The organism is Coprococcus sp. RTP21204st1_G4_RTP21204_210225 (assembly GCF_040915385.1).
Lineage (GTDB): Bacteria > Bacillota > Clostridia > Lachnospirales > Lachnospiraceae > Allocoprococcus > Allocoprococcus comes.
The window spans coordinates 1-57,671 of sequence record NZ_JBCPDP010000002.1; the positions used below are offsets into that span (position 1 = coordinate 1).

A 57,671-nucleotide genomic window follows, 5' to 3' on the forward strand; every position below is an offset into this window, starting at 1 on the left:
AACTCACGTAATGATATATAGCCATTCGCCATAAATCCGAACAAAACTGTCTTCAGCATGCTGACCGGGTCATATCTGAGTCTTCCTGTATAATGTTGTGGAATATTTTTCAGATACTTCTCCAGTTCAATTTCTCCCATAAATCTGTCAAAAGTCAGCACTGGATCACAGATGTCCAGATAATCTTGAATTAGCAGTGGCAAAACTGCCTGTTTTGGGTTAGAATAGATTATGTTATTAATTTTCATTGCAAGCTAATTATAACAGAAAGAAGGACCTTAGGGTTTATAATAAACCCTTGGTCCTTCTTTTTTTCGGGACTATGCTTTTTTCACAGCCCCTTTCATCATAACTATTCTTTTTTTTATTTCAGGAAGAACCAGTATCCTGCAAATGCAGCAGCTGCGATGATCAGGAAGATAAGGATTACAACAAGCACAACAGGAAAATGTCTCTCATCATCGTCATCTTCTTCGTCTAACATATTCTGATAGTTCTCACGCATCTCCTGTTCACGTTTTTCACGGACATGCTTTGGTGGGATATTAGAATAGGTCTGTTCTTTTTCTCCCTCTGGAGTGGAAAGATCAGGTGCAGTAATTTTAAGTTCATCCTCTTCATCAGAAATGATACGTGTGCTGGAATTGTCAATTGCATGTACCGGTTTGGCTTCTTCCGGACGTTTCTTTTTCGGACGTGGACGAACTTTTTCCCGGCTTTCTTCCTGACCTTCTGCATATTTGAGAAGTGGACGGTCTGAAGTAGCAGGGCGTTTCTTTGGATGCGGTCTGGATGGCTGTTCTTCGGAAGAACCTTCTGTCTTCGTACGAGGTTTTCTTACCGGTCTTTCGCCTTCGGCAGCCGGGTTCGGACATTTTTTCTTCGGATGAGTCGGTACTTCTGGATTAGCAGAAGAAGCGGTCCGCTTTTCGGTGTTTTCCGGAGATACCGGACGTTTTTTCTTTTTCTTTGGCTGGGCAGGACGTTCGGCAGAAGTTTTTTCTCCTTCGGCAGCCGGGCGCTTTTTGTGTGGCTTTTCTGCAGCCTTACCGGCTTCAACTGTTTTTTCAGCCAATGCTTCTTTTGCAAGCTTTTTTTTCTTTTCACGCTGTTTATCTAAATTCCACTGCTTTTTACAATCGCGGCAGATTGCGAATTCATTGTAGATTGCTTCACCGGCTTCATTTTCGCCTATTTTTTTGTTCTTGATCTCAAGATCCTTTTTACAAATCGGGCACTGCATGATTTATCTCTCCTCTTTGGTTTTTTAATATGTATCTACTCCCTTATTAAATGATGTAAATGTTAAAAATTATGTTTAACATTCACGTCCTTAAATACATAGAATCATACATATATAATGTTATCACGTCCCCCAAAGATGTCAAGAAAGTTCTTTGAATATTCACAAAAAAGTGCTAGAATAAAATGGATTTACTATAGATTAGGAGGACGCGAAGATATGACAGATACAAAGACAATCAAAGTAGGATTACTTGGACTTGGAACAGTCGGAACAGGTGTTTATAAATTGATTGGACGCCGCAGTGAAGAGATGCAGCAGAAGACCGGCGCCGCTCTTGAAATAAAGAAAATCCTGGTACACAACATGAAAAAAGTAAGACAGGGTGTAGATCAGAATCTGCTGACAGATCAGTGGAAAGAGATTATAGAAGATGATGAAATCCAAATCGTGATCGAGGTGATGGGCGGAATTGAGCCAGCGAAAACGATGATCACAGAAGCACTGAAAGCAGGGAAAAATGTAGTAAGTGCAAATAAGGATCTGATCGCAGAATATGGAAAGGAACTCTATGACGCTGCGAAAGAAGGTAGCGCTGATTTCCTGTTTGAAGCAGCGGTAGCAGGAGGAATCCCGATCATCCGTCCGCTTAAGCAGTGCCTGGAAGGCAACCAGATCGATGAGATCATGGGAATTGTCAACGGTACGACTAACTATATCCTGACAAAGATGTTTGAAAATGGAATGGATTTCACAGAAGCACTCGCAAAGGCGACAGAGCTTGGCTATGCAGAAGCGGATCCGACGGCGGATGTGGAAGGCCTGGACGCAGGACGTAAGGTGGCAATCATGGCTACGTCAGCATTCCATTCACAGGTGAAATTTTCGGATGTCTATACGGAGGGAATCACAAAGATCACAGCAGCAGATGTAAATTACGCAAAAGAGATGGGAAATGTGATCAAACTGATCGGTATTGCGAGAAATACATCTAATGGAATTGAAGCAGGTGTTTATCCGATGATGATCGATAAGAAACATCCGCTCGCTACCGTAAGAGATTCCTTTAATGCTGTTTTTGTACACGGAGATGCAGTTGGGGATACCATGTTCTATGGAAGAGGAGCAGGAGAACTGCCGACCGCAAGTGCAGTTGTCGGAGATGTGATGGATGTTACAAGAAATATTGTATGGAACTGTACCGGAAGAATCGGATGGAGCGCATACAAAGAGCTTCCGATCAAGGAATTTGCGGATGTCAAGAATCGTTTCTTTATCCGTATGCAGGTGAGTAATGAACCGGGAGTACTGGCAGCAATCGCGAAAGTATTCGGAGATCATAAGGTAAGTATCGAACGTGTGATCCAGGAACAGGCAAAAGCGGCAAAGGCAGAACTTGTCATCGGAACATCCGCAGTCAAGGAATACCATCTTCAGGATGCACTGGAGGAATTAAAAGAAATGCCGATCGTAAGTGAGATCAGCAGCATTATCAGAGAATATTAGAAGGCACAGCATTGGAAAAAGGAGTAATCAGGCATGAGTTATGCAGACAAAGTTTTTATAGAGATGTGCAGGGACATCATTGATAATGGAACCAGCACAGAAGGAGAAAAGGTACGTCCGAGATGGGAAGACGGGACTCCGGCGTATACTGTAAAAAAATTTGGTGTGGTGAACCGGTATGATCTGCGAAAAGAATTCCCGGCACTGACACTCAGAAGAACCGGGATCAAAAGCTGTACGGACGAGCTTTTGTGGATCTGGCAGAAAAAATCCAATAATATCCACGATCTGAACAGTCACATCTGGGACAGCTGGGCAGATGAAGATGGATCGATCGGGAAGGCATACGGCTATCAGATGGGCGTAAAGCATGTCTACAAAGAAGGAATGATGGATCAGGTAGACCGTGTACTCTATGATCTGAAGAATAATCCTTACAGCCGCCGGATCATGACGAATATCTATGTACATCAAGATCTTCATGAGATGAATCTGTATCCGTGTGCATACAGCATGACGTTCAATGTGACAAAAGAAAAAGGCAGCGACAAGCTGACACTGAACGGAATCCTGAACCAGCGTTCCCAGGATGTGTTGGCGGCAAATAACTGGAATGTATGCCAGTATGCTGTGCTGCTTCATATGCTCGCGCAGGTATGCGATATGCAGGTGGGCGAATTTGTACATGTGATCGCAGATGCACATATTTACGACAGGCATATTTCGCTGATCGAGGAACTGATTTCAAGAGAGACGCACCCGGCACCGAAATTCTGGCTGAATCCGGAAGTGAAAGATTTCTATCAGTTTACACCGGATGACGTAAGATTAGACGATTATGTGACAGGACCGCAGATCAAAAATATTCCGATCGCGGTTTAGAAAAGGAGACAGATACGATGAACATTATTGTAAATGCAGATAAAAACTGGGCAATAGGAAAGAATAACAGTCTGCTTGTACGAATCCCGGCAGATATGAAATACTTCCGTCAGATGACAGAAGGCAATATTGTCGTGATGGGAAGAAAGACACTGGAAAGCTTTCCGCAGGGGCGTCCGCTTGCCAACCGGGTTAATATCGTGATTTCCCACAATCCGGATTATCAGGTGAAGGATGCGATCGTGGTACACAGTGTGGAAGAGGCAATACAGGAATGTAAAAAGCACAAAGGAGAAGTCTTTGTGATCGGCGGAGAAAGTATTTACCGTGCAATGCTTCCGTATTGTAATATAGCTTATGTTACGCGGACAGATCATGTATATGAGGCAGATACCTGGTTCCCGGATCTGGAAAAGGATCCGGATTGGCAAAAAACAGCTGAGACGGATGAACAGACATATTTCGATCTTGAGTATGTATTTGCAAAATATGAAAGAATAAAATAGATCAATAAAATTTGCGAAATGTATCATTGACAAATCAATAGACCACTCATTATAATAAATGTAATCGATGAGACAATAGAAGAAATGCTATGACAAGGAGGAGTATATAATCTTCGGAAGCAAAGAGAGAAGGCGGACGGTGTAAGCCTTCATGAAGGGATTGTAGAAGTAGCCTTTGAGCAGCGGACCGAACGGGAATTTCTCAAGTAGACTTCGACGTAGGCCCTACGTTACAGGGGAATAGTATCGAACATTTCTATGGTTCTGTACTTGCGTGAGAGCAGAGAAGCAGCTTCTCTGAAGACAGGTGGTAACACGGATTTTATATTCGCCCTGAACGGTCAGCCGTTTAGGGCGTTTGTTATTCTATATGACTATGATAAAAATTTGGCGATCATCTGTATAGAAAATTCATGGAGGTAGATTTATGAAAAAAATATCAGGGAACAAATTACTTGTAAAAGCATTAAAAGAGGAGGGGGTAGATATCCTTTTTGGATATCCGGGAGCCTGTACAATTGATATCAGTGATGAAATTTACAAACAGGATTACACAAAAGTTGTACTTCCGCGTCATGAACAGGCACTTGTCCATGCTGCAGACGCTTACGCCAGATCAACAGGAAAAGTCGGGGTATGTCTGGTAACAAGCGGACCGGGTGCAACCAATCTGGTGACAGGAATTGCAACGGCAAATTATGACAGTGTACCGCTGGTATGTTTTACCGGACAGGTTGCGAGACATCTGATCGGAAATGATGCATTCCAGGAAGTTGATATCGTAGGTATTACAAGAAGTATCACAAAATACGGTGTGACAGTAAGAAAGAGAGAAGATCTTGGAAGAATCATCAAAGAGGCATTCTATATTGCGCGCAGCGGACGTCCGGGTCCGGTTCTTGTGGATCTTCCGAAAGATGTAATGGCAGAGCTTGGAAGCCCGAATTATCCGGAGACAGTCAGTATCCGCGGATATAAGCCGAGTACCGGTGTTCACATCGGACAGCTTAAGAGAGCAGTCAAGATGCTTGGAAAAGCAAAGAAACCGTTGTTCCTTGCCGGTGGTGGGGTAAATATTGCAGGAGCGAATAAGGCGTTTACCGAACTTGTAGAACGTACCCAGATCCCGGTTGTGACAACGATCATGGGACGTGGTGCGATTCCGACAACGCATCCGCTTTTTATCGGTAATCTGGGGATGCACGGTGCATATGCATCCAATATGGCAGTGGAAGAATGTGATCTGCTGTTCTCGATCGGGACCAGATTTAACGATCGTATCACCGGAAAACTGCATGCATTTGCACCGAAGGCTACGATCGTACATATCGACATTGATACTTCCTCCATCTCACGTAACATTCAGGTAGATATTCCGATCGTTGCGGATGCAAAAGAAGCAATTGAAAAATTATTGGAATATGTAGAACCAATGGAGAAAAAAGAAAGCTGGATGGAACAGATCGAAGGCTGGAAAGAGGAGCATCCGCTTAGGATGAAACCAAAGGGAGACCAGATGCAGGCTCAGGATATTCTGGAGACGATCAATGAAGTGTTTAAAGAGGATGACAAGATTGTTGTGACAGATGTAGGACAGCATCAGATGTTCACATCCCAGTATCTGGAAGTGAATGAAAAGACCAGACTTTATATGTCCGGCGGACTTGGAACCATGGGATATGGATTCCCGGGAGCAGTCGGAGCGCAGATTGGCAATCCGGACAGTACGGTAATTGCAATTTCCGGTGATGGCGGTATGCAGATGAATATTCAGGAATTTGCAACAGCAGTGCTGGAAGAACTTCCTTTGATCCTCTGTGTATTTAATAATACCTATCTTGGAATGGTTCGCCAGTGGCAGAAACTTTTCTATGGAAAACGCTATTCTATGACAGATCTTCGTGCAGGCGCAGCGACGAGACGTGGAGAAGAGCATCCACCGAAATATACGCCGGACTTTGTAAAACTTGCAGAAAGCTATGGGGCAAAGGGAATCCGTGTAACCGAAAAATCCGAGATGAAAGCAGCATTTGAACAGGCAAAAGCAAACCGTGCACTGAAGGTGCCGACTCTGATCGAATTCATGCTGGATCCGGAAGTACAGGTTTATCCGATGGTACGTCCGGGCGGAACCCTGGAAGATCTTTTGATGGATTAATGGAGAGGAGAGGTGAAGATGGATAATACAATGAAAAAAAGATGGATTTCCTTATATGTGGAAAATCAGGTTGGTGTACTTTCAAAGATTTCCGGACTCTTTTCCGGTAAATCCTATAATCTGGAGAGTCTGACGGTAGGTAGAACAGAAGATCCGACTATCTCCAGAATGACGATTGAGACGAACAGTGATGAAGAGACTTATGAGCAGATCAAAAAACAGCTGAACCGTATGGTTGAAGTCATCAGAGTCATTGATTTTACAGAAGTATCTGTTGTTATGCAGGAGCTGATGTTTATCAAGGTAAAAAACTGTACACCGGAAGATAAGACAGAGCTTTTCCAAATCGCGCAGACCTATCAGGCAAAGGTACGTGATTATGGAAAAGACAGTGTGCTTCTTGAATTTGTACACACGGCACATAAAAATACAGCGATCATCCAGTTTTTACGTTCTGAATTCAATTCAATTGAAGTTGTAAGAGGCGGAAGTGTGGGGATTGAAGCGATCACAATGCCAAAAAGATAAAAAAATCAAAAAAAACAGAGCGCACTCTTGAATTTGAAAAACAGAAGTAATATAATAGCGATATGTAATCCGTAGGATTTAAAATACGGGAAGCAAAAATTATAATTTAGATATATGTTACTGTAAGAAGCAACAAGGGAATGGAGGAATTACAATGGAAAAGAAACAGATTGACTGGTCAAGCATAGGATTTGGTTATATCCCGACCGAAAAGAGATATGTTTCAAATTACAAAGATGGAAAGTGGGATGATGGATGCCTGACAGAAGATGCCAACATTGTATTGAATGAGTGTGCAGGTGTTCTGCAGTATTCCCAGTCAGTATTTGAAGGTATGAAGGCATACACAACAGAAGACGGACGCATCGTTGTATTCCGTCCGGATATGAACGCAAAGAGATTTGCTGATTCCGCAAGAAGACTTGAGATGCCGGTATTTCCGGAAGACCGTTTTGTAGATGCGATCGTACAGGTAGTAAAAGCCAATGCGGCTTATGTACCACCTTACGGATCAGGAGCGTCCCTTTATATCCGTCCATATATGTTCGGAAGCAATCCGGTTATTGGAGTTAAACCTGCTGACGAATATCAGTTCCGTGCATTTGTAACACCAGTAGGACCATATTTCAAGGGCGGCGCAAAGCCGATCACAATTAAAGTCTCAGACTTTGACCGTGCAGCACCGCATGGAACAGGACATATCAAAGCTGGTCTTAACTATGCAATGAGCTTACATGCAATTGTAACAGCACATGAAGAAGGCTATGCAGAGAATATGTATCTGGATGCAGCAACAAGAACAAAAGTAGAAGAGACAGGTGGAGCAAATTTCATCTTCGTCACAAAAGATGGTAAAGTAGTTACTCCGAAGTCAAACAGTATCCTTCCATCTATTACAAGACGTTCTATTCTTTATGTGGCAGAACATTATCTTGGACTTGAGACAGAAGAAAGAGAAGTATATCTTGATGAAGTAAAAGACTTTGCAGAATGCGGACTTTGTGGAACAGCAGCAGTTATTTCACCGGTTGGAAAGATTGTAGATCATGGTAAAGAAATCTGCTTCCCAAGCGGAATGGATGAGATGGGACCTGTTATCAAGAAATTATATGAAACACTTACCGGAATTCAGATGGGACACATCGAAGCACCGGAAGGATGGATCCAGGTGGTTGAATAATGGATAAATTCGTTACAAAGCGAAATGATCTGCTCGCTGAGCAGGTGATAAAGAATTTGAAGTCCCGTCAGATGGAGGGACATTATGTACAGACCAAAGAAGAGGCACTTGCCCTTGCACTGGAGCTGATTCCGGAAGGAAGCAGCATCAGTTGGGGAGGGTCTATGAGCATTAAGGCAATTGGTCTTCCTGAAGCACTTCATAAAGGAAATTATAAAGTGCTGGACAGAGCTCTGTGTGCGACACCGGAGGAAAACGCAGAGATGATGCATCAGGCACTTAACTGCGATTATTTTCTGGCAAGCTGTAATGCAATCTCGGAAGATGGGATACTGGTTAATATAGATGGAAATGCAAACCGTGTGGCAGCTATTTCTTACGGACCGGAAAATGTTCTGATGATCGTTGGCATGAACAAAATTGTAAGAAGTGCAGAGGATGCATATGCCCGTGCAAAGTATGTGGCAGCTCCGATTAACGGACAGCGTTATGAAGGGCTTCCGTGTACGAAGACAGGTGTCTGTTCCAACTGTAAATCTCCGAAAAGTATCTGCTGTCAGACACTGATTACAAGATTCAGCCATGTTCCAAACAGAATAAAAGTGATTCTGGTGAATGAAGAACTGGGATTCTAAAAAATACGAAGAGAATCAGGGAATTTCCCCTGGTTCTTTTTTATTTCATAGGAAATTCCGAAGGAACTTCCTATGAAATAAAAGGCACTACGTGCCGGAGATGCGCACTCGCACGAAGATGAAGAAAGTCGCAAGCGACTGCGCTCGGCGCGAGAATGTGCCAAGGCACATTCTTTTTTGTGTCTGAAAAAGAAAATGCGTTACTGGTCACAGGTACTGTGAACAGTAAAGAAAATTCCAAAAGGGAAAAGTTCTCATCAGAATATGACTTTCCTAGAGGAAAATCCTGTGTTATACTATAAAATAATCTGGATGTCAGGATGCGCAGCGGAGTGGTCCGTGGACATCGGTCAGTGCGGCTTATGGGCATTGATGGCGAATCGAAAGAGAGGAACAACAGAGTATGGAAGCGTATACAAGCTTTGCATGTGTATATGATACCTTCATGGATAATATTCCCTACGAAGAATGGTGTGAATATCTCACCGGTCTTATGAGAGAATATGGTGTCAGAGATGGACTGGTACTGGATCTGGGGTGCGGTACCGGGAATATGACAGAATTGCTTGCAAAGGCAGGATATGATATGATTGGTGCGGACAATGCGGAAGAGATGCTGGAGATCGCAATGGAGAAACGAGACAAATCCGGTTATGATATTCTGTATCTTCTGCAGGATATGAGAGAGTTCGAACTGTATGGTACGGTAAGAGCTGTCATCAGTGTCTGCGATTCAGTCAATTATATTACAGAGCCGGAAGAACTTCAGGAAGTATTCCGCCTGGTCAACAATTATCTGGATCCGAAAGGTGTTTTTATTTTTGATTTTAATACACGTTACAAGTATGAAGAGATTCTTGGGGATCGCACAATTGCGGAGAACCGGGAGGAATGCAGTTTTATCTGGGACAACTATTATTACGAAGATGAGAAGATCAATGAATATGATCTGAGTCTTTTTATTGAGACAGATAAGGACAGTGGGCTTTATCGCAAATATGAGGAGACGCATTATCAGAGAGCGTATACGCTGGAGGAGATGAAGGAACTGATCCGGAAGTCGGGGCTGGAATTTGTGACAGCATACGATGCATTTTCAAAGAATGCGCCGATGGACACAAGCGAGCGCATTTATGTGATCGCAAGAGAACAGGGAAAATAGAACAGGAGAGAATTGTTATATGAAAGATTATATTGTAAGAGCAACTGCGGGAGACGGACAGATCCGTGCATTTGCCGCAACAACCGGAAATCTGGTGGAAGAGGCAAGAAAGAGACATGACACAAGTCCGGTAGCAACAGCGGCACTTGGAAGACTTCTGACAGCAGGAGCAATGATGGGAGGCATGATGAAGAATGAGACAGATGTGCTGACGCTTCAGATCAAAGGTGATGGACCACTTGGCGGAATTACGGTGACTGCAGATGCAAAAGGTGACGTGAAAGGATACGTCGATCATCCGGAAGCAATGATGCCGCCTAAGAATGGCAAGCTGGATGTTGGAGGAGCTGTTGGAATCGGTCTTTTAAATGTTATTAAAGATATGGGACTGAAAGAACCATATGTTGGACAGACTATTCTGCAGACAAGTGAGATCGCAGAAGATCTGACGTATTATTTTGCAACCAGCGAACAGGTTCCGTCATCTGTGGGCCTTGGAGTATTGATGAACAAGGACAACACTGTACACTGTGCAGGTGGATTTATTGTGCAGGTAATGCCGTTTATATCGGATGAAGTGCTGGATAAACTGGAAGAGAATATCAAGAAGATCTCTTCTGTTACCAGTATGCTGGATAACGGACATACACCGGAGCAGATGCTGGAGCAGGTACTGGATGGCCTGAATGTGGAATTTACAGATACAATGGACACACAGTTTAAATGTAATTGTTCGCATGAGAGAATCGAGAAAGCCATCATCAGCATCGGAAAGAAAGATATCCAGGAAATGATCGATGACGGAAAAGAAGTAGAAGTAAAATGCCATTTTTGCAATACGGCGTATACATTTAGTGTAGAAGAACTGAAACAGATTTTAAAACAGGCAAAAAGATAAAGAGGTAAACACATGAAACAGGGATTTATCAAAGTTGCAGCAGTCACAGTTGATATTCGTGTGGCGGATGTCTGGCACAACTGTAAGGAAATCTGCAAACGTATGAAAGAAGCTGAGAAGGCTGGCGCAAAGATCATTGTTTTTCCGGAGCTTTGCCTGACCGGGTATACTTGCAGCGATCTTTTTACACAGGATATACTGTTAAAAGAGGTGCGCAGAGCACTTGCAAAAGTTGCAGAAGAGACCAGGCATACAGAAGCACTTGTATTTGTTGGACTTCCACTTGCAATTGATGGAGAGCTTTATAATGTTGCGGCCGCATTAAATGACGGAAAGATCCTTGGCTTTACAACCAAGACATTTCTTCCGAATTATGGGGAATTTTATGAGATGCGTCAATTCCGTCAGGGACCGAAAAAAGCAAGAGTGATTTCTTATGAAGGGGAAGAAATCCTGTTTGGGCCGCAGATCCTGTATCAGGCGGCAGAGATGGATGATCTGGTCGTATCGGCAGAGATCTGTGAGGATGTCTGGTCACCAATCCCGCCGAGCATTGAGGCGGCAAGAGAAGGCGCGATCATCCTGGTTAACTGTTCAGCAAGTGATGAGACGATCGGAAAGGATAGTTACCGGGAGGAACTGATCAAGGGACAGTCTGCAAGACTGATTGCAGGTTATGTCTATGCAAATGCCGGGGACGGAGAGTCTACAACGGATGTGGTATTTGGCGGACACAATATTATTGCAGAGAATGGGACGATCCTGAAAGAAGCAAAGCGGTTTGCCAACGAGATGATCGTCAGTGAGATTGATATTTTCCGTCTTTTAAGTGAACGGAGAAAAAATACAACTTTCCAGACAACGGAAGAACGTTATCTTCCAAAAGTACTGTTCCACATAAGTGTGGAAGAGACAGCACTTACCAGAAGCTTTGCACAGACCCCTTTTGTTCCACAGAATATGGCAGAGAGGGAAAGGCGCTGTGAGGAGATTCTGATGATCCAGGCAATGGGACTGAAGAAGCGTTTGGTGCATACTCACTCGAGAACAGCAGTCGTTGGAATTTCCGGCGGTTTGGATTCAACGCTGGCACTGCTTGTGACGTCGAAAGCGTTTGACATGGCAGGAAAAGACCGCAAGGATATCATTGCAGTGACGATGCCTTGCTTTGGTACGACAGACAGAACTTATCAGAATGCCTGCCTGATGTCGAAGAAGCTGGGAGCCACTTTGAAAGAGGTGCCGATCGCGGATGCGGTCCATGTGCATTTCCGTGATATCGGACATGATGAAGAGGTACATGATGTGACCTATGAGAATTCACAGGCAAGAGAGCGTACCCAGGTGCTGATGGATATTGCTAACCAGGAATGGGGCATGGTCATCGGAACCGGAGATATGTCGGAGCTGGCTCTTGGGTGGGCGACTTATAATGGAGATCATATGTCTATGTACGGAGTCAATGCATCTGTTCCGAAGACACTGGTACGCCATCTGGTTCAGTATTATGCGGATACCTGTGAGGATCAGGAGCTGAAAGAGGTACTTCTGGATGTTCTTGACACACCGGTAAGTCCGGAGCTTCTTCCACCGAAGGATGGCGAGATCGCCCAGAAGACGGAAGACCTTGTAGGTCCGTATGAACTGCATGATTTTTATCTGTATTATGTTCTGAGATTTGGCTTTGAACCGTCAAAGATCTATCGGCTCGCAAAGCTTGCATTTGAAGGAACTTATGACAGCGAGACGATCATGAAATGGCTGAAGACCTTTTACCGAAGATTTTTTGCGCAGCAGTTTAAGCGCTCCTGCCTGCCGGACGGACCGAAGATCGGTACGGTGGCACTTTCACCGAGAGGAGACTGGAGAATGCCGAGCGATGCGTGTGCGGCAGTCTGGATGCAGGATCTGGAAGCACTGGAGAAATAGAAAAGAATGTACAGGGGGTACATTCTCGCATAAAGTGTCAGTGACACTTATCAGGCAATGATAAAGGGAAGTCTGCGAAAGTGCAGGCTTCCCTTTTTTTAATTATAATTTTTAAAGCTTGATATTTTTAAACAGATCCCCAAGGCTGGTTCCGATTGCTTCTACTTTCGGAATTTCTACGTGTTCCAGCTCTTCCTCCTGTTCTTTTTCAGCATCTTCGGCAAGAGCCTTGATACTGAGGCTGATCTTACCGTCTTTGATACCGATGACTTTGACATCTACTTCGTCCCCAACGTGAAGTACCTGGTCTGCTGATTTGATTCTCTGGGTACTGATCTGGGAAATGTGAACCAGACCGGAAAGACCGTTCTCGAGACGTACAAAAGCACCGTAGGACTGAAGCGATTCAACGGTACCTTTTACAACACTTCCAACCTGTACAGATGCAAGTTTTTTTGCATCTTCTGCTTTTTTCTGTTCTCTTAAAATCTCACGTGCAGATAAGATCAGGCGTCCTTCTGCCTGGTTTGCTTCGATCACGCGGACATCAATTTCTTTTAGAAGATAAGTCTCCAGATCTTCGATATAAGAAAGAGAAAGGCGGGATGCCGGGATGAATCCTCGAAGTCCTTCGACCATGGCGATGACACCACCATTTACGATTCCTTCTACTTTTACGTGAAGATTGGTTCCTTCTTCCTGATAACGTGCGACCACATTCCATGGATTGGCATCATCGAAATGTGCTTCGTAGTCTGCCATGCTTTCTGTCTGTTCCTGTAATTTTTCGTTTTCCATCTTAACACCTCTGTTAGTTTATTTTTCTGAACGTATGCTCAATATGTTTATTAGTATAACACATTTTTGTATAGATAAAAAGTATGGATTCCAGATGGTTAGACGGTTAAATTGTGCTTAATGAGAAAAAATCGTTATTATGTACGAAAATTGTGGTAAAAATTTGTGTATATTTTGAATGGTAAAATTTGTGAAAAAAGTTGACAAAAGAAAAAATAAATTGTATATTATCAACATAAGGGCATATTAAGGACAGTGTCCTAAACTAAAAGGCAAAGGAGAATTTAAAATGAAGGGAAACGTGAATTATCTGGAACTGGCAAACAGCCCTCTGATGTGGGTGAGTGCCGCAATAGCAGTAGGAATCGTAGTTTTTCAGTCCGTACTGTTTTTCAGGAAGTCGCTCAAAGCAGCAAAAGAGATTGGAATTGAACAGGAAAAGATCAATATGGCAATTAAGAGTAGTGCCATTTCCTCAATTGGACCATCTATTGTAATCCTGGTAACAATGATCTCTCTGATCGTATCAATGGGAGCACCTGTTTCATGGATGAGACTTTCTTTCATCGGATCCGTTAACTATGAAGCAATGGCAGCCGGATTTGGCGCACAGGCAATGGGCGCTACACTGGAGAACCTGACACCGGTTGCATTCGCCTGCGGTGTATGGACCATGATCTGTGGTTCACTTGGATGGCTGATTTTCACACTCCTTTTCACAGATAAGATGGATAAAGTAAACCATCTGATGTCAAAAGGAAATTCCAAAATGGTTCCGATCATTTCAGCAGGAGCGATGCTTGGTGCATTTGCAAACCTTGCATCAGGAAACTTCTTCAACGAAAAGAATCAGTTTGCATTTGGCGGAGCACCGGCAATCGCAACAATCGTAGGATGCATTCTTATGATGATCCTGACAAAGTTAGCGAAAGAAAAGAATATTGGATGGCTCAGAGAATGGGCCTTTGCAATTTCCATGTTCTCAGGCATGCTCATTGGTTACATCTGGAACACTGTATTTTAATAGGAATGAGAGGATAAAGATATGAATAAAGAATACTACAACAAAGTCTATATACCTGATATTGTCAAATGGGGAAAAATCACCATGTTATTAGGTATCATTACATGTTTTGGACCGGCACTTGTTATCTCAGTTGTATACGGATGTATGCCACCGGTATCCGCAATCATTGCAGGTACAATCGCACAGATCAGTGTAAGTGGAGCATTTTATATTGTAGAACCGATTTCCTATTTCCCGATTCTTGGAATCCCGGGAACTTATCTGACATTCCTTTCAGGAAATACATCCAACATGCGTGTTCCGTGTTCTTCTGTTGCACAGGAAGCAGCAGGCGTTGAAATGGGGAGTGACAAAGGTTCTGTTGTATCAACCATCGGTATTGCTGTATCGATCATTGTAAATATTGTGATTCTGACAATCGGAGCAATTGCAGGAAACGCAATTATCGGTATGATGCCAGAAGGATTCAAGCAGGCCCTCAACTTCCTTCTTCCGGCACTTTACGGAGCTGTATTCGGACAGTTCGCAATCACAAGACCGAAGCTTGGTGTTGTAGCGGTTGTTATCGCATTTGCAATGAACTGGCTGATGAAAAACGGATTCTTATCCTTCTTCCCTGGAACACCGTCATACGTTGTTATCCTGGTAGCCGTATTTGGATCTATTTTCGCAGGAAAGATTATCTACAAGAAAGAGCTTGAGGACTAAGTCCGGAAAGGAAAAACGATGTTATCGAGAGAAAGATTACAGGAAAGATTTATTGAGATGATCAAGATCTACAGCCCGTCAAAAGGGGAAAAAGAGATGGCGGACTGGATAGAAAACTGGCTGAGAGAGCGGAACATTCCGTTCCAGTCAGATCATGCCGGGGAAGCTTATGGTGGAAACGGCAGAAATATCGTTGCATTTGTAAAAGGAAATACGAAGGAACGTCCACTTGGATTTGCAGCACATATGGATCAGATTGAGCCTTGCAGAAATGTAAATCCGGTGATCAATGGAAACATCATCAGTACCGATAAGACAACAACACTTGGCGGAGATGACAAAGCTGGAATTTCAGCAATCATGGAAGCGGTAGAAGATATCATTGAAAGCGGTGTACCGCACAGAGATATTTATCTTGTATTTACCTGCTCCGAAGAGATCAGTATGATGGGAACAAAGCACATGGATATGTCTATGCTGCCATGCAAGGAATTGGTTGTTGTAGATGCAACCGGTGGAGCAGAGACTCTCGCATACAAAGCACCGGCAATGGAAGCGATTGAGATTACTTTCAAAGGAAAGAAAGCGCATGCCGGAATTGAACCGGAAAAAGGAATCAATGCAATTGTTGTGGCATCAAAGGCAATCAGTAAGATGCACATCGGACGTATTGATTATGAGACAACCTCTAATATCGGACATATTGAAGGTGGATCTGCAACCAACATCGTAACAGATGAGGTTACATTTACCGCAGAGATCCGTTCACACAGTATGGAAAAGCTGGCTGCAGAGGTTGCACATATGGAACAGTGCTGCAAGGAAGCTGTAGAGGAAATGGGAGCCTGTTATGAGATGAAGCATGAGATGGCTTACCCGGTTCTGTCGCTGGAAGAAGACTGTGAATTGATCCAGGATACTGTAAATGCAATGGCAGAAGAAAGAATTACAGCAAATAAAATGATCATCGGTGGCGGAAGTGATGCAAATGTGCTTGCGGGACACGGATATAAGAGCGTCATTTTGGGATGTGGAATGATCAATGTACACACAGTAGAAGAAGCGCTTGATACAGATGAGACCTGGAAAGTGACAAAAGTACTGAGAAGACTGATGGGTGCAGAATAGGAGATGGACGACATAGATGGAAAAAGAAGAACTGAAGCAGAGATGTCTGGACGCGATTGACGCGAACAGAGATTTGATCATTCAGCTTGGTGATGATGTATATAAAACGCCTGAACTTGGCTACAAAGAATTTAAGACTACAGAAAGAATGATAAAGGCATTTCAGGAGATTGGAGAAGAGCCGGAGACGGAAATTGCATATACTGGCTGTAAGGTTTCAACTCCGAAAAAAGGGAATATAAGAATTGCCGTGATCGGAGAGCTGGACTGTATCCAGTGCAAAGAACATCCGGATAGTACGCCAGAAGGAAATGTTCATGCCTGCGGTCATCATGCACAGCTTGCAGATCTGTATGGATGTGCGATTGGTCTTTTAAGATCCGGAGTGATGAAGGAACTGGGTGGAGCGGTTGATTTTATTGCGATCCCTGCGGAAGAATGCGTAGATTATGATTATCGCGACAGTCTGATCCGTGAAAATAAGATCAGTTTTTACGGCGGCAAGCAGGAATATTTAAAACGTGGTGGCTTTGATGATGTGGATATGGCATTGCAGTGTCACATGATGGAAATTGGAAATGGCAGGCATTGCACGATTGATACCGACTGCAACGGATTTGTGACAAAGACGGTAACATTTATCGGAGAAGCTGCGCATGCAGGTTTCGCACCACATGAAGGAATCAATGCGTTAAATATGGCAGAATTGGCACTGAACAACATTCATGCACTCCGTGAGACTTTTCAGGAGAAAGAAAAGGTTCGTGTAAGTGCGATCATTACAGAAGGCGGAGATCTGGTAAATGTAGTTCCTGCTGTTGTGAAGATGCAGATCATGGTACGTGCTTTCACAATTGATGGAATGCTGGATGCCAGTAAAAAAGTGAACCGTGCGTTAAAAGCCGGAGCACTTGCAATCGGAGGAAAAGTCGAGATTGACGATAAGATCGGATATCTTCCGATGAATACCAACCGCGAGCTTTCAGCATTATATAAAGAAAATATGATCGAATATACAGGGGCGGAAAAAGATTCATTTGTAGAGCTTTATGAGACAGCAGGTTCTACAGATCTGGGGGATCTTTCTCAGATCATGCCGTGTATGCACATCTGGACAGAGGGAATAACCGGAGGACTTCACTCCAAGGATTACCGTCTTGCGGACCCGGAACTTGCTTATATCGTTCCGGCAAAGATGATGGCGCTTACGATCATTGATCTTCTTTATGATAACGCAAAAAAGGCAAAACAGATTCTTGACAATTTCAAACCGACGCTGACAAAAGAAAGTTATCTGGAATTAAAAAAAGAGCATTCTAAGCTTGTGGTTTTTGATGGCTCTGAGTTATAATAAAAAGGAATCCCGTTTAAGGGGTTCCTTTTTTAAAGCAATTATTCAGATATATAGAGAGAAGCTGCCAACGGCAGGTTCTCTGGATAGAAGATCGCAATACGGGGGACAAATTTGTGAAAGTTGGAGTTATCGGATCAAAATCATCTTGTGAGGTTGTTAAGAAGAGTATAAAAGAAATCGACAGTTCAGTAGAAGTAGCTTCTTATGAAGAGGAACAGGTTAACCGAAGTGACCGGCTGATTGAGGAATGTGAACAGGAGTGTGATGCGGTACTGTTTACGGGCTGTGCGATCGAAAGTTTTGTGGGGAGAAACTATCATTTCACCAGGCCGCATGTGTCGGTGGAAAAATCGGTAATCAGCATTGCGGGAGCATTTCTGCAGATGCAGAAAAGTAATATTGAACTGGATGCATTTAGTATTGATATTGTAGAAAAACAGGTCATTGAGGATTTGCTGGATGCATTTGACATCCTGGCAAGAAACATTTATTCCTGTCCGTTTCAGGCAGGAGTGGAAGAAGAACAGTATGTGGAGTGGCACATGAAGCTTCTGGATGAAGGAAAGGTTAATGTGGCACTGACTTCTCTTCGGTGGGTGTATAAGACACTGCAGGAAAAGGGATACCATGCAATTTATCTGCCTCCGACCAGGGCAAAAGTGAGAGTGGCACTGGAAAAATTAAAAAATGAATGTGCGCTTCAGGAAGCAGAATATGCGCAGGCAGCAGTTGAGATTTTTCAGCTGACGGATTATAAGAGCAGAGAAGAGAATTATTATTCAAGTATGCTTGCAAAAGCAGATATTGAAAAAGAAATCATCAAATATACAGAAGGGATTCAAGGTGCAATTTTTGCATCAGGAAGAAGAGAATATATTGTATTTTCCAATTCCGGGGCTGTACAAGAAGAATTTAACCAGCGGAAGCTTCTGAATCTGCAAAAAAAAGTGCAGGAGGAGAAGAAAATCAGCCTGAATGTAGGGATCGGAACCGGAGGCACGATGAATGACGCGGAAATGAACGCAAGACGTGCACTGGATTTTTCCCTGAAAAATGCAAAGCAGGAGATTTTCTGGATTGATGCCGGTCAGACACAGCACGGACCGCTTGGAAAGGAGATCCAGCTGGAATATCAGCTCATTTCTTCCGATCCGAAGTTACAGGAAATTTCAGAAAAAACCGGGCTCAGCACAACGTCAATTCTGAAGATCATTGCCATTGCAGATGTAAGAAAAAGTTATATTTTCGATGCACATCAGTTGGCGGAGTGTCTGGGAATTACGGTCAGAAGTGCGCGCCGGATCATGAATAAGATCATGGAAGCTGGTTATGGAAAAGTGTATGCAAAGAAGACAGCGGCAGCGGGTGGCAGACCGAAGGCACTGGTAGAGATATTGTTTAAAATTTAGTGTAATGGTCTTTTATCCGAACAAGGGTTGACGAACAGTAAAAAAAATGGCATTCTGAAAAGTAAAGGAACAAGAGATAGTAATGGAGTAATATAAAATGGATCAGAAAAAACAAAAGAAAGTATATGTGATCGGACATAAAAATCCAGATACAGATTCTATCTGTTCGGCAATTGCATATGCAAATCTGAAAAATAAAATCACAGGAGAAAAATACATAGCGAAAAGAGCGGGCGAGGTAAATGGTGAGACAGCATATGTTCTGGATAAATTCCAGGTAAGTGTGCCGTCTCTTCTGGACAATGTACACCTTCAGGTAAAAGATATGGATATCCGTCATATTGAGGGTGTATCTGGTCACATGTCCATTAAAGACGCATGGGCAAGAATGAAAGATGAGAATATTAAGACACTGCCGGTAACAAGAGGTGAGAAGCTGGAAGGGCTGATCACTATCGGAGATATTGCTACGTCATATATGGAAGTGTACGATAATAATATCCTTGCAACAGCGAGAACCCAGTACCGCAATATCGTCAAAACACTGGACGGAACACTGATCTCCGGGAATGAACATGGCTATTTCCTGAATGGAAAAGTTGTCATTGCCGCATCCAGTCCGGATCTGATGGAGAATTTTATTGAGAAGGATGATCTTGTTATTCTTGGAAACCGTTATGAGTCACAGCTGTGCGCGATCGAGATGGATGCAAGCTGTCTGGTCATCTGCCAGGGAGCCAATATTTCCAAGACGATCAAGAAGATGGCAGAGGAGAGAGATATCGTGATTATTCAGACACCACATGATACCTTTACTGCTGCAAGGCTGATCAACCAGAGTATTCCGGTCAAGTATTTTATGAGCCGTGATAATCTGGAGATTTTTCATTTGAATGATTATGTGGAACATGTGAAAGAAGTTATGTCAAAGACGAAGTACAGAGATTTTCCAATTCTGGATAATAAAGGAAAGTTCTGTGGTTTCCTCTCCAGACGAAGACTTATGACATCCCGTAAAAAACAGGTGATTCTTGTGGATCATAATGAAAAATCACAGGCTGTGAATGGAATTGAAGAGGCAGAGGTGCAGGAGATCATTGATCATCACAGACTGGGCGGTCTGGAGACAATCGGACCGGTATATTTCCGGAATCAGCCGGTTGGATGTACTGCTACGATCATTTACCAGATGTATCAGGAAAGTGGTGTAGAGGTAGAGCCACAGATGGCGGGACTTCTGTGCTCTGCAATTATTTCGGATACGTTACTGTTCCGTTCACCAACCTGTACGATGGTTGATCAGGCGGCAGCAGAGGCACTGGCGCGGATTGCCGGGATTGATATGGAAGAACATGCAAAAGAGATGTTCAATGCGGGAAGCAATCTGCGTGGCAAATCCGTAGAAGAGATCTGTTTCCAGGACTTTAAGGTGTTCAATGTAAAAGATATCATGTTTGGAGTCGGACAGATCACATCCATGAATCAGGATGAACTGGATGAGGTGAAAGGACGTCTGATCCCATATCTGGAAGAGGCGAGAAAGACCCAGGGACTGCATATGTTGTATCTGATGATGACTAATATTCTGGAAGAGTCTACAGAACTCCTTTGCTGTGGTGAAAATGCAAAGGAACAGGTTCTTGAAGCGTTTGAACTGCCGGGAGATACGGAAAAAATTCTCCTGAAAGGTGTAGTATCAAGAAAGAAACAGATGATCCCTGTTCTGGTAACTTACCTGCAGCAAAAATAAAAACAGATAACTTTATAGGAGAGATGGCTTATGGCAAAACAGATCTGGAAGCCGGGAAATATGCTGTATCCACTGCCTGCAGTTATGGTCAGTGTGGCAGATAAAGAAGGCAATTCGAATATCATTACCGTGGCGTGGGCGGGAACGGTCTGCACAAACCCGCCGATGGTTTCGATTTCCGTGAGACCAGAGCGGTATTCTTATCACATGATCGATGAGACCGGAGAATTTGTAATCAATCTGACAACGGAAAAACTTGCGTATGCAACGGATTATTGCGGTGTGCGTTCGGGAAAAGATGTGGACAAATTCAAAGAGCTGCATCTGACACCGGAAAAGGCAGAATATGTGAGTGCGCCACTGATTGCGGAGAGTCCGGTCAACATCGAGTGTAAGGTGGTCAAAAAAGAAACACCGGGGTCGCATCATATTTTCCTTGCCGAGGTAAAAGCGGTTCATGTAGATGATGCCTATATGGATCAGAAAGGGCGATTTGCATTGGAAAAGACCGATCCGATCGTATATGTGCACGGACAGTATTATAGTCTGGGTAAGTTGCTCGGAACATTTGGCTATAGCGTGAAAAAGCCGACAAAGAAGAATGGAAAGAAAAAGAAGAAATAAAAACAGAAAATCCTCTTGACAAGAAAATGACAGAGGGTATATGCTGTGTAAGTAGAAACTCAAGGGCGAGACTGCTAAGGTGCGGTCTCGTCTTTTTTCATAGGAAATTCCGAAGGAACTTCCTATGAAACAAAAGGCACTGCGTACCGGAGATGCGCACTCGCACGAAGATGAAGAATGTCGCAAGCGGTCTACGCTCTGCTTCGGTCGTTGCTTAACGAGCGCCACTGGCGCTCAGCAACGCGCTCGGCGCGAGAATATGCCGAGGCACATTCTTATTTAAAAGGAGTAGTAGATGATGAAAGATTTTACATTCAATGTACCACAGGATATTATTTTTGGAAAAGGCAGTTTAAAAAGACTTCCGGAGCTTCTTGAGAAAAGTGGTTCCAAGAAGATGCTTCTGATCTCCGGACCGGTTTTGAAGAAGATCGGAATGGTCGAGAAAGTCGAAGAGATCGTGAAGGCTTCCGGTATCGAAGTGGAAGTATTTACTGATGTAGAAGCAAATCCATCTGTTGCAACGGTAGATAAAGCAACAGAAGCATACAAAAAAGCAGGAGCAACCAGTATTGTAGCTTTCGGTGGCGGAAGTCCGATGGATGTGGCAAAGGCAGTGGGTGTTCTTGCAAAATACGGCGGAGAGATCGGAGATTATGAAGGTGCACACAAGGTACCGGGACCGATCGTTCCGATCATTGCGATCCCGACAACTGCAGGTACAGGAAGTGAAGTGACGGCATTTTCTGTTATTACCGATGAAGCAAGAAATTATAAGCTGACTGTGTTCAGCTATGAGCTGATCCCAAGCTATGCACTTCTGGATCCGGAGCTTGTTATGACTTCTCCGGCATCGGTAGCCGCAGCATGTGGCGTAGATGCACTGATCCATGCATGGGAGGCTTACACTTCAAGAGATGCATCTCCATTTTCTGATGCAATGGCAGAAAAGGCAATGGAACTGATCGGTGCAAATCTGCGCAGATTCGTAGCAAACCGTCAGGACGAAGAGGCGGCGGCAGCCATGCTCTCCGGAAGCATGTTCGCAGGTATCGCATTTGCATGGGCAAGACTTGGAAATATCCATGCTATGAGCCATCCGGTAAGCGCCTATTTCCATGTGGCACACGGTGTGGCAAATGCGATTCTTCTTCCAACGATTGTGGAATATAATGTACTTGCAGATCATGGACGTTATGAGAAGATCTACAATTATATCAGCAAAGAAAAAGACCCGGTGATCGATTTTGTTCCGGAAATGCTGGTAGATGAAGCGAGAGATCTGCTTCGTGATCTTGGTATTCCGCAGCATCTTGCCGATGTTGGTGTAACGGAAGATAAGATTGAACTGATGGCTGCTGATGCCATGAAGAGCGGAAATATCATGGCAAATCCGAGACAGTCTACGATCAGGGATATCATTGAACTTTATAAAAAAGCAATGTAGATCATTCAGGGGATATGAGTCAGCAGAAGCTGGTTGATATCTCCTTTTTTGATCTGAGTATAGAAAACAGGAAGAGATTGGTGTTCTGTATATATTTTTTTAATGCAAGAGTACCGGAGGCAAGAAAGCATAAATGTGGGTACATAGGTAAAGAATCTCCCGCATATAGTAAAAAGAGAATGGGAAAAGAGGGATATCCGTATGTGGTACCGACTGCTTTATGGAACAATCAGTTTTTTATGCTTTACATGGCTTCTGTTTACCTGGGGAGTGATCGATAACGGAAAGATCAAACTGATAAGAATGAACGATGAAACGGTAGAAGCATCCTATGAGGCAGGTGGAACAAACGAGCAGTATCAGGAAAAGCCCAAGATCGCCCTCACATTTGATGATGGCCCACATCCTTCCAGTACGCCAGTGCTCCTTGACGGGCTTGCCGGGCGGAATGTGAAGGTTACTTTTTTTGTGATCGGGGAAAATGTAGTAAAATATCCGAAAGTTGTGAGCAGAGAGGCTGAAGAAGGGCATATTATTGGAAATCATACTTACAGTCATGTAGATCTCACAAAAATGTCTCAGGAAATGACAGAGTGCGAACTCGAAAAGACCAATACCGCGATTGAAGAAATTACCGGAAAAAAGACGGAATATATGCGACCGCCCTATGGAGCCTGGAAAAAGGAGATGGAAGAGAATACCGGCATGATTGCGGTGCTATGGAATGTGGATCCGCTTGACTGGAATACGGATAATGAGACAGAAATTGTCAATAAAGTAGTGACGGAAACGGAGGAAAATGATATTATTTTATTACATGACTGTTATCTGTCTTCAGTAAAGGCGGCACTTCGCATTATCGATATCATGCAGGCGAAGGGATATGAATTTGTGACAGTCGATGAATTGCTGCTGGATTAAAGGAGAGGTTTTGATGGATTTATTTGATTATATGCGGGAGACGACAAAGGAGAAAGAATCGCCCCTTGCTTCCAGACTGCGTCCGACGACTCTGGATGAAGTGGTTGGACAGCAGCACATTATCGGAAAGGACAAGCTTTTATACCGTGCGATCAAGGCGGATAAACTGAGTTCTGTTATTTTTTACGGACCTCCGGGAACCGGAAAGACTACGCTTGCAAAGGTGATCGCCAATACTACAAGTGCAGAATTTACCCAGATCAATGCTACGGTTGCCGGGAAGAAGGATATGGAAGAAGTGGTGAATAAGGCGAAAGAACTGAAAGGGATGTACCAGAAAAGGACAATCCTTTTCATCGATGAGATTCACCGGTTTAATAAAGGACAGCAGGATTATCTGCTCCCGTTTGTGGAGGACGGCACGATCATTCTGATCGGTGCGACGACAGAAAATCCTTACTTTGAGGTGAACGGTGCGCTTCTTTCCAGATCCAGTGTATTTGAACTCCGTCCGCTTTCACAGGAAGAAGTAGAGACCCTGATTCTGAGAGCGGTGCAGGATGAAAAAAAAGGAATGGGAAGCTATCATGCGGTGATCGAGGAGGATGCCCTGCATTTCCTGGCAGACCTTGCCGGTGGAGATGCCAGATCTGCGCTTAATGCGGTGGAACTGGGTATCCTCACCACACCAAGAAGTGAGGATGGAATGATCCATATCACGCTGGAGGTTGCATCCGAATGTATACAGAAGCGGGTTGTGCGATATGATAAGACAGGAGATAATCATTATGATACCATATCCGCATTTATTAAAAGTATGCGCGGTTCTGATCCGGATGCAGCCGTATATTATCTGGCAAAGATGCTGTATGCCGGAGAAGACATTAAGTTTATTGCCCGCAGGATTATGATCTGTGCATCGGAAGATGTGGGAAATGCGGATCCGATGGCACTGAATGTTGCAGTCAGTGCAGCACAGGCAGTGGAGCGAATCGGAATGCCGGAGGCACAGATCATTTTATCACAGGCAGTTCTTTATGTGGCAACAGCGCCGAAGAGTAATTCAGCATGTAATGCTGTCTTTGCTGCGATGGACAATGTGAAAAAATATAAAACGACTGTTCCGGTGCATTTGCAGGATGCACATTATAGAGGTTCTGCAAAGCTGGGGCATGGAATTGGTTACAAATACGCGCATGATTATCCGAATCATTATGTAAAACAGCAGTATCTGCCGGATGAGATCAAAGATGCCGTATTCTATGAAGCGAGCGATAACGGCTACGAACAAACGATCAAAGCGCATATGAAGCGGATTAAGGATGAAGCGTAACCTATTCGCACAGGAAATCACTGCATTCACGCAGAAGGGATTGATTTGACACAGACACTCTGCTACCATATCTGTAAGCAGAAAGGAGTGAAGAATATGGGAGCAGTTCAGGACAGCTATATAACTGTTGCATGGCTGGTTCTTCTGGTAGTACTTCTGGTGATCGAGATCGTAACGGTGGGACTTACAACGATCTGGGGAGCAGGAGGTGCGCTGGCGGCACTGATCCTGAATATTCTGGATGTACCGTTTGCCGGACAGGTGGTTGCATTTTTTATTGTGACAATTTTACTGCTTGTATTTACCAGACCATTTGCAATGCGTTTTATTAACACCCGCCGTCTGAAGACGAACTATGAAGGAATCATCGGAAAGACGATCCGGATCAGCCAGAAAGTAGATAACATAGGGCAGACTGGTATGGCGGTAGTAAATGGTACAGAGTGGACGGTAAGATCCGAACAGGATAACGTGATCCTGGACCCCGGAACACTGGCGAAGGTGGTTAATATATCCGGAGTAAAGTTAATTGTAAAAAAATATGAGGAGGACTAAAAGATGACGGGACTTATTATTTTAGTAATTATTATTGTGATCGCATTACTGTTTCTGATTTCCTGCATTAAAATCGTGCCACAGGCAAAGGCACTGGTTATCGAACGTCTTGGTGCATATCAGGCAACATGGAGTGTAGGACTTCATTTTAAACTGCCGATCATTGAACGTGTGGCAAGAAGAGTAGACTTAAAAGAGCAGGTAGTTGATTTTGCACCGCAGCCGGTTATCACAAAGGATAATGTAACCATGCGGATCGATACCGTTGTATTCTACCAGATTACAGATCCGAAGATGTTCTGCTACGGAGTAGCGAACCCAATCATGGCAATCGAGAATCTGACAGCGACCACCCTTCGTAACATCATTGGTGATCTGGAACTTGACCAGACACTAACATCAAGAGAGACGATCAATACGAAGATGCGAGCATCTCTTGATGTGGCAACGGATCCATGGGGAATCAAAGTCAATCGTGTGGAACTGAAAAATATCATTCCACCGGCAGCGATCCAGGATGCAATGGAGAAACAGATGAAAGCAGAACGTGAAAGACGTGAAGCTATTCTCCGTGCAGAAGGTGAAAAGAAATCTACTGTCCTTGTTGCAGAAGGTGAAAAAGAATCTGTGATCCTGAAAGCGGAAGCTGAAAAACAGGCAGCGATCCTCCAGGCAGAAGCAGAAAAAGAAAAGAGGATCAAAGAGGCTGAAGGTGAAGCGGAAGCCATCCTTAAAGTACAGCAGGCAAATGCAGACGGTATCCGTTTCATCCGTGAAGCGGGTGCAGACCAGGCAGTGCTTACGATCAAGAGTCTGGAGGCATTTGAAAAGGCTGCAGACGGCAAGGCAACGAAAATCATCATTCCGTCAGAACTGCAGTCACTTGCGGGGCTTGTAAAGAGCGCTAAAGAAGTGATCAAGGAAGATTAGATTAAAAAAAGAGAGAGGAAAGGTGACAAATAGATGACGGATGTATTGATCCTGGAAGATGAACTGACTTCGCTGCAGGCATTGTCAGAGATTCTTACCACATATTCAGATGATATCCGTGTCCACAAGGCATCTTCCCTGAAAGAAGCAAAAGACCTGCTGGATCAGGAAATCCGGTATGGTCTTTTCCTTTTGGATGTAAATCTAAGCGGCGAGGACCGGGAGGATATCGGTGGGATTTTGTTCGCAAGAGAGATACGGGAGAGGTTTGAATATACTTTTACCCCGATCGTGATGGTGACTGCCATTGGCAATATGGAAATGCAGGCTTACCGGGAGCTGCACTGTTATCAGTACATTATGAAGCCATTTCACAGGGAGCAGGTGGAAGAGGTTGTTCAGAAGGTGCTGGAAAAAGAGAGCAGGGAGAAACCACCGGTGATCGTTGTGAAAAAAGACGGGATTAATTATCAGCTGAAATGCGAGGATATCCGTTATCTGGAAGCGATACCGAGAGGAACAAGACTGCATCTTGTGACAGAGAACTGGGATGTCCCTTATGTGACTCTCAGACAGATGCTGCTTAAGATGCCAAAAGGGATGTTTGCGCAGTGCCATCGGATGTATGCGGTCAATAAAAATGAAGTTGAATATTACGATACCGTCAACCGGATCATCCGGATCAAAAATTGTCCGGATACGGTAGAAATCGGTGTGACTTACAAATCGGTGATAGGAGGACTGTTAAATGGCTGATTGGGTACGCAAATTTCTATATCGTATTTTCTGCGTAATGGCACTTATGGTATCAGTCTATCTGATCGTGGATTTCCTGATCAGCGGTACCTTTGATTACAGGGTGTTTATCATGTTTGTTCTGATGGTGATTGTTGTGATCTGGGGAATTGTGGACTGGAGAAGTAATTATGTACTGATACGCCAGAAGGAAAATGAACTGCGGCTTTATCAGAACTATCTGATTCCGCTGGAAGAACTGGTCAAAGAAATCCGTGCCAAACAGCATGAATTTGACAATCATCTGAATGCAATCCTGAATATGCATCTGACCATCGACAATTATGAAGAACTGGTAGCAAAGCAGTCTGAATATATTACGGAAATTGCCAGAGAAGATGACAGCAGGAAGTATCTCCCCCTTCTGAAGATCAGCGATAAAATCCTGGCAGGATTTATCTACAGTAAAATTGTCCGTGCGCCGGAATATGTCCGGACCGATATCCGCGTGTGGAACAAAGAAATCGTTTCCGGCATTTCTGAACACCACCTGATCGAGATTGTTGGAACCCTGATCGACAATGCATACGAAGCCTGTACCGAAGAAAAAAATCAGGTACTGATCGAAATTGATTCCCAGAATGATAAGCTTATCTTCACGATAAAGAATCAGGTCGAAAATATAGGACTTGGCGAGATCAGTCATTTCTTTGAAAAAGGATTTTCTACGAAAGAAGATGGAAAAAAGCATGGACTGGGACTTTATAATGCAAAGATGCTTGTGAATCGTTACCACGGAGAAATTACGGTGGGAATGGAGAAAATAGAAGAAAGGAAAATCATCAGTTTTGTGGTGGTTATTTAGGCAGATCGGAATATGGGACGGTCTGCTTTTTTGTAGGTTGTGGTCGGACACGGACAGAAAACAAATGGAGCAGATTCCTTTGTGCTGACCATTCCGATGAGCCACTTAAGGCGAAAATTGTGTCAGCAAGGGCTTCCACAATTTTTGTGTCTCATCTCCATAGCACAAACATGGAATCCTTATCCATTTGTTTTCTGTCCGCGCCCGGGATTCAGCTCTTTTTGAGCAGACATGAGGCTTGCAAGCTTTCAAGAACATAGTTGAGATCTGTCCAAAGAACAACGTAGAGTTTTCATGTCGTGAGATTCAAGTGTATCATTGCCCAATCACAGCCTTAATTTGCGAACCGTATCATTCACATCCATTACAATAACTGAGACATCAGCCACGCATAGACGACTTGATTTTTTTTCTGCCAGTTGAGTGCAATTGCCGCCGCTTCTTTTTCAGTCGGTACAGAAAGGGTCAGATCGATCAGGGGTTCGTGATTTTCAAAGACCTGACAGCGCACGGAATATTCCTCTCCTGCATTTTTCATATAATCCGCCTTTACGGAAACTTCATTTTTCAGATCATACTGTTTTGTCTGTAAAAAGTGGTCAATATCATCCTGGATTGGCTTTGAGATTTTATCCTGGAAAAGATGAATCGTCCCTTTCCCATCTTCCGTCAGATGGAAAAGAGTGCGGTTGTGAGTGGATTCTTTCAGGATGAGACCACCGTCCGCAAGTTCAGAAAGAGCCTGCTGGAGTTTGAAATAATCGGTATATCCTTTGTCCAGGACAAATTCAGAAATCTGGGAGTTGGTCAGAGGAAAATCAACTTTGTCCAGCATGTATAGAATGATGAGTTTATAAAGTGTAAATGCTTCTGCCATAGGGCTGCCTCCTTAAAATGTAGTATATTCTTTTCCCTGCCAGAGATTCTGCTCTTTTAAATAGCGCTGCATCTGATTGAGTACTAACCGTTTATTGCCGGTCCAGAGCGGTGCGATAAGAAGAGATTTTGGTCCGTCACCGGTCAGACGGTGAATGACAATATCCGGACGGAGCGAAGCGATACATTTTCCGAGCAGATGAAAATAAGAGTTCATATCTGGAATATAAAAAGGTTCCTGCCTGTAAAAATCTGCCAGATCGGTATGCTTCAGAACGTGGAGAAGATGCAGCTTGATTCCGTCAATCGGAAGAGCGTTCAGATAATGGATGGTTGCGAGCATATCTGCTTCAGATTCTCCCGGAAGAAATAAAATTACGTGGGTGATGATCTGTACCCCAATCGCGTGAAGGGAATGGACCGCCTGCTCAAAGACGGAAAGTGGATAACCACGGCGCATCCAGTTGGCAGTGCGTTCGTGGATCGTCTGAAGTCCAAGCTCTACCCAGACCGGTTTAATGGCATTTAGTTCGGCAAGCAGTGTAAGGATTTCAGGTGAAAGGCAATCCGGACGCGTTGCGATAGATAAAATGCGTACTTCTGGATCAGAAATCGCTTCGGTAAAGATCCGGCGCAGATGACAGGCTGGTGCATAGGTATTGGTATATGCCTGAAAATAGGCGATATAGCTGTGTCCATTGTATTTGGGGCGTACAAGATCTTTTCCATAGGTAAGCTGGTCGGCAACGGAAAGAGAAGAAGAAGCGGCAAAATCGCCGGATCCGCCTTCGCTACAGAAGATACAACCGCGTGTGCCGCAGGTTCCGTCCCGGTTCGGACAGGAGCAGCCTCCGTTTAAAGAAATCTTGTACAGTTTTTCACCGAAATTCTGTTTCAGATAGTAGTCCAGTGCATAGTAGCGCCGTTCTCCCCAGCGCTGAGGAGTTCCTTTTTTGTAAGTAAGCCCGCAGGATATTTCCTGCGGGCGATTGCTATCATAGGTTCTTGTATTCATAAGATTAAATCAGAGCTTTGACAGCTTCACTTACGACCTGTGATACGCGAGGGTCAAAAGCTTCCGGAAGAATATTGTCCTCGTTCAGCTCTTCATCCGGAACAAGTCCAGCGATTGCTTTTGCTGTGGCAAGCTTCATCTCTTCGGTGATCTGTGGTGCACGTCCCTCTAATGCACCTTTAAAGATACCAGGGAAAGCGACAACGTTGTTGACTTGGTTTGGGAAGTCAGAACGTCCGGTTCCGACAACTTTTGCGCCTGCAGCTTTTGCAAGATCCGGCATGATCTCCGGTACCGGGTTTGCCATTGCGAAAAGGATCGCATCCTTATTCATAGAAGCAACCATTTCCTGGGAAACAATGTTCGGGGCAGATACACCGACGAAAATATCAGCACCCTTGAGTGCATCAGCAAGTGTACCGGTCTCATGGTCGAGATTGGTCACTTTGGTCATCTCTTTCTGCATCCAGTTCAGATTCGGTGAATCAGCTGAGATGATTCCATTGATATCACACATGGTGATCTTCGGGAAACCGTAGGTGAGAAGAAGCTTTGTGATTGCAACTCCGGCACTTCCAGCACCATTTACAACAATTTTACAGTCTTCTTTTTTCTTGCCGGTTACTTTCAGGGCGTTGATGATGCCTGCCAGAACGACGATGGCGGTTCCGTGCTGGTCATCGTGGAATACAGGGATATCAAGAAGTTCTTTTAAACGGCTCTCAATCTCAAAACAGCGTGGGGCAGAGATATCTTCCAGGTTGATTCCGCCGAAAGCAGGTGCAATATTGACAACTGTCTTAATAATCTCTTCTGTATCCTGAGTGTCCAGGCAGATCGGAACTGCGTTGACTCCGCCGAATTCTTTGAAAAGAACTGCTTTTCCTTCCATAACAGGCATGGCGGCTTTGGCTCCGATGTTACCAAGTCCGAGAACGGCACTACCGTCGGATACTACAGCGATTGTGTTGGCTTTCATCGTGTATTTGTAGGCTGCATCCGGGTCCTTTGCAATGACTTTGCATGGCTCGGCAACGCCTGGTGTATATGCGATTGCGAGGTCTTCACGAGAGTTTACGTGTGACTTTGCAGTAGTTTCAATTTTTCCATTCCATTTTTCATGCATTTCAAGTGCTTGCTCAATTGCTGACATTTTCATACGTCCTCCTTTGATTACAGTTTTGCTGCTCTTTTATGATAACATTCTTCTGATATGAAAGCAAATCAAAAAACTTCTTTCCATTTTGTGCAAAATGTTGTATACTTGGGTTTATCAAAAGCAGATTAGTCAGTTCAGACAAGATTTCCCAATGTTAAAAGTTTAATATTTTTTTGGATAAGAAAAGTAATTGGAATAAAGGAGGAATATAGAACATATGACGAGAGAAAAATATGAGTCCCTGCCTCTTTCTACATTAAAAGAGGTGGCAAAAACGCGCGGACTTCGCGGAATTTCAACGATGAAAAAAGCAGATCTGATCGATCTTATGCTGGAAGAAGATGACAAAGTTTCAATAAAAGAGGCGAAGGAGGAAGTAAAATCCGAAAAAGCCGGAACCGCAGATATTGAACAGCTCGACAGTGGACGTACGGTGAATGGAATTCTGGAAGTCATGGATGGATACGGATTTATCCGTTCCCAGAACTATCTGCCGGGCGAGGAAGATGTATATGTATCACCATCGCAGATCCGCAGATTCAGCCTGAAGACAGGGGATATCCTGACAGGAAATACAAGAGTAAAGACACAGTCTGAAAAATTCAGTGCGCTTCTGTATCTGACCAAGATCAATGGAATGTCTCCGGCAGAAGCAGGACGCAGAATGAACTTTGAAAATATGACACCGATTTTCCCAAATGAACGTCTCAGACTGGAAGCGGGAAAGAGCAGCACTGCAATGCGTGTTATGGATCTGATCTCTCCAATTGGTAAGGGACAGCGAGGCATGATCGTATCACCGCCGAAAGCAGGTAAGACAACCCTGTTGAAGCAGGTGGCGCTTTCTATGAGGAAGAATAATCCGGAGATCCATCTTCTGATCCTTCTGATCGATGAACGTCCGGAAGAAGTAACCGACATCAAAGAAGCCATTGAAGGGGATAATGTGGAAGTTATTTATTCGACCTTTGATGAGCTTCCGGAGCATCATAAACGTGTGTCAGAGATGGTGATCGAGCGTGCAAAACGTCTGGTTGAGCACAAAAAGGACGTTGTGATCCTTTTGGACAGCATTACCCGTCTGGCAAGAGCATACAACCTGGTTGTTCCACCGAGCGGACGAACCCTGTCCGGTGGTCTTGATCCGGCAGCACTTCATATGCCGAAACGTTTCTTTGGCGCAGCGAGAAATATGCGTGAGGGCGGAAGCCTTACTATCCTCGCAACCGCACTTGTAGATACCGGAAGTAAGATGGATGATGTCATTTACGAAGAATTTAAGGGAACCGGTAATATGGAACTGGTGCTTGACCGGAAGCTTTCTGAAAAGAGAATCTTTCCTGCAATCGATATCCCGAAATCCGGAACAAGAAGAGAGGATCTGCTTCTTACGAAAGAGGAGCAGGAAGCAGTGGATATTATGCGCCGTGCATTAAACGGAATGAAGTCAGATGAAGCGGTAGACAGCATTCTGAATATGTTTGACCGCACGAAAAATAACGTAGAATTTGTCCAAATGGTCAAAAAAACAAAGTTTATTTAGAAAATTACTTGCATTTAGAAAAAAACTATGTTATGCTAACATAGCTGTTTAAAGATATTAGCCGCGTGAAAGCGCGTAAAACGAATAAAACAAGAAGAGGTGAAAATCATGAAAGAAGGAATCCATCCAGATTACTATCAGGCAACTGTAACTTGCAACTGTGGGAATACATTCGTAACAGGTTCTACAAGCAAAGAAATCCACGTAGAAATCTGCTCTAAATGTCATCCGTTCTACACAGGACAGCAGAAAGCAACTCAGGCCAGAGGTCGTGTTGACAAGTTTAACAAGAAATACGGAATTCAGTAATAAGAGAATTCAACAGGCTGGGATTGTGAAATCTCAGCCTATTTTGTGTATACGATGAATTAAAAAGGACATAACAGAATATGAAATCTTCGAATATTGGTGGTCAGGCTGTCATCGAAGGCGTGATGATGAAGAATAAAGACCGTTATGCGGTTGCGGTGAGAAAGCCTGACGGAGAGATAGAAGTTACAACAGATACATATAAAAGTGTAGTTGGAAAATATACGGCACTTACGAAGCTACCTTTTGTCAGAGGAATCTTTAATTTTGTTGATTCTCTGGTGCTGGGGATGAAGACTTTGACCTGGTCAGCAAGCTTCTATGAGGAAGAGGAAGAAAAAGAGATGACCGAAGTCGAAGAAAAGAAGCAGGAGCGTACGGAAAAGCTTTTGATGACGCTGACGATGGTTGTATCTTTTGCACTTGCAATCGGTATTTTTATGGTACTTCCGTATTTTTTGTCAGATCTGCTGAAGAAATGGATTTCTTCCTATACAGTTCGGATTATCATTGAGGGAATCATCCGCATTGCGATTTTTGTTGCCTATGTGGGCGGAATTTCGGTAATGAACGATATTAAGCGTTTGTATCGCTATCATGGCGCGGAGCATAAGTGTATCAACTGTATTGAACATGGACTTCCACTGACTGTTGAAAATGTTAGAAAGAGCTCTAAAGAACACAAAAGATGTGGAACCAGCTTCATGCTGTTTGTCATGATCGTGGGAATCGTTCTCTTATTTTTTGTAAGGGTAGAATCTCCGCTGATGAGAGTGATTGTGAGAATTGCACTTCTTCCGGTGATTGCTGGTATTTCTTATGAGTTGATCAAATGGGCAGGAAGCAGTGAGAATCCGGTCGTGTGTATCTTAAGTAAGCCGGGACTTTGGCTGCAGGGGCTTACGACAAAGGAACCGGACGATGAGATGATCGAGGTCGGGATTGCGGCTGTAGAAGCGGTGTTTGACTGGAAAGCGTATTTGAGAGAGAATTTCGGATATAAGGAAGAGGAGTAAAAGCTGTGACCTATCAGGAAGCATATCAGAAAGCCACAGGTGAATTGAAAGCGGCGGGGATTCCGGAGCCGGAAAGTGATTCCTGGATCCTGCTGGAGCATGTGACCGGCATGACAAGGACCAGATATTATGTGGATGGTTTTGAAAGAATGCCGAAAAATGAAGAAGACCGGTTCTTTGAGCTGGTAAGCTGCAGAAAAACCCGGATTCCGGTGCAGCATCTGACCGGGGTTCAGGAATTTATGGGATATGAATTTGCAGTCAATGAACATGTACTTGTGCCAAGACAGGATACTGAGATTCTTGTAGAGGAAGCAGAAAAAAGACTGCTTCTTATGAAAAAGGAAAATCCGGTAAAAGTGCTGGATATGTGTACCGGTTCAGGCTGTATCCCAATCAGCCTGAAACTGAGAAATCCGCAGATTGTCATAGAAGGTGCAGATATTTCAGAAGAAGCTCTGAAAGTGGCTGAAAAAAATGCCAAAAAGCTGGGAGTGAGCGGTAAGTGGATCCAGACTGATATGTTTGAAAATATTACAGGAACATTTGACATGATCACATCGAATCCACCTTATATCCCGACAAAAGTGATCGAAGAGCTGGAAGCAGAGGTACGTCTTCATGACCCGTATGAGGCATTGGACGGAAAAGAGGACGGTCTTTATTTTTACCGGATCCTGGCAGAAAAGGTTCCGGAATATCTGACAGACGGCGGCTGGCTTGTGATGGAGATTGGATATGACCAGAGTGCAGATGTGGAAAAATTGCTGAAAGAGACTGGATTTGAACAGGTTTCAACGCAAAAGGATCTGGCAGGTCTTGACCGTGTGGTATGTGGCGTGTACAATAGGCGTAGCAAATAACAGGAGGAAAAGAAATGTTTGATAAATTAGAAGATCTGCTCATTCGTTATGAGGAGATTATGGGTGAGCTTCAGGAACCGGACGTGGTGAATGACCAGTCACGTTTCCGCAAGCTGATGAAAGAACAGAATGATCTGACCCCGATTGTTGAGGCATATAAAGAATATAAAAATTGTAAACAGAACATTGAAGACAGTCTTTCTCTTCTGGAGGAAGAATCCGATGAAGAGATGAAAGAGCTGGCAAAAGAAGAACTCAGTGAGTCTAAGAAGAGAGTCGAAGAGCTGGAACAGGAGCTCAAGATTCTTCTTCTTCCAAAAGACCCGAACGATGACAAGAACGTTATCGTGGAGATCCGTGCAGGTGCAGGTGGAGATGAAGCTGCCCTTTTTGCGGCTGAGATCTACCGTATGTATGTACATTATGCAGACAGCAGACGCTGGAAGACAGAGATGATCTCCCTCAATGAAAACGGAATCGGCGGATTCAAGGAAGTTGTATTTATGATCACAGGACAGGGAGCATATTCCCGTATGAAGTATGAAAGTGGTGTACATCGTGTACAGCGTGTGCCAGAGACAGAAAGCGGCGGACGTATCCATACTTCAACCATTACCGTAGCAGTGATGCCGGAAGCAGAAGAAGTTGACGTTGTGATCGATGAAAAAGATATCCGTATCGATGTTATGCGTGCATCTGGTAACGGTGGCCAGTGTGTCAATACCACAGACTCTGCTGTACGACTGACTCATTATCCGACAGGAATCGTGATCTACAGCCAGACTGAAAAATCACAGCTGCAGAACAAGGAAAAGGCATTTCGTCTTCTGCGTTCCAAATTATATGAACTGGAACTGGAGAAGCAGCATTCTGCAGAGGCTGAGGCAAGAAGAAGCCAGATCGGTACAGGAGACCGTTCTGAGAAGATCCGTACTTACAACTTCCCACAGGGACGTGTGACCGATCACAGAATCAAGCTTACGCTTCATAAGCTGGACAGCATTATGAACGGAGATCTGGATGAAGTCATTGACAGCCTGATCGCAGCAGACCAGGCAGCAAAGCTGGCATCGATGAATGAGGCAGTATAATAGAAACAGGCAAAAGTGTATAAAGACAGGAAAGCCTGTGAGTATGTTCTTCGAATTATTATGGATGATGAAGAACTCACAGTTATTGACAACGAAGTGCAGATGGATTTCAAGAACATGCCCGATCGCCCATATTGATCGGATAATAAAAGCAAATATTGAAACCGTCAGAGGATGGCTTGCAGGACGCACTCCTGCTAAAAAATAGTAATAGGATACCCTCATACAGGTCAAGAAAACAGAAATGTCCCGTATGGGGGATTTTTATATACCGAAAAACAAAACAGAGGCGTTGAATGAACATACAACAATTAACTTACATTGTAGAAATCGCAAATTGCAAAAGCATTTCCCGTGCAGCAGAGTACCTTTTCGTCTCGCAGCCCGCTCTGTCCCAGCAGATCCGGAATCTGGAAAAGGAACTGGGATACCGCGTATTTCACAGGACAAGCAAAGGACTGGAACTTACCGAAAAAGGGAATGTTTTTTACCAAAAAGCGCAAGAAATGCTAAAAGACTGGAATCGTTTTAAAGAAGAAGTGATTTCGGGAACAGAACATAAAAAATTAAAAATCGGACTTGGTGCCAGAGTCTATTCCAACAGACTGTTTCCGAAGATTGCCAGATATTTTGAAAGGCATCCGGAGCTCGAGGTGACATTTTATACGGAGGCTGGGCTGGATGCATATGCGGCGATCAAGGACGGTTCCCTTGATATGGCACTGGACCGGATGCCGGAAAATGAAATCGGCATGGAGAAATGTGTCTGTTTTGCAAAAGAACTGATCCGTGAGAAGCAGTGTATACTGATGGCACCGGATCATCCGCTCACGCAGAAGAAAAATGCTTCAATCATGGATTGCAGGGAATATACTATGCTCACAGGACTAGAGCATTCGGTGGAAGACCGTCTCCTCAGAAAGACATATGGTGAACAGAATATCACATGGAAGAGAGTCATCCGCTCAGACAGCATCGATACGGTGATGAAGATGGTGAAAAGCGGAAGCGGAATCGCGATCGGACCAAAGTCCTTTGCAGAATACTATGGGGTTACGGCGGTGCCACTGGTTCCAGCCAGGCAGGACAGTCTTTATTTTGCCTGCTTGAAATCAAAGAAAAAAGAGCCGGAAATCCGGGAATTTCAGAGGTATCTGACTACTCTGGTTTCCAGTGTTTGTCCAGATTAAATCCGCGTCCCTGGACTTCCTGTACCTGGGAAACGATGATAAAGCTTTCCGGATCGATCTGATGAACATTTTTTTCAAGTTGGACGAGTTCACGGTTGGAGATGACGGTGAGTACCATATTCAGCTGCTGGTTCAGATAGCCACCTTGAACTGGAATGATGGTTGCACCGCGGTCAATCTGGGTAAGTACAAAATTACGGATTTCATCTGAATGTTTGCTGATGATCTGAACAGCAATCCTTGAAGTTCCGCTGACGATCAGCTTGTTCATGACAAGGGTGTAAATGATCACATACAAAATCGCATATAGTACCTTGTCAACTGGCTGATAAAGTGCCTGCCCCAGGATGACAAAGAAGTCAATGATGTACAATCCGGCTGAAACAGGAAAACGGAAATATTTATTTAAGATCAGTGGCGGAACGTCTACGCCACCGGTAGAAGCACCGGTACGGATGATCATTCCAAGGGAGATTCCGATTCCGATGCCAGCAAAGAGTGTGCATAGGATCAGATTGTCTGTCAGAACATAATCTCCAAGGATCTGATTGAAGAATTCCAGTGCGATCGGATACATAAAAGAGCTTAAAATTGCAGATAATGTATATTTTTTCCCGAGGAAAATATAGGCAAGCACCAGCATGATAATGTTGAAAGCGAGCACCAGAGAGGAAAGAGGGATCCCGGTTATGCGCTGCAGGATCAGCCCGATTCCGGTCGTGCCACCGGCAACAAGGTCAGCCGGAAGAAGAAAGACTCTGGCTGAAAAAGCGTTGAGTATATTTCCCAGGCAGATGATGAGAACAGAAGAAATCTGTTCTTTTCTTTTTGTAGTAAGTTTCATTGGTCAGTACCTCCATAAGTCGATACTTCTAATTTAGGAGAAATGGGAGAAAATGGGAAATACATTCTATGAATAGTGATATAAGAAGAACTTATATCATATATAACGCTGCGTGGTTGAAAAAGTAACAGGATATGCTAAAATTGACATAAATGAGAGAACATGAGGAGGTACAAAAGATGGGACATATTGTACAGCGTCTGGTTCGGAATGCCATCATGCAGGCGGTGAATCAGGTGATCCAGAATAAGACACAGCAGGAAGCTGCGAAATTTGGAAATGAATGGAAGGGCAGTTTTCATTGTCTGGTATCCGGGTATTACAGCGGCATGACCGTTAAATATCTGATGCTTCCATTTGCAGTTTTCTGCATTCTGTGCGCAATAGGAAGCGGGATTGCCGGCGGGCTGACTTACAGTATCTGGTTCCTTGTGATCGCAATGGTGTGCCTGGTTACGCGCAGCTATGGAATGAAAATGATGCGTGTGATCATTTACTGGGACAATGGTATGGCATTCTATGACAAGGATGGCAATGAACTCGTACAGCTGCCACGGACAGCCATCTAGCAGATGACGGTAAAAAATGGTAAGATCACCATCCCATGGGAAGATAAAGAGTATAAGATTATCAGGAACCCATTCGATAACGAAAAAGAAGTACGGGAAATGCTTAATTTTTATGGAAAAGACAGATAAGTGACAGAAAATGATAACAAAAGAAGGAAGCTCTGATCGCACAGATCATCGAGGCAATGCGCACTTTCCGAACATAAGCAGGAGGTTTAGGACATGAATTTTCAGATCACAGAATATTGCCATCACATTTTAGAAGAGTATATAGAAGAAGGGGATATCTGCATTGATGCCACCGCCGGAAACGGCGGTGACACGGAGTTTTTGTGCCAGAAAGTCGGAGAGACCGGAAATGTCTATGCTTTTGATGTACAAGAGATGGCGATTGCTCACACCAGAGAACGCCTCGAAAAAGCGAACCTGTCGGCAAGAGCCAAGCTGATCCAGGACGGTCACGAAAAAATGCAGACCTATGTAAAAGAAGAAGCCAAGGTCATTATTTTCAATTTCGGCTACCTCCCCGGCGGCGACCACAAAATCGCAACCCGCGCAGCCACCAGCCTCACCGCCATCGAGTCAGCCCTTAACCTGCTCAAAAAAGGTGGCATCATAAACCTCTGCATCTACAGCGGCGGCGACACCGGCTACGAAGAAAAAGAAGCCATTTTGAATTATCTCAAAACATTAGATTCCAAAAAATGGCTCGTAATCGTAAATTCCTATTTTAACCGTAAAAATGATCCTCCACTTCCTGTATTCATCTATAGACTGAAATAGTTTTTATTTCAGAAAACAGTAGTGGAGCAACTGGATCAACAAAGCCGTTTTGCGTTTTTTATGTCTGTCGAAGAAAATCATACCGGAACAAACGAACAAATAAAGCCGTTTTTGCGGTTTCCTGTTTGGCAAAAAACCTCGTACTGGGGCAACAGTCATAACCAGTAAAGTAGATCTGCCAAGACTGCAAAATAGAACGTTCCAATTCCATTCGAGGCAATGAAGATAAGACTCAAAAATTGTGGAAGCCATTGCTGACACAATTTTCGCTTTCAGAGGCTTATCGGAATGGTTTGCCGAGTGGAATTGGAACGTTCTATTTTGCAGTCTTGGCTCACTAACTTTACAAGTAACACAAAAAAATACAAGAAAACCGCAAAAATCCACTCAAAATGTGGTATACTAACAGACAGTACCGCAAAAAAGCGGAATATGGAAGGATTTTTTATGGCAGAAGCAAAATTTAAAAGACCAGAACTGACAGACCGGGATCTTATTGATTTTTATTTCAAAAAGTACCCAAGCAGAAGCTGCGACCGTACTTTTGCAAATGTATATCTGTGGGCAAGGTTTTACGAAGTAGAATTTGCACAATATAATAACGTTCTCCTGTTCCGGGACAACAGTGCAGGTTACGGCTATGCATTTCCGGCAGGTGAAGATGAAGATGTAAAAGCAGCGATTGAAGATATCATGAAGTGGGAGAAAGAAAAAGGCGTTCCATTCTGTCTGTATGGGGTGACAAAAGAGAATTTCGCCAAGCTTGAAACATGGTTTCCAGGCAAATTCGACATCACCTATCACAGAGATGAGGCGGATTATGTCTATGAAAGTGAGAAACTTGCAACACTTTCCGGCAAAAAGCTGCACGGCAAGCGGAATCACGTCAATAAATTTAAAGCACTTCACGGAGATAACTGGAGTTACGAAACGATTACAGAGGATAATCTGGAAGAGTGTTTTCAGATGGCACTGAAATGGCGGAATCTGAATGGCTGTGAAGATGATGAAGAGAAGAATTCCGAGATGTGTGTAACACTCAATTCACTGCGCCTTTACAAAGAACTGAACCTGATCGGAGGTCTGCTCAGAGTTGGTGATGAGATTGTTGCATTTACGATTGGAGAAGCGGTAAATGATGATACCTTTGTGGTTCATATCGAAAAAGCTTATGCGGATATTGAAGGTGCGTATACCATGATCAACCAGCAGTTCGTAGAGCATGAAGTTGCTGGAAAATACAAATATACCAACCGGGAAGATGATGTTGGAGAAGAAGGATTAAGAAAGGCCAAGCTTTCCTACAAACCGGTATTTATGGTAGAAAAAGGTGTTGTGACATTAAAAGAAGACAGCGAAAAGGAGTGTGCAAAAGATGATATCTAAGAAGATGGAAAATATGGTGGCAAACAGCTCGGCAATCCGCGCCATGTTTGAAGAGGGAAATCGTCTTGCAAAAATTTACGGACCGGAAAATGTATTTGATTTCAGTCTCGGTAATCCAAATGTACCGGCACCGAAAGCCGTAAAGCAGGCGATTCTTGATATTTTGGATGAAGAAGATGAACTGGTGCTTCATGGATATACTAACAGCAATGCGGGATATGAAGATGTTCGCCAGGCTGTAGCTGAATCTCTGAATGAGCGGTTTGGTACTGCATTTGCAGCAAAAAATATTACGATGACAGTTGGCGCAGCAGGCGGACTAAATGTTATTTTAAAAGCACTGTTAAATCCGGGAGATGAAGTGATCACATTTGCACCGTACTTTGGAGAGTACAGAAGTTATGTCAATAATTTTGACGGTGTTCTGGTTGAAATCTCACCGAATACCGTAGATTTTCAGCCAAAGCTGGATGAATTTGAGGCAAAGATCACACCGAAGACAAAAGCAGTGATCGTTAATACACCGAATAATCCGACCGGTGTTGTCTATTCCGAAGAGACGATCAGGAAAATGGCAGAGATCATGGAGAAGAAGCAGAACGAATACGGAACAGAGATTTATCTTATCTCTGATGAGCCATACCGTGAGCTTGCTTATGATGGTGTGGATGTACCGTATCTGACCAGGTATTATGCCAATACGATCGTAGGATATTCTTATAGTAAATCTCTTTCCCTGCCGGGAGAGCGAATCGGATATCTGGTGATTCCGGATGATGTAAAAGATTCAGAGACACTCATTGCAGCAGCAAATGTTGCAAACCGTATTCTTGGATTTGTCAATGCGCCAACCCTGCAGCAGAAGGTAGTTGCAAGATGTCTGCATGAGAAAACCGATATTTCATACTATAACAGAAACAGGGAGACTCTTTACCAGGGACTCATAGAATGTGGATTTGAATGTGTCAAACCGCAGGGTGCATTTTACCTGTTCATGAAGACTCCGATCAAGGATGAAAAGACATTTTGCCAGGAAGCAAAAAAATATAATCTGCTTCTGGTACCGGGAAGTTCTTTTGGATGTGCAGGATATGTCAGAATTGCATATTGTGTAGCTTATGAGACAATCGTAAATGCACTGCCGAAATTCAAAGAGCTTGCAAAAGAATATCAGCTAGGATAAGACAAAAGCAAAAGATGTGACAGAAAGGTGAGAAAGCAAGATGAGAGAATTTGAGAAAAATATCCGAAAAGTAGAACCTTATGTTCCGGGTGAACAGCCACAGAAAAAAGTGATCAAACTGAATACCAATGAGAATCCGTACCCACCTGCACCGGGAGTTCTTGCGGCAATGAAAAAGCTGGAGGGTCATGTGGACAGTTTAAGGCTGTATCCGGATCCGACATCTGATGCACTGGTCAGTGCACTGGCGGACTTTTATCATGTTGGAAAAGATCAGGTTTTTGTGGGAGTGGGATCTGACGATGTTCTCTCTATGTGTTTCCTTACCTTCTTTAACTCGGAAAAACCGGTTTTCTTTCCGGATATTACATATTCCTTCTACAAAGTATGGGCGGATCTTTACCGGATTCCATACGAATGCAAGAAGGTAGATGAAAACTTCCATATCATAAAAGAAGATTATTATCCGGAAAATGGTGGTGTGATCTTCCCGAATCCAAATGCACCGACATCCATTTATGAAGATCTGGAATTTGTGGAAGATATCATCAGACACAACCAGGATGTTATTGTGATTGTGGATGAGGCATATATTGATTTCGCAGGAGAGTCAGCACTTTCGCTTCTGGACAAATATGACAACCTGATCATTACGCAGACATTTTCAAAGGCAAGATCGATGGCTGGAATGCGTATTGGATATGCAATCGCAAGTCCGCTCCTGATCAAGTATTTAAACGATGCAAAATATTCGTTCAATTCTTATACTATGAACAAAACTTCTTTGGTATACGGAGCAGAAGCGGTAAAAGATAAAGAATATTTTGCTGAGACAACACGTAAAATTGTGGAGACAAGAGACTGGGCAGAAGAAGAATTCAAAAAGCTCGGCTTTGTATTCCCAAAACCAAGCGCAAACTTCATCTTTGTATCACATCCGGAATACGATGCAAAAGAACTCTTTGAAGCAATGAAAGCAAAAGGAATCTATGTGCGTTTCTGGGGAAGCGAGCGGATTGAGCAATATCTGCGTGTGACGATCGGTACGAGAGAAGAGATGGAAGCACTCTTTGCCTTCCTCCGTGAATATATGATGTAAGTGTTAAAAACATAAATTGCGTTTGTGCTTACACAAATAAGCAATTTATGCGTATTGACACGTCGAACACCGATTTAATAAGTAAAAAATAGGAGATTTGTATGACTGAAACTTTAGTACAGTGGTTTGTAACTCATCTGGGTGGCAAGGCTGCCAAAGAACTGATTATCTTTATTATTTCAATGATTCCGATTCTGGAGCTCAGGGGAGGAATCCTTGCGGCAGGTCCGGCGTTTTTAAATATCCCGACCTGGCGTGCAATCCCGATCTGTCTGGTGGGAAACCTGATCCCAATTCCGTTTATCCTGCTTCTGATCCGTCCGCTTTTTGCATGGCTGCGCAAGACGCGCCTTTTCCGTCCGCTTGTAGAAAAGCTGGAGAAAAAAGCGATGAGCAAAAGTGATCGGATCAGCAGATATGAATTCTGGGGGCTGGTACTCTTCGTAGGAATCCCGCTTCCGGGAACCGGAGCCTGGACCGGAGCTCTTGTCGCATCCCTCCTTGGCATCGACTGGAAAAAAGCTTTCGGAGCAATCGTAGTCGGCGTATGCATGGCATCGGTGATCATGTATATCCTGTCTTACGTTGTGATCGGAGGAATCTTTGGATAAAAATGTGAAAGTTTTCCTTGAGAAATATAGAATGACTGTATGTGAGAGCATATGGTCATTTTGTGTATACGATGATCCAAGTGCAGATTTGTGCTTGCACAAGGATCTGTATTTGGCGAATGTACATCATCGAGCAGGAGTCAGCCTGCTCGATTTGAATGATAGAGGTTGAGTGAGCGCCAGCCACAAAAGGAATCGTTCGGATTCAAGTTGCGCTAACCATTCCGATGAGCCTCTTAGGACGGGAAGCATGTTCAGCAAAGGCTTCCATGCTTCCTGAGTCTCATCTCCATAGCGCAAAATAGAATCCGAACGATTCCTTTTGTGGCTGGCGCTCTTTGAACTTTATCGAATAAAATGTGGTGATATTGGTAAGATAACAGCAATTCAGAACGAAGCAGGAGAAAACTTTGAGAAGGGATGAGGAGTCTGTTGTTTAATTGAAAACATTTGACTATCGGGCATTTATTGGAAAACATGTATTATTTTCGTTAAACATCGAACCAGAGTTGAAAGGGAGAATAACAATCGGAATGAATAAGTTCCTGTTCATTCGCTTTGCTGCAAGCATTCAAAAATCAGGCTGACGGGAATACACTAGAAGGGCAGAAGGACCAAAAGAAACCGGATTAATTCACTTATTATGCAATGGAGATGAGACTCAAAAATCGTGGAAGCCTTTGCTGAACACGATTTTCGCCTTAAGAGGCTCATCGGAATGGTTTGCATAATGGAATTAGTCCGGTTTCTTTTGGTCCTTCTGCCAGCACAGCGCAAAGTATGGCAGCCGTCCCTTTGTTAATTATAGTAGAAAAGAGAATGAACTTACGAATAAATTCGAACTTTCAACGGAATCCCCATCTCGTCTGCGAGTTTCTGGGACGCATCGATTTCTTCCTGTGAAATGATGCTTACCACACTGAACTGCACAGATGAGAACAGTTTCTTCGCTTTCTCGGCAAATGCAAGCATATCTGGGAACGCATTTTCAAAACAAGGCTGTGTAACTTCCTGGTAACGTTCGGCAGTTGGCGCATTCAGGCTGATCGATACGGCATCGATATATTTTGCCATTTCTTCTGCGATCGGCTTTTTATTGAAGAGTTCGCCAAGTCCGTTGGTATTGACGCGAAGGAGAACTTCCGGATGTTTTTCTTTCATGTATTTTGCAGCAGCAATCAGATTATCGTAGGCACAGGTCGGTTCCCCGTAGCCGCAGAAGACGGCTTCCGGATAATTTGTAAAATCAAAAGCATCAATAGCTGCCTTGATCTCTTCGAAAGAAGGATTGTGGTCGTGCCAAAGTTCTGTTGCCTCTCCGATGGCTTCATGCTCGTTACGGATGCAGAAAATACATTTGCAAGTGCAGCGGTTGGTGATGTTAAAATATGCATTGTTTTTAAATGTGTAAATAATATCTGACATTATAATAAAATCTCCTCTTTGAAAGTCAGGCGGATATTCAAGAACCACCTGTCATTTGCGTATAATTAAATATTTGGCTAAATTCCAAATTTGTTTTTCATTGTACTTTTGAAACCGGCTTTGTCAAGAGTGGAACCAAGAATGATAAAGATCACAGCACTTCCGCCTGACTGGGCAAGGGTTCCTACAATCGAAGGAATCAGTGCACCCCAGGTTCCGAACAGGATTACATCTGTGATATAATATCCAATAAAGGAAATTACAGCGGCAACAATAACGCCGACACAGTTGTGTACATTCACGATCTTGTCCTTTTTACATGTGATCGGAAGGGAGATCAGCATCTTGATGATGAAGGTTGCAGGTGCATATACCGGGGCAGTCAGGATATCTGCCATGGCACCACCGATTGCACCAGCAAACATGGCATATGGTGTTGGGAGGAATGCAGCGGCAAGATAGATCAGAGAATCTCCGATGTGTACATATCCGCCATTTACACCAAATGGAATATGGAAAATATAAGCAGTTGTCACACAGATCAGTGCTGCAAAAAGAGCTGTTGAAGTCAGTCTGGAGACTTTCTGATGAGAAAGTGCATTTGCAGATGGTTCCGGATTGTTAATGGTTGTAGATGACATGATAGTTACCTCCCTGGGTTTTATTTATTTTGTAAATGTCAGTCAAGCAGCATAGAAAGATGGGATTCAAAATTGATTCCATCATTGCGCGGAATCTGGTCGGCAACGGTGTCAATCAGAGATCTTTCGATAAACCGGCATGCTTTTTCCACGCCTGCAGCTGCACTTTTTCCCTGTACCATCGAGGCACATACGACAGCGGAGAGCAGGTCACCGGTGCCAGAATAGCTTCCTCCGTGAATTCCAGAGGAAATGACGCTTATCTGGTCGTTCTCGAGAACCAGATTGTAATATTTTACGGTATCATCAGAAGGAGCCTGATAAAGAATACCGGTGACGATGATCGTCTGGATCTGCGTTTCTTTCGTTTCTTTCAAAGGAGCGGCAATCCGGGCAATCCGGTCCAGATAATCCGGTTCGTCCTTATACTTGGTAAGCCCTGCAAAATCAGAGTGTGTTAAAAGACACAGCTCGGTAAGATTTGGCGTGATCACATCGGCATGGGATACAAGCTTCTGCATCTGCTGTTGGAGTCTGGGAGTGAAAATGTCATATTTGACACCGGAATCTCCCATGACCGGATCGACAAAGAGCAGAGTGGAAGGGGTTCTGAACTTCTCACAGAAATTCAGGATTTTTTCCGCCTGATCTGCGCTGCCGAGATATCCGGTACTGATCGCATCCAGGGTAAGACCACGTTTTTGCCATTCTTCTGTGTAATGATCGATCTTGTCGGTAAAGTCCGTACAGTAATAGCTGTCGTAGCCGGTCTGATTGGTTAAAACTGCCGTTGGCAGAGGACAGGCCTGCACACCCATGACGGAAAGAACCGGTATCGCAGCTGTCAGAGAGCATTTACCAAGACCGGACAGATCATTGATAACAGCGACTCGTTTTATCATTGAAGTATCCTTTCCGAAATACAAAGTGAAAAATTCTTGCATTTCTTATGTGTTTTATATAGAATAAAATAAAAGTGTCATTTGTAAAATATACAAAAAGAAATATTTTTTAGAGGTCAGTTATGAGAGTGGAATTACAGAATGAGGAACACTGCCGGTATCTGAGAGTGTATCATTATTACAGGAATCTGATTCTATCCGGGCAGATGAAGTCAGAGACAAAGCTTCCATCGATCCGTAAAGGTGCAAACGAGCTGCAGATGAGCCGGACGACGATGGAGAATGCGTATATGCTTCTGGCAGCAGAAGGTTATATTGTGTCCAGACCGCAGAGTGGATATTATGTGACGGATATTGCCGAGAAGCAGGAAGAGGGCAGAAAGATTGCAAGCCGGCATGTAAGGAAGCAGGAGAATCCGGTTGTCTATGATTTTGCAACATCAAATGTAGATAAAGAGAGTTTCCGGTTTGAATTATGGCGGAGATATATGAAGAGCGCAATGCGTCAGGATGAGAGACTGCTTTCTTATGGAGAACCGCAGGGGGAACAGGAATTCAGGGAAGTACTGTCTGAATATATTCAGAAGACCAGAAGTGTGATCTGCAGCCCGGATCAGATCATGATCGGTGCCGGTATACAGAGTCTTCTGCATATTCTGTGCCCACTGAATCATAAAAAGAGAACCGTATTTTTCAGGGACAGTGAGTTTGTACAGGGAATGACGGTTTTTGAAGATCATAACTACCGGATTGCAGGAAGTGCGGAAGAAGAGATTGGAATGTATTACGTGTCACCATCACAGATGACAAGATTTGGTGGGGTGATGTCGATCCAGGAAAGACTGGAACTGGTCGGACGCGCCGAGAAAGAGCATTTTCTGATCATTGAAGATGACTATAACAGTGAGTTCAAATATTTTCAGAAACCGGTTCCGTCCCTGCAGGGACTTTCGGGAGGAAGAAATGTCATTTATCTGGGAACATTTTCCAAAATGCTGCTTCCGTCTATCAGGATCAGTTATATGATACTGCCGCCGGAATTGATGGAAACTTACGAAAAAAGAAAAAATAATTACAATCAGACTGCATCCAAGGCCGAGCAGATCGCACTGACACAGTTTATCCGTGACGGACATCTGGCGAGTCAGGTCCGTAAATCCAGGAAGATCCATCTGGCAAAGGCAGAAAAGCTTGCAGAGAGTATCCACAAGGTATTTGGGGATACAGTAAATGTAAAGATCGGGGAAGCCGGTTTTATGGTTCAAATTATATTTTCAAATGGAACAGATGTTAAGAAAGTGGCAAAAGCAGCCCGAAAAGAAGGTCTTACATTCCGGGAAGCCGAAGGACATACGCTGTTACTGACCTGCGCAGGTGTAGAGTCGGACAAATACGAAGAAGCTATGCAGATCCTTGCAAAATGCGTTATAATAGATAATATGAAGTGACCTCACATTTGTAGCAATGTGGATTTACCTGTATACTAGAATTTGATAAGAACAAAGGTAACAAGGATTACCGCATACAAAAGGAGATCACTCATATGAAAAGAATACTAAAAATTGGCATGAATATCCATACCACAAATTACACATTATGCGCAATGGAACCAATAATCGGTGAGGCTGACAATGTATTTGAAACAATCAAGGTAACATCGGATTATAAAAATATCCTGCTGTTTATTGAAAATATGAAAATGAAACTTGGGTTGAATGATGAATACGATATTCAGTGTGGATATGAGGCGGGCTGTCTTGGATATTCACTCTATAACTAGCTAACAGCCGCAGGAGTAAAATGTGTGATACTTGCACCAAAAACCATGCTTACACCGCAAAGTGTAAGAATAAAGACAGATATGCGGGATGCATATATGATCACCCAATGTTTGTCATATGGTGGTTATCATGCTGTTTATATTCCGACAGGAGAAAGAAAGGGGGAAAGGATGGAAGGTTCACATGAACTGGTTCTGCCAAATGAGGATCTTTCTTTTCGAATGTTTTTGTTTGAAGGGAAAGATGGAAATTATGTCAGGGAAAAGCACTGGCACCGGTCAATCGAGATGTTTGTTGTGCTGGAAGGCAAACTGGATTTTTATATCAATGAAGAAGACATCCATCTGGATAAGAAAACCTTTGTGATCGTTAATTCCAATGAACTGCATTCGATTTCGGCGTCACTTCCGAATAAGACCATTGTACTTCAGATGTCGCTTCAGACATTTGAACGGTATTATACGGATGAGCAGTTTATCTGTTTTACCCACAGGGAAAGAGTACAGGATGAGCAGCTAGTAGAATTGGTGGAGAAGATGTATGCGACATATCAGGAAAAAGAGATAGGATATGAGCTGCAAGTACAGAGTTATTTTTACAGATTGCTATATCTGATGGTGACGAAGTATCGGAAGATGAATGTCAGTGAAGAAATTGTGCGTGAACATAGGAACAGGAACCGGCTTTCTTCTATTACCGGTTACATAAAAGAAAATTTCAAAGAAGATCTTTCACTTGAAGGAGTGGCGCAGAGTTTCGGTTATTCACCCACGTATTTGTCTCGGATGTTTCGGAAATATGCGAAGATCAATTATAAAGAATATGTACAGGGCATTCGTCTGGAATATGCATACCGGGAGCTTACCGGAAGTGATGCATTGGTAGAAGAGATCGCAGAGCATAATGGATTTGCAGATGGAAGGGCATTTGCAAAAGCATTTCAGAAAAAATACGGAGTAAGACCCAGTGAGTTTCGTCGGAGACAGAAATCAGAGGATCAGAAAATGAGTTAGAAAAAGTTGACAAAGACAAGAAAGTGCAGTTAACAGGCTAAGTATTCGGTAGCAGGTACTGAACACGCCTGTTAAAATAAAAAGAAAGAAGGAAGAAACACAATGAAAATCAAAAATGTAACAGATCCAGAATTCAGACGTTATGGACGTATCGTTGATGGCTATGATTTTACAGAAATGATCAAGGTAATGGAGCAGACACCACTTCCGGAGGAGGTTATTTATGTGCCATCGGATAACAAACTGGAGAAGACAGAACCTGTAATTGATCTGAAGATGAGAATTTTTGGAGAACTTCCAATACAGATCGGATATTGTAATGGTCATAACAGCAAGCTGAATGCGTTGGAATATCACAGAAGTTCAGAAGTGAATGTTGCAGTTACAGATATCATTTTACTTCTTGGATCAGAGCAGGATATTGCATCTGATTTTACCTATGAGACATCAAAGGTAGAGGCTTTTCTTGTTCCGGCAGGAACAGGAATTGAAATTTATGGAACAACCCTTCACTATGCACCATGTGGAGTGGATGGAAATGGATTCAAAGCAATCGTTGTTCTTCCACAGGGAACAAACACAGATCTGATGACCTGTCATACAAAATCTTATGATGACAAGCTTCTGACAGCAAAAAACAAATGGCTTATTGCTCACGAAGAAGCAGGTATTGAAGGTGCGGTATGTGGTCTTAAAGGAGAGAACATCGATCTTGCAAAATAAGCGGACGAAAGTCCTTGTTTAGGAGGAAAAGATCATGAATAACATGCCAGAAGTTAAAATCGGAGTTGTTGCAGTAAGCCGTGACTGCTTCCCGGAAAGCCTTTCTGTATCAAGAAGAGAAGCACTTATGAAAGCTTACAAAGAAAAATACGGAGAAGAACATATTTACGAATGTCCGATCTGTATCGTAGAAAGTGAGATCCATATGGTACAGGCTCTGGAAGATATCAAGAAAGCCGGATGTAATGCACTGGTTGTATATCTTGGAAACTTCGGACCGGAAATCTCAGAGACTCTGCTTGCAAAACACTTTGATGGACCAAAGATGTTCGTTGCAGCAGCAGAAGAAAGCGGCAATAACCTGATCCAGGGACGTGGAGATGCATATTGCGGTATGTTAAATGCAAGCTACAACTTAAAGCTTCGTAATATTAAAGCATATATTCCGGAATATCCGGTTGGAACAGCAGAAGAATGCGCAGATATGATCCATGAATTTGAACCGATCGCAAGAGCAGTCATCGGACTTAACAATTTGAAGATTATCAGCTTTGGACCAAGACCGCTGAATTTCCTTGCATGTAATGCACCGATCAAACAACTTTACAATATCGGCGTAGAGATTGAAGAAAACTCAGAACTTGACCTGTTTGAAGCATTTAACAAACATGCCGGAGATGAAAGAATTCCGGCAATTGTAAAAGAGATGGAAGAAGAACTTGGAGCCGGTAACAAGAAACCGGAAATCCTTTCAAAACTTGCTCAGTATGAACTGACACTTAAAGACTGGGTAGAAGAACACAGAGGATACCGCAAATATGTTGCAATCGCCGGAAAATGCTGGCCTGCATTCCAGACACAGTTCGGATTTGTACCATGCTATGTCAACAGCCGTCTGACAGCACAGGGAATTCCGGTATCCTGCGAAGTAGATATCTATGGAGCACTCAGCGAATTCATTGGAACAGTTGTAAGTGAAGACACTGTAACACTCCTTGATATTAACAACTCTGTACCGGCTGACCTTTATGAAGAAGACATTAAGGGCAAATTCGATTACACACTGAAAGATACATTCATGGGATTCCACTGTGGAAATACTGCATCATCCAAACTTTCATTCTGCGAAATGAAATACCAGATGATTATGGCAAGATCTCTTCCGATCGAAGTAACACAGGGAACACTTGAAGGAGATATCAAACCTGGAGATATCACGTTCTTCCGTCTGCAGAGCACATCAGACAATGTACTGAGAGCTTACATTGCACACGGTGAAGTCCTTCCGGTAGCAACACGTTCCTTCGGAGCAATCGGAATCTTCGCAATTCCGGAAATGGGCAGATTCTATCGTCATGTACTGATTGAAAAGAACTTCCCGCATCACGGAGCCGTAGCATTCGGACATTACGGAAAAGCACTTTACGAAGTATTCAAATACATCGGAGTACCGGTAGACGAAATCGGCTACAACCAGCCAAAAGGTGTACGTTACCCAACAGAAAATCCTTGGGGCTAATTAAAACTATACACAATCATATAAGGGGCGGATGAATGAACCCGCCCCTTTATAGTACAAAGAAACACGAATTAAAAAACAGGATTTATGTTTCAAGCAGGCGGTTCAATGTCTTGAGGACCAGATTATAGAAAATAAATATGGCAGATTCCATTTGAGGCAATGAAGATGAGACTCAGAAATTGTGGAAGCCATTGCTGACACAATTTCCGCCCTAAGAGGCTCATCGGAATGCTTTGCCGATTGGAAGATGCAATATTTATTTTCTATAATCTGGTCACAATCCCTCGAATCCGTCAGGTTGATATAAAAACCCTAACAAGGAGGAACATTATGCTCTATATAGGCGTAGACCTTGGAACATCCGCAGTAAAACTTCTGTTAATGGATGAAAAAGGCGACATCAAAAAAATTGTTTCAAAAGAATACCCATTATACTTCCCACATCCGGGCTGGTCAGAACAGCATCCGGAAGACTGGTTTACCCAGTCCGTAGAAGGCATCAAAGAACTGACTTCTGAGTGTGATAAGAGCCAGGTTGCAGGAATCAGCTTTGGTGGACAGATGCACGGACTGGTCATTCTGGATAAAGACGACCAGGTCATCCGCCCGGCAATTCTCTGGAACGATGGACGTACCACAGAAGAGACGGATTATCTGAATAACGAGATCGGAAAAGAAACGCTTTCTAAATACACAGCAAACATTGCATTTACTGGATTTACCGCACCGAAGATCCTGTGGGTAAAGAAAAATGAGCCGGAGAATTTTGCAAAGATCACAAAGATCATGCTTCCAAAAGATTATCTGGCATACTGCCTGTCAGGAAGCTTCTGCTCTGATTATTCGGATGCATCCGGCATGCTTCTGATGGATGTAGAACACAAATGCTGGTCCAAAGAAATGATGGACATCTGCGGCGTAACAGAAGAACAGCTTCCGAAGCTTTATGAAAGTTACGAAGTCGTAGGAAGTCTGAAGCCGGAAGTAGCAGCAGAACTCGGACTTTTTGAAAATGTAAAAATTATTGCAGGAGCAGGCGATAATGCAGCTGCAGCTGTCGGAACAGGAACAGTTGGTGACGGAAGATGTAACATTTCCCTTGGAACATCTGGAACCATCTTTATTTCCAGTGCAAACTTCGGCGTAGATAAGAACAATGCTCTGCATTCTTTTGCACATGCAGACGGTCATTATCATCTGATGGGATGCATGTTAAGTGCTGCATCCTGCAATAAATGGTGGGCAGAAGAGATTCTTCACACGGATGATTTTGCAGCAGAGCAGAAAGATATTACAAAGCTAGGTGAGAACCATGTGTTCTATCTTCCATATCTGATGGGAGAGCGTTCACCGCACAATGATCCATATGCAAGAGCTACCTTTACCGGTATGACGATGGATACCACAAGAGCAGATATGATGCAGGCAGTACTGGAAGGAGTTGTATTTGCACTCCGTGATTCCCTTGAAATTGCAAAAAGCCTTGGGATCAAGATTGAACGTACCAAGATCTGCGGTGGTGGAGCAAAGAGTCCTCTTTGGAGAAAGATGATCGCCAATATCATGAACCTGAAAGTGGATATCATCGAGAGCGAAGAAGGACCGGCACTTGGAGGTGCAATCCTTGCAGCAGTCGGATGCGGCGAATACGAAAGCGTAGAAGAAGCAGCTGACAAGCTGGTTAAGATTGTAGATACCGTAGAACCGGAAGCAGAACTGGTTGAAAAATACGAAAAGAGATACCAGGAGTTCCGTCAGATTTATCCGGCGCTCAAACCGGTATTTCCGCATATTCAGTAATTGAATATAAGATTTTTATGGCGTCAGTCACATTGAATCTTCTTCTTTGCAGTCCCCGTTGACAGTGAAAGTTAAAACCCGTATAATGAATTATAAGATTGACATGATGTGGAGGGCTTGATTCTATGATTATTGCAAAGAATGATGAAGATAAAAGAAGCCGTGTGTGGAACTATGTGACAGGAATTACGACCGTTCTGATCATTATCGTGGCTGGATATTTCATTTACCAGGGATTTTTCGGAAATCCGCTGGAAGGAAAGTGGAAGCATGATGAGAGTGATATGATACTGGAAGTAGATGACCATAATGAAGCAGAGCTTGACTGGAAGAACCTGATCGATGGTAAGGAGGTGGAGGTGGAGCTTGGATATACACTGGATATCAAGGCAAAGCAGATTACATTTACTGTAAAGCAGGAAGAGCTGGATGAGACAGCGAAAGAACTTGGTGATAATGTAACTGCAACGGAAGTAGAGCAGGCGATCAATTCTGTACTTACTACATTCAATTACAGTGTGGACGGAACCAAGCTTACACTTACCGAGTGGGATTATGGAGACCAGATGATTTTTGAAAAAGCAGGCAAATAAAGAGAACCCTCTCTCTGTGGGCATGAAAGTCCGCGGACAGAGGGTTTTGTGTGAGAACAGGAGGTTAAAATCAGATGACAAGGAAGGATACAAAAGTAATAAATATCGGAGGAAGAAAGATCGGAGGAGGCAATCCGGTAGCGATCCAGTCGATGACCAATACAAAGACAGAGGATGTGGAAGCTACGGTTGCGCAGATTCTTGCGCTTGAAAAGGCAGGCTGTGAGATCATCCGCTGCGCTGTTCCAACCATGGAAGCGGCACAGGCTTTAAAAGAGATTAAAAAGCAGATTCATATCCCACTGGTTGCAGATATACATTTTGATTATCGTCTTGCGATTGCTGCAATTGAAAACGGTGCAGATAAAATCCGTATCAATCCGGGGAATATCGGAAGTGAGGACAGAGTCCGTGCGGTTGTGGAGAAAGCAAAAGAATACGAGATTCCGATCCGTGTCGGGGTGAACAGTGGTTCGCTGGAGAAGAACCTTCTGGAAAAATATGGTGGCGTGACTGCAGAGGGAATCGTGGAAAGTGCACTTGACAAGGTACACATGATTGAGAACATGGGCTATGACAATCTGGTGGTCAGTATTAAGTCTTCAGATGTCATGATGTGTGTAAAAGCGCATGAGCTGATCGCAAAGAAATGCCCGTATCCGTTGCATGTGGGAATCACTGAGTCCGGGACGCTGCTTTCAGGCAATATTAAATCTTCAGTAGGACTTGGAATCATCCTTTATCAGGGAATCGGAGATACGATTCGTGTATCGCTGACAGGGGATCCATTAGAAGAGATCAAGAGCGCAAAACTGATCCTGAAAGCACTGGGACTTAGAAAAGGTGGAATTGAAGTCGTATCCTGCCCGACCTGTGGACGTACCAAGATCGATCTGATCGGACTTGCCAATAAAGTAGAGACGATGGTTGCTGAATATCCACTTGATATCAAGGTTGCAGTGATGGGATGCGTGGTAAATGGTCCTGGAGAAGCAAGAGAGGCTGATCTTGGAATCGCAGGGGGAATTGGGGAAGGACTTCTGATCAAAAAAGGAGAGATCATCCGTAAGGTAAAAGAGGATGAGCTTTTAGATGCACTTCGTAATGAACTGGAACATTGGGGCGAATAGAAGATGACAAAGCTATTTTTTGATGTGTTTCCAACATTGAATATCGATAACGACAGCCATATGTTGTTTGAAAAGGTGGAGGTGACGAAAATCACCTCCACTTCAGCCAGAAATCATATCAAGGTTTATATTTACAGTACCCATCTGATCCCGAAGAAAACGGTATGTTATGTGGAGAACCAGATTGAGGAACAGCTGTTTTCGCAGGGAAATATTCCGGTGACGATTATCGAGGAATACCGGCTTTCCGAGCAGTATACGCCGGAGAACCTGATGCATGCCTACAAGGAGAGTATTCTTTTTGAGCTGGAGCAGAAAAGTGTGCTGGAGAAAAATATGTTCCAGAAGGCAAAGTGCCGCTTCGAAGGGGAGCGTACTATGTGTCTGACTATGGCGGACACGATTGTTGCAGAGGGAAAGACCAGCGAGATCACCAGCTATCTGAAGGACGTCTTTGAGAACCGTTTCCACGTGCCGGTGGATGTAGAAATTGATTATGAAGAAGTAGGAGAGAGCAAATACAAGAAATTCAATGAAATGCAGCTTCAACAGGAAGTAGATGCGATCAGGGAAAGGAATCAGAAGCTGCAGGCACAGCATGCCACGGAAGAGGCGGCAAAAGCAAAAGAAACGGAAGGCGTATCAAAGAAGAAAGCGGAAAAAGCAGAAGATGCCGCTAAAGAAGCAGATGCATCAAGTACGCAGAATAAACAGGAACAGAAGAAACCGGAGACTCCGAAAAAACAGGAATTTGCAGGAAAGTCCAGTGGGTTCAAAAGTGGCAAGGGAAGCTTTGTGCGTCGGGATTATCCGCTCAAGCGCTCCGATGACCCGAACGTAATCTATGGACGGGACTTTGACGATATGCCGATCGAGCTGAAGACAGTTACCGGAGAGATGGGTGAGATTACTTTCCGGGGACAGGTGATCAGCTTTGATACCCGTGAGATCCGGAACGAAAAGACAATCGTCATGTTTGCCGTGACCGACTTTACCGACACGATCATGGTCAAGATGTTTACCCGCAATGACCAGCTCCCGGATCTGCTTGCGGAGATTAAAAAAGGTGTATTTCTGAAAATCAAAGGAGTTACGACGATTGATAAATTTGATGGAGAGCTGACCATTGGTTCTGTAACCGGAATCCGCAAAACTTCGGATTTCCGTGTAACAAGAAAAGACAAGTATCCGGAAAAACGCGTGGAGCTTCACTGCCATACCAAGATGAGCGATATGGATGGTGTTTCCGAGGCAAAAGATCTGGTAAAGCGAGCACATGACTGGGGGCACCCGGCAATTGCGATCACCGATCATGGTGTGGTGCAGGGGTTTACCGATGCCAATCATGTGATCGAGGATCTGGATAAGGATGATCCATTTAAAGTTATTTATGGAGTGGAAGGATATCTGGTAGATGATCTGACTAAGATCGCAGAGAACGAAAAGGGACAGGACCTGGAAGGCACTTACGTGGTATTCGATATCGAGACAACCGGTTTTTCCGCTGTGACTGACCGGATCATCGAGATTGGCGCGGTAAAAGTGGAAGACGGGAAGATCACAGATAAGTTCAGTACCTTTGTCAATCCGAAACGTCCGATCCCGTTCCGTATCACGGAACTTACCGGCATCACCGATGAGATGGTCATCGGTTCGCTGGATATTGAGACAATCTTGCCGCAGTTTATAGAATTTATTGGCGATGCGGTTCTGGTGGCGCATAATGCTTCTTTTGATGTGGGATTTATCGAGCAGAACTGCAAAAGGCAGAAGATAGAGGCTGATTTTACTTATGTAGATACCGTTGCACTTGCCCGTGTCCTTCTTCCGGCACTGAACCGTTTCAAGCTGGATACCGTTGCAAAAGCTTTAAATATTTCCCTGGAGAATCATCACCGCGCAGTTGATGATGCAGGCTGCACGGCAGAAATCTTTGTGAAATTTGTGCAGATGCTCAAAGAACGGGAACTGACAACGCTTGCAAAAGTTAATGAATTTGGGGATCTGAACCCGGATTCTATTAAAAAGCTTCCGACTTATCATGTCATTATTCTTGCAAGAAATGACATTGGTCGTGTGAATTTGTATCAGCTTGTTTCTGCATCCCATCTGGTTTACTATAACCGCAGACCCCGTATCCCGAAAAGTGTGCTAAATGAGCACCGGGAAGGTCTGATCGTGGGAAGTGCCTGCGAAGCCGGAGAGCTTTACCGTGCACTTCTGGATGGAAAGCCGGATGAGACGATCGCGAAGATCGTGGATTTTTATGACTATCTGGAAATCCAGCCGCTTGGAAACAATGCATTCATGGTAGAGAGTGACAAAGTAACTTCGGTCAATTCTATGGAAGATATCATGGATCTGAACCGGAAGATCGTGCATCTTGGGGAGCA

At 43.6% G+C, this 57,671-nt stretch carries 56 protein-coding genes, 1 pseudogene and 1 other annotated feature (1 of these 58 running past the window's edge); of the genes and pseudogenes, 47 read left to right on the top strand and 10 right to left on the bottom strand.

Translation table 11 applies throughout. The annotated features are described in order from the left end of the window. Together AB5213_RS01685 and AB5213_RS01690 are read right to left on the bottom strand one after the other, a co-directional pair. A pseudogene (locus tag AB5213_RS01685) lies at positions 1–203 on the bottom strand (IS1182 family transposase); the annotation flags it as partial. Positions 204–364: 161 nt separating this feature from the next. Next, positions 365–1,243, bottom strand: coding sequence for a hypothetical protein (locus AB5213_RS01690; RefSeq protein WP_368276258.1), 879 nt, complete (start codon positions 1,241–1,243; stop codon positions 365–367). 219 nt (positions 1,244–1,462) lie between these two features. On the opposite strand from AB5213_RS01690, the gene AB5213_RS01695 reads away from it, so the two are divergent. The 10 genes from AB5213_RS01695 to AB5213_RS01740 all read left to right on the top strand — a co-directional run bounded on the left by AB5213_RS01695 (position 1,463) and on the right by AB5213_RS01740 (position 12,627). Beyond that, positions 1,463–2,749, top strand: a complete 1,287-nt coding sequence (locus AB5213_RS01695; protein WP_195371082.1) for a homoserine dehydrogenase — start codon at positions 1,463–1,465, stop codon at positions 2,747–2,749. Between the two features lie 33 nt (positions 2,750–2,782). Then, the gene (gene thyA, locus AB5213_RS01700) at positions 2,783–3,631 is read left to right on the top strand and encodes a thymidylate synthase (protein WP_008369620.1); all 849 of its coding nucleotides are present in this window, start codon (positions 2,783–2,785) and stop codon (positions 3,629–3,631) included. A gap of 17 nt (positions 3,632–3,648) precedes the next feature. Next, the gene (locus AB5213_RS01705; RefSeq protein ID WP_195254756.1) at positions 3,649–4,137 is read left to right on the top strand and encodes a dihydrofolate reductase; all 489 of its coding nucleotides are present in this window, start codon (positions 3,649–3,651) and stop codon (positions 4,135–4,137) included. A gap of 80 nt (positions 4,138–4,217) precedes the next feature. Beyond that, positions 4,218–4,476: a binding site (T-box leader), on the top strand. An 88-nt stretch (positions 4,477–4,564) separates the two neighbouring features. Then, positions 4,565–6,295, top strand: a complete 1,731-nt coding sequence (gene ilvB, locus AB5213_RS01710) for a biosynthetic-type acetolactate synthase large subunit (protein WP_368276259.1) — start codon at positions 4,565–4,567, stop codon at positions 6,293–6,295. 18 nt (positions 6,296–6,313) lie between these two features. After that, complete coding sequence (ilvN, locus tag AB5213_RS01715; RefSeq protein WP_022221140.1) at positions 6,314–6,823, top strand: acetolactate synthase small subunit; 510 nt, start codon at positions 6,314–6,316, stop codon at positions 6,821–6,823. 154 nt (positions 6,824–6,977) lie between these two features. Next, a complete protein-coding gene (locus AB5213_RS01720) occupies positions 6,978–8,003 on the top strand; it encodes a branched-chain amino acid aminotransferase (protein WP_008369610.1) in 1,026 nt (341 codons plus the stop codon). Continuing rightward, entirely contained in the window at positions 8,003–8,638 is a 636-nt protein-coding gene (locus tag AB5213_RS01725) for a lactate utilization protein (RefSeq protein ID WP_008369608.1), read from the top strand. Before AB5213_RS01720 ends, AB5213_RS01725 begins: the two co-directional genes overlap by 1 nt. 379 nt (positions 8,639–9,017) lie before the next feature. Then, positions 9,018–9,800 (top strand): class I SAM-dependent methyltransferase, encoded by a 783-nt coding sequence (locus tag AB5213_RS01730; RefSeq protein ID WP_259812409.1) that lies wholly within the window; start codon positions 9,018–9,020, stop codon positions 9,798–9,800. A 19-nt stretch (positions 9,801–9,819) separates the two neighbouring features. Then, positions 9,820–10,698, top strand: a complete 879-nt coding sequence (hslO, locus tag AB5213_RS01735) for an Hsp33 family molecular chaperone HslO (RefSeq protein ID WP_008369602.1) — start codon at positions 9,820–9,822, stop codon at positions 10,696–10,698. Between the two features lie 12 nt (positions 10,699–10,710). After that, positions 10,711–12,627 carry an NAD(+) synthase gene (locus AB5213_RS01740; RefSeq protein ID WP_215633930.1) on the top strand — a complete coding sequence of 639 codons (1,917 nt, stop codon included), beginning with the start codon at positions 10,711–10,713 and terminating at the stop codon, positions 12,625–12,627. A gap of 111 nt (positions 12,628–12,738) precedes the next feature. Here AB5213_RS01740 and AB5213_RS01745 read toward each other — a convergent pair whose 3' ends face one another. After that, positions 12,739–13,425 carry a S1 RNA-binding domain-containing protein gene (locus AB5213_RS01745; protein ID WP_022221145.1) on the bottom strand — a complete coding sequence of 229 codons (687 nt, stop codon included), beginning with the start codon at positions 13,423–13,425 and terminating at the stop codon, positions 12,739–12,741. A 289-nt stretch (positions 13,426–13,714) separates the two neighbouring features. On the opposite strand from AB5213_RS01745, the gene AB5213_RS01750 reads away from it, so the two are divergent. The 14 genes from AB5213_RS01750 (at position 13,715) to AB5213_RS01815 (ending at position 28,211) form a co-directional block, all read left to right on the top strand. Next, a complete protein-coding gene (locus AB5213_RS01750) occupies positions 13,715–14,449 on the top strand; it encodes a DUF5058 family protein (RefSeq protein ID WP_008369597.1) in 735 nt (244 codons plus the stop codon). A 21-nt stretch (positions 14,450–14,470) separates the two neighbouring features. Beyond that, positions 14,471–15,160 (top strand): hypothetical protein, encoded by a 690-nt coding sequence (locus AB5213_RS01755; protein WP_008369595.1) that lies wholly within the window; start codon positions 14,471–14,473, stop codon positions 15,158–15,160. 18 nt (positions 15,161–15,178) lie between these two features. Further along, positions 15,179–16,288 carry a M20/M25/M40 family metallo-hydrolase gene (locus AB5213_RS01760; RefSeq protein ID WP_008369593.1) on the top strand — a complete coding sequence of 370 codons (1,110 nt, stop codon included), beginning with the start codon at positions 15,179–15,181 and terminating at the stop codon, positions 16,286–16,288. 16 nt (positions 16,289–16,304) lie between these two features. After that, positions 16,305–17,639, top strand: coding sequence for an amidohydrolase (locus AB5213_RS01765; protein WP_008369591.1), 1,335 nt, complete (start codon positions 16,305–16,307; stop codon positions 17,637–17,639). Between the two features lie 116 nt (positions 17,640–17,755). Then, a complete protein-coding gene (locus tag AB5213_RS01770; RefSeq protein ID WP_008369589.1) occupies positions 17,756–19,051 on the top strand; it encodes a GTP cyclohydrolase IIa in 1,296 nt (431 codons plus the stop codon). A 97-nt stretch (positions 19,052–19,148) separates the two neighbouring features. Next, positions 19,149–20,801 carry a putative manganese-dependent inorganic diphosphatase gene (locus AB5213_RS01775; protein WP_008369587.1) on the top strand — a complete coding sequence of 551 codons (1,653 nt, stop codon included), beginning with the start codon at positions 19,149–19,151 and terminating at the stop codon, positions 20,799–20,801. Between the two features lie 30 nt (positions 20,802–20,831). Beyond that, a complete protein-coding gene (locus AB5213_RS01780; RefSeq protein WP_008369585.1) occupies positions 20,832–21,425 on the top strand; it encodes a flavin reductase family protein in 594 nt (197 codons plus the stop codon). Positions 21,426–21,723: 298 nt separating this feature from the next. After that, a complete protein-coding gene (locus AB5213_RS01785; RefSeq protein WP_215633573.1) occupies positions 21,724–22,872 on the top strand; it encodes an iron-containing alcohol dehydrogenase in 1,149 nt (382 codons plus the stop codon). Positions 22,873–23,175: 303 nt separating this feature from the next. Next, positions 23,176–23,793, top strand: coding sequence for a polysaccharide deacetylase family protein (locus tag AB5213_RS01790; RefSeq protein WP_179961127.1), 618 nt, complete (start codon positions 23,176–23,178; stop codon positions 23,791–23,793). Positions 23,794–23,806: 13 nt separating this feature from the next. Further along, the gene (locus tag AB5213_RS01795; protein WP_044998602.1) at positions 23,807–25,126 is read left to right on the top strand and encodes a replication-associated recombination protein A; all 1,320 of its coding nucleotides are present in this window, start codon (positions 23,807–23,809) and stop codon (positions 25,124–25,126) included. A gap of 96 nt (positions 25,127–25,222) precedes the next feature. Then, entirely contained in the window at positions 25,223–25,681 is a 459-nt protein-coding gene (locus AB5213_RS01800) for an NfeD family protein (RefSeq protein WP_173687123.1), read from the top strand. 3 nt (positions 25,682–25,684) lie between these two features. Further along, positions 25,685–26,611 carry an SPFH domain-containing protein gene (locus tag AB5213_RS01805; protein ID WP_173687122.1) on the top strand — a complete coding sequence of 309 codons (927 nt, stop codon included), beginning with the start codon at positions 25,685–25,687 and terminating at the stop codon, positions 26,609–26,611. A 33-nt stretch (positions 26,612–26,644) separates the two neighbouring features. Continuing rightward, complete coding sequence (locus AB5213_RS01810; protein ID WP_055247832.1) at positions 26,645–27,367, top strand: LytTR family DNA-binding domain-containing protein; 723 nt, start codon at positions 26,645–26,647, stop codon at positions 27,365–27,367. Then, positions 27,360–28,211 carry a sensor histidine kinase gene (locus AB5213_RS01815; protein WP_195510045.1) on the top strand — a complete coding sequence of 284 codons (852 nt, stop codon included), beginning with the start codon at positions 27,360–27,362 and terminating at the stop codon, positions 28,209–28,211. Before AB5213_RS01810 ends, AB5213_RS01815 begins: the two co-directional genes overlap by 8 nt. 364 nt (positions 28,212–28,575) lie before the next feature. Here the strand turns inward: AB5213_RS01815 and AB5213_RS01820 are convergent, their stop codons facing one another. From AB5213_RS01820 to AB5213_RS01830, 3 genes are read right to left on the bottom strand one after another with little or no spacing between them, the layout of a single operon-like run. Beyond that, entirely contained in the window at positions 28,576–29,088 is a 513-nt protein-coding gene (locus tag AB5213_RS01820; RefSeq protein WP_117558920.1) for a DUF4364 family protein, read from the bottom strand. Between the two features lie 12 nt (positions 29,089–29,100). Further along, entirely contained in the window at positions 29,101–30,102 is a 1,002-nt protein-coding gene (locus tag AB5213_RS01825; RefSeq protein ID WP_252198664.1) for a TIGR01212 family radical SAM protein, read from the bottom strand. Between the two features lie 4 nt (positions 30,103–30,106). Continuing rightward, positions 30,107–31,255, bottom strand: coding sequence for an NADP-dependent malic enzyme (locus AB5213_RS01830; RefSeq protein WP_022220405.1), 1,149 nt, complete (start codon positions 31,253–31,255; stop codon positions 30,107–30,109). 223 nt (positions 31,256–31,478) lie between these two features. On the opposite strand from AB5213_RS01830, the gene rho reads away from it, so the two are divergent. From rho to AB5213_RS01865, 7 genes are all read left to right on the top strand, one after another. Further along, positions 31,479–32,804 (top strand): transcription termination factor Rho, encoded by a 1,326-nt coding sequence (rho, locus tag AB5213_RS01835; protein ID WP_008369555.1) that lies wholly within the window; start codon positions 31,479–31,481, stop codon positions 32,802–32,804. Positions 32,805–32,912: 108 nt separating this feature from the next. After that, entirely contained in the window at positions 32,913–33,113 is a 201-nt protein-coding gene (rpmE, locus tag AB5213_RS01840) for a 50S ribosomal protein L31 (RefSeq protein WP_008369554.1), read from the top strand. A gap of 80 nt (positions 33,114–33,193) precedes the next feature. Beyond that, a complete protein-coding gene (locus AB5213_RS01845; protein ID WP_008369553.1) occupies positions 33,194–34,129 on the top strand; it encodes a DUF1385 domain-containing protein in 936 nt (311 codons plus the stop codon). Between the two features lie 5 nt (positions 34,130–34,134). Next, on the top strand, positions 34,135–34,992 hold the full coding sequence (prmC, locus tag AB5213_RS01850) for a peptide chain release factor N(5)-glutamine methyltransferase (RefSeq protein WP_195479329.1): 858 nt from the start codon (positions 34,135–34,137) through the stop codon (positions 34,990–34,992). Positions 34,993–35,006: 14 nt separating this feature from the next. Beyond that, complete coding sequence (gene prfA / locus AB5213_RS01855; RefSeq protein ID WP_008369550.1) at positions 35,007–36,083, top strand: peptide chain release factor 1; 1,077 nt, start codon at positions 35,007–35,009, stop codon at positions 36,081–36,083. A 43-nt stretch (positions 36,084–36,126) separates the two neighbouring features. Next, positions 36,127–36,291 (top strand): hypothetical protein, encoded by a 165-nt coding sequence (locus AB5213_RS01860; protein ID WP_156337641.1) that lies wholly within the window; start codon positions 36,127–36,129, stop codon positions 36,289–36,291. A gap of 88 nt (positions 36,292–36,379) precedes the next feature. Then, a complete protein-coding gene (locus tag AB5213_RS01865) occupies positions 36,380–37,273 on the top strand; it encodes a LysR family transcriptional regulator (protein WP_008369548.1) in 894 nt (297 codons plus the stop codon). Here the strand turns inward: AB5213_RS01865 and AB5213_RS01870 are convergent. Then, the gene (locus AB5213_RS01870) at positions 37,242–38,117 is read right to left on the bottom strand and encodes a YitT family protein (RefSeq protein WP_008369547.1); all 876 of its coding nucleotides are present in this window, start codon (positions 38,115–38,117) and stop codon (positions 37,242–37,244) included. The two genes, AB5213_RS01865 and AB5213_RS01870, sit on opposite strands and share 32 nt — an antisense overlap. A gap of 179 nt (positions 38,118–38,296) precedes the next feature. Between AB5213_RS01870 and AB5213_RS01875 the strand changes: the two genes are divergently transcribed. The 7 genes from AB5213_RS01875 to AB5213_RS01905 all read left to right on the top strand — a co-directional run bounded on the left by AB5213_RS01875 (position 38,297) and on the right by AB5213_RS01905 (position 43,748). After that, positions 38,297–38,686, top strand: a complete 390-nt coding sequence (locus AB5213_RS01875) for a hypothetical protein (RefSeq protein ID WP_368276260.1) — start codon at positions 38,297–38,299, stop codon at positions 38,684–38,686. A gap of 3 nt (positions 38,687–38,689) precedes the next feature. After that, positions 38,690–38,815 (top strand): hypothetical protein, encoded by a 126-nt coding sequence (locus AB5213_RS01880; protein WP_368276261.1) that lies wholly within the window; start codon positions 38,690–38,692, stop codon positions 38,813–38,815. A gap of 93 nt (positions 38,816–38,908) precedes the next feature. Continuing rightward, positions 38,909–39,469 carry a class I SAM-dependent methyltransferase gene (locus AB5213_RS01885; RefSeq protein WP_173699207.1) on the top strand — a complete coding sequence of 187 codons (561 nt, stop codon included), beginning with the start codon at positions 38,909–38,911 and terminating at the stop codon, positions 39,467–39,469. A 447-nt stretch (positions 39,470–39,916) separates the two neighbouring features. Then, complete coding sequence (locus tag AB5213_RS01890) at positions 39,917–40,855, top strand: DUF2156 domain-containing protein (protein WP_215633568.1); 939 nt, start codon at positions 39,917–39,919, stop codon at positions 40,853–40,855. Continuing rightward, complete coding sequence (locus AB5213_RS01895; RefSeq protein ID WP_008369542.1) at positions 40,845–42,038, top strand: pyridoxal phosphate-dependent aminotransferase; 1,194 nt, start codon at positions 40,845–40,847, stop codon at positions 42,036–42,038. Before AB5213_RS01890 ends, AB5213_RS01895 begins: the two co-directional genes overlap by 11 nt. Before the next feature lie 40 nt (positions 42,039–42,078). Next, positions 42,079–43,137 (top strand): histidinol-phosphate transaminase, encoded by a 1,059-nt coding sequence (gene hisC, locus AB5213_RS01900; RefSeq protein WP_173699211.1) that lies wholly within the window; start codon positions 42,079–42,081, stop codon positions 43,135–43,137. Between the two features lie 101 nt (positions 43,138–43,238). Then, on the top strand, positions 43,239–43,748 hold the full coding sequence (locus AB5213_RS01905) for a small multi-drug export protein (protein WP_215633569.1): 510 nt from the start codon (positions 43,239–43,241) through the stop codon (positions 43,746–43,748). Positions 43,749–44,573: 825 nt separating this feature from the next. Here the strand turns inward: AB5213_RS01905 and AB5213_RS01910 are convergent. The 3 genes from AB5213_RS01910 to AB5213_RS01920 all read right to left on the bottom strand — a co-directional run bounded on the left by AB5213_RS01910 (position 44,574) and on the right by AB5213_RS01920 (position 46,758). Beyond that, positions 44,574–45,173 carry a TIGR04100 family radical SAM protein gene (locus AB5213_RS01910; RefSeq protein WP_055247848.1) on the bottom strand — a complete coding sequence of 200 codons (600 nt, stop codon included), beginning with the start codon at positions 45,171–45,173 and terminating at the stop codon, positions 44,574–44,576. Between the two features lie 77 nt (positions 45,174–45,250). Further along, on the bottom strand, positions 45,251–45,814 hold the full coding sequence (locus AB5213_RS01915) for a TIGR04002 family protein (protein WP_055297516.1): 564 nt from the start codon (positions 45,812–45,814) through the stop codon (positions 45,251–45,253). 38 nt (positions 45,815–45,852) lie between these two features. Then, positions 45,853–46,758 carry a pyridoxamine kinase gene (locus tag AB5213_RS01920; protein WP_368276262.1) on the bottom strand — a complete coding sequence of 302 codons (906 nt, stop codon included), beginning with the start codon at positions 46,756–46,758 and terminating at the stop codon, positions 45,853–45,855. A gap of 80 nt (positions 46,759–46,838) precedes the next feature. Here AB5213_RS01920 and AB5213_RS01925 point away from each other — a divergent pair, with 80 nt between their 5' ends. The 9 genes from AB5213_RS01925 to AB5213_RS01965 form a co-directional block, all read left to right on the top strand. Continuing rightward, complete coding sequence (locus tag AB5213_RS01925; RefSeq protein WP_215633570.1) at positions 46,839–48,164, top strand: PLP-dependent aminotransferase family protein; 1,326 nt, start codon at positions 46,839–46,841, stop codon at positions 48,162–48,164. Positions 48,165–48,259: 95 nt separating this feature from the next. Further along, positions 48,260–48,496, top strand: a complete 237-nt coding sequence (locus tag AB5213_RS01930) for a hypothetical protein (RefSeq protein ID WP_215633571.1) — start codon at positions 48,260–48,262, stop codon at positions 48,494–48,496. 171 nt (positions 48,497–48,667) lie between these two features. Beyond that, positions 48,668–49,510: an AraC family transcriptional regulator gene (locus AB5213_RS01935; RefSeq protein ID WP_173685124.1), complete on the top strand. Its 843-nt coding sequence runs from the start codon at positions 48,668–48,670 to the stop codon at positions 49,508–49,510. A 102-nt stretch (positions 49,511–49,612) separates the two neighbouring features. Continuing rightward, positions 49,613–50,233 carry a DUF4867 family protein gene (locus AB5213_RS01940; RefSeq protein ID WP_195502987.1) on the top strand — a complete coding sequence of 207 codons (621 nt, stop codon included), beginning with the start codon at positions 49,613–49,615 and terminating at the stop codon, positions 50,231–50,233. Positions 50,234–50,267: 34 nt separating this feature from the next. Next, a complete protein-coding gene (locus tag AB5213_RS01945) occupies positions 50,268–51,752 on the top strand; it encodes an L-fucose/L-arabinose isomerase family protein (protein WP_008369528.1) in 1,485 nt (494 codons plus the stop codon). 333 nt (positions 51,753–52,085) lie between these two features. Further along, positions 52,086–53,555 carry a xylulokinase gene (xylB, locus tag AB5213_RS01950; protein ID WP_368276263.1) on the top strand — a complete coding sequence of 490 codons (1,470 nt, stop codon included), beginning with the start codon at positions 52,086–52,088 and terminating at the stop codon, positions 53,553–53,555. Positions 53,556–53,680: 125 nt separating this feature from the next. Then, positions 53,681–54,148, top strand: coding sequence for a hypothetical protein (locus AB5213_RS01955; protein WP_055247864.1), 468 nt, complete (start codon positions 53,681–53,683; stop codon positions 54,146–54,148). Between the two features lie 74 nt (positions 54,149–54,222). Continuing rightward, positions 54,223–55,278 (top strand): flavodoxin-dependent (E)-4-hydroxy-3-methylbut-2-enyl-diphosphate synthase, encoded by a 1,056-nt coding sequence (gene ispG, locus AB5213_RS01960; protein WP_055156875.1) that lies wholly within the window; start codon positions 54,223–54,225, stop codon positions 55,276–55,278. 3 nt (positions 55,279–55,281) lie between these two features. Then, a protein-coding gene (locus AB5213_RS01965) for a PolC-type DNA polymerase III (protein ID WP_055156877.1) crosses the window boundary here: on the top strand, positions 55,282–57,671 show its 5' portion. 2,218 nt of this gene lie beyond the right edge of the window; the window shows 2,390 of its 4,608 coding nt (coding positions 1–2,390); it begins with the start codon at positions 55,282–55,284; its stop codon lies beyond the right edge, outside the window.

Excerpts from the sequence above, each read along its gene's own strand:
- AB5213_RS01740 (WP_215633930.1), top strand. The coding sequence starts at position 10,711 with ATGAAACAGGGATTTATCAAAGTTGCAGCAGTCACAGTTGATATTCGT.
- AB5213_RS01865 (WP_008369548.1), top strand. The coding sequence starts at position 36,380 with ATGAACATACAACAATTAACTTACATTGTAGAAATCGCAAATTGCAAA.
- AB5213_RS01720 (WP_008369610.1), top strand. The coding sequence starts at position 6,978 with ATGGAAAAGAAACAGATTGACTGGTCAAGCATAGGATTTGGTTATATC.
- AB5213_RS01820 (WP_117558920.1), bottom strand. The coding sequence starts at position 29,088 with ATGGCAGAAGCATTTACACTTTATAAACTCATCATTCTATACATGCTG.
- AB5213_RS01880 (WP_368276261.1), top strand. The coding sequence starts at position 38,690 with ATGACGGTAAAAAATGGTAAGATCACCATCCCATGGGAAGATAAAGAG.
- AB5213_RS01765 (WP_008369591.1), top strand. The coding sequence starts at position 16,305 with ATGGAAAAAGAAGAACTGAAGCAGAGATGTCTGGACGCGATTGACGCG.
- AB5213_RS01815 (WP_195510045.1), top strand. The coding sequence starts at position 27,360 with ATGGCTGATTGGGTACGCAAATTTCTATATCGTATTTTCTGCGTAATG.
- ispG (WP_055156875.1), top strand. The coding sequence starts at position 54,223 with ATGACAAGGAAGGATACAAAAGTAATAAATATCGGAGGAAGAAAGATC.
- AB5213_RS01915 (WP_055297516.1), bottom strand. The coding sequence starts at position 45,814 with ATGTCATCTACAACCATTAACAATCCGGAACCATCTGCAAATGCACTT.
- thyA (WP_008369620.1), top strand. The coding sequence starts at position 2,783 with ATGAGTTATGCAGACAAAGTTTTTATAGAGATGTGCAGGGACATCATT.
- rpmE (WP_008369554.1), top strand. The coding sequence starts at position 32,913 with ATGAAAGAAGGAATCCATCCAGATTACTATCAGGCAACTGTAACTTGC.
- AB5213_RS01750 (WP_008369597.1), top strand. The coding sequence starts at position 13,715 with ATGAAGGGAAACGTGAATTATCTGGAACTGGCAAACAGCCCTCTGATG.
- AB5213_RS01725 (WP_008369608.1), top strand. The coding sequence starts at position 8,003 with ATGGATAAATTCGTTACAAAGCGAAATGATCTGCTCGCTGAGCAGGTG.
- AB5213_RS01800 (WP_173687123.1), top strand. The coding sequence starts at position 25,223 with ATGGGAGCAGTTCAGGACAGCTATATAACTGTTGCATGGCTGGTTCTT.
- ilvN (WP_022221140.1), top strand. The coding sequence starts at position 6,314 with ATGGATAATACAATGAAAAAAAGATGGATTTCCTTATATGTGGAAAAT.
- ilvB (WP_368276259.1), top strand. The coding sequence starts at position 4,565 with ATGAAAAAAATATCAGGGAACAAATTACTTGTAAAAGCATTAAAAGAG.
- AB5213_RS01885 (WP_173699207.1), top strand. The coding sequence starts at position 38,909 with ATGAATTTTCAGATCACAGAATATTGCCATCACATTTTAGAAGAGTAT.
- AB5213_RS01860 (WP_156337641.1), top strand. The coding sequence starts at position 36,127 with ATGTTCTTCGAATTATTATGGATGATGAAGAACTCACAGTTATTGACA.
- AB5213_RS01845 (WP_008369553.1), top strand. The coding sequence starts at position 33,194 with ATGAAATCTTCGAATATTGGTGGTCAGGCTGTCATCGAAGGCGTGATG.
- AB5213_RS01760 (WP_008369593.1), top strand. The coding sequence starts at position 15,179 with ATGTTATCGAGAGAAAGATTACAGGAAAGATTTATTGAGATGATCAAG.
- AB5213_RS01905 (WP_215633569.1), top strand. The coding sequence starts at position 43,239 with ATGACTGAAACTTTAGTACAGTGGTTTGTAACTCATCTGGGTGGCAAG.
- AB5213_RS01745 (WP_022221145.1), bottom strand. The coding sequence starts at position 13,425 with ATGGAAAACGAAAAATTACAGGAACAGACAGAAAGCATGGCAGACTAC.
- AB5213_RS01795 (WP_044998602.1), top strand. The coding sequence starts at position 23,807 with ATGGATTTATTTGATTATATGCGGGAGACGACAAAGGAGAAAGAATCG.
- AB5213_RS01790 (WP_179961127.1), top strand. The coding sequence starts at position 23,176 with ATGAACGATGAAACGGTAGAAGCATCCTATGAGGCAGGTGGAACAAAC.
- AB5213_RS01870 (WP_008369547.1), bottom strand. The coding sequence starts at position 38,117 with ATGAAACTTACTACAAAAAGAAAAGAACAGATTTCTTCTGTTCTCATC.
- hisC (WP_173699211.1), top strand. The coding sequence starts at position 42,079 with ATGAGAGAATTTGAGAAAAATATCCGAAAAGTAGAACCTTATGTTCCG.
- AB5213_RS01695 (WP_195371082.1), top strand. The coding sequence starts at position 1,463 with ATGACAGATACAAAGACAATCAAAGTAGGATTACTTGGACTTGGAACA.
- prfA (WP_008369550.1), top strand. The coding sequence starts at position 35,007 with ATGTTTGATAAATTAGAAGATCTGCTCATTCGTTATGAGGAGATTATG.
- AB5213_RS01910 (WP_055247848.1), bottom strand. The coding sequence starts at position 45,173 with ATGTCAGATATTATTTACACATTTAAAAACAATGCATATTTTAACATC.
- hslO (WP_008369602.1), top strand. The coding sequence starts at position 9,820 with ATGAAAGATTATATTGTAAGAGCAACTGCGGGAGACGGACAGATCCGT.
- AB5213_RS01805 (WP_173687122.1), top strand. The coding sequence starts at position 25,685 with ATGACGGGACTTATTATTTTAGTAATTATTATTGTGATCGCATTACTG.
- AB5213_RS01935 (WP_173685124.1), top strand. The coding sequence starts at position 48,668 with ATGGAAGGTTCACATGAACTGGTTCTGCCAAATGAGGATCTTTCTTTT.
- AB5213_RS01825 (WP_252198664.1), bottom strand. The coding sequence starts at position 30,102 with ATGAATACAAGAACCTATGATAGCAATCGCCCGCAGGAAATATCCTGC.
- AB5213_RS01785 (WP_215633573.1), top strand. The coding sequence starts at position 21,724 with ATGAAAGATTTTACATTCAATGTACCACAGGATATTATTTTTGGAAAA.
- AB5213_RS01705 (WP_195254756.1), top strand. The coding sequence starts at position 3,649 with ATGAACATTATTGTAAATGCAGATAAAAACTGGGCAATAGGAAAGAAT.
- AB5213_RS01775 (WP_008369587.1), top strand. The coding sequence starts at position 19,149 with ATGGATCAGAAAAAACAAAAGAAAGTATATGTGATCGGACATAAAAAT.
- xylB (WP_368276263.1), top strand. The coding sequence starts at position 52,086 with ATGCTCTATATAGGCGTAGACCTTGGAACATCCGCAGTAAAACTTCTG.
- AB5213_RS01780 (WP_008369585.1), top strand. The coding sequence starts at position 20,832 with ATGGCAAAACAGATCTGGAAGCCGGGAAATATGCTGTATCCACTGCCT.
- AB5213_RS01925 (WP_215633570.1), top strand. The coding sequence starts at position 46,839 with ATGAGAGTGGAATTACAGAATGAGGAACACTGCCGGTATCTGAGAGTG.
- rho (WP_008369555.1), top strand. The coding sequence starts at position 31,479 with ATGACGAGAGAAAAATATGAGTCCCTGCCTCTTTCTACATTAAAAGAG.
- AB5213_RS01810 (WP_055247832.1), top strand. The coding sequence starts at position 26,645 with ATGACGGATGTATTGATCCTGGAAGATGAACTGACTTCGCTGCAGGCA.
- AB5213_RS01830 (WP_022220405.1), bottom strand. The coding sequence starts at position 31,255 with ATGTCAGCAATTGAGCAAGCACTTGAAATGCATGAAAAATGGAATGGA.
- AB5213_RS01875 (WP_368276260.1), top strand. The coding sequence starts at position 38,297 with ATGGGACATATTGTACAGCGTCTGGTTCGGAATGCCATCATGCAGGCG.
- AB5213_RS01920 (WP_368276262.1), bottom strand. The coding sequence starts at position 46,758 with ATGCAAGAATTTTTCACTTTGTATTTCGGAAAGGATACTTCAATGATA.
- AB5213_RS01955 (WP_055247864.1), top strand. The coding sequence starts at position 53,681 with ATGATTATTGCAAAGAATGATGAAGATAAAAGAAGCCGTGTGTGGAAC.
- AB5213_RS01895 (WP_008369542.1), top strand. The coding sequence starts at position 40,845 with ATGATATCTAAGAAGATGGAAAATATGGTGGCAAACAGCTCGGCAATC.
- AB5213_RS01755 (WP_008369595.1), top strand. The coding sequence starts at position 14,471 with ATGAATAAAGAATACTACAACAAAGTCTATATACCTGATATTGTCAAA.
- AB5213_RS01930 (WP_215633571.1), top strand. The coding sequence starts at position 48,260 with ATGAAAAGAATACTAAAAATTGGCATGAATATCCATACCACAAATTAC.
- AB5213_RS01945 (WP_008369528.1), top strand. The coding sequence starts at position 50,268 with ATGAATAACATGCCAGAAGTTAAAATCGGAGTTGTTGCAGTAAGCCGT.
- AB5213_RS01940 (WP_195502987.1), top strand. The coding sequence starts at position 49,613 with ATGAAAATCAAAAATGTAACAGATCCAGAATTCAGACGTTATGGACGT.
- AB5213_RS01890 (WP_215633568.1), top strand. The coding sequence starts at position 39,917 with ATGGCAGAAGCAAAATTTAAAAGACCAGAACTGACAGACCGGGATCTT.
- AB5213_RS01690 (WP_368276258.1), bottom strand. The coding sequence starts at position 1,243 with ATGCAGTGCCCGATTTGTAAAAAGGATCTTGAGATCAAGAACAAAAAA.